At 69.5% G+C, this 53,415-nt stretch carries 60 protein-coding genes (2 of these 60 cut by a window edge); 28 read left to right on the top strand and 32 right to left on the bottom strand.

Features of this window, described 5'->3' with window-relative positions; translation table 11 throughout:
- Positions 1–23: the 3' end of a PepSY domain-containing protein gene (locus tag ACQUQF_RS19090; RefSeq protein WP_435180726.1), read on the top strand. 889 nt of this gene lie to the left of the window's left edge; only the last 23 of its 912 coding nucleotides appear in the window; its start codon lies off the left edge, out of view; the stop codon is at positions 21–23.
- A gap of 264 nt (positions 24–287) precedes the next feature.
- Here the strand turns inward: ACQUQF_RS19090 and citZ are convergent, their stop codons facing one another.
- Positions 288–1,427, bottom strand: coding sequence for a citrate synthase (gene citZ, locus ACQUQF_RS19085; RefSeq protein WP_435180725.1), 1,140 nt, complete (start codon positions 1,425–1,427; stop codon positions 288–290).
- Positions 1,428–1,543: 116 nt separating this feature from the next.
- On the opposite strand from citZ, the gene ACQUQF_RS19080 reads away from it, so the two are divergent.
- Positions 1,544–2,782: a potassium channel family protein gene (locus tag ACQUQF_RS19080; protein ID WP_435180724.1), complete on the top strand. Its 1,239-nt coding sequence runs from the start codon at positions 1,544–1,546 to the stop codon at positions 2,780–2,782.
- A 54-nt stretch (positions 2,783–2,836) separates the two neighbouring features.
- Here ACQUQF_RS19080 and ACQUQF_RS19075 read toward each other — a convergent pair whose 3' ends face one another.
- The 3 genes from ACQUQF_RS19075 to ACQUQF_RS19065 all read right to left on the bottom strand — a co-directional run bounded on the left by ACQUQF_RS19075 (position 2,837) and on the right by ACQUQF_RS19065 (position 4,174).
- On the bottom strand, positions 2,837–3,175 hold the full coding sequence (locus ACQUQF_RS19075) for a DMT family transporter (RefSeq protein ID WP_435180723.1): 339 nt from the start codon (positions 3,173–3,175) through the stop codon (positions 2,837–2,839).
- Between the two features lie 135 nt (positions 3,176–3,310).
- Entirely contained in the window at positions 3,311–3,577 is a 267-nt protein-coding gene (locus tag ACQUQF_RS19070) for a DUF7536 family protein (protein ID WP_435180722.1), read from the bottom strand.
- A gap of 126 nt (positions 3,578–3,703) precedes the next feature.
- Complete coding sequence (locus tag ACQUQF_RS19065) at positions 3,704–4,174, bottom strand: hypothetical protein (protein WP_435180721.1); 471 nt, start codon at positions 4,172–4,174, stop codon at positions 3,704–3,706.
- A gap of 369 nt (positions 4,175–4,543) precedes the next feature.
- On the opposite strand from ACQUQF_RS19065, the gene ACQUQF_RS19060 reads away from it, so the two are divergent.
- Entirely contained in the window at positions 4,544–5,584 is a 1,041-nt protein-coding gene (locus ACQUQF_RS19060) for an NAD(P)H-dependent flavin oxidoreductase (protein WP_435180720.1), read from the top strand.
- Between the two features lie 17 nt (positions 5,585–5,601).
- Here the strand turns inward: ACQUQF_RS19060 and ACQUQF_RS19055 are convergent, their stop codons facing one another.
- Both ACQUQF_RS19055 and ACQUQF_RS19050 read right to left on the bottom strand, forming a co-directional pair.
- Entirely contained in the window at positions 5,602–6,921 is a 1,320-nt protein-coding gene (locus ACQUQF_RS19055) for an MFS transporter (protein ID WP_435180719.1), read from the bottom strand.
- Between the two features lie 155 nt (positions 6,922–7,076).
- Complete coding sequence (locus ACQUQF_RS19050; RefSeq protein WP_435180718.1) at positions 7,077–7,436, bottom strand: hypothetical protein; 360 nt, start codon at positions 7,434–7,436, stop codon at positions 7,077–7,079.
- Positions 7,437–7,654: 218 nt separating this feature from the next.
- Here ACQUQF_RS19050 and ACQUQF_RS19045 point away from each other — a divergent pair, with 218 nt between their 5' ends.
- The 4 genes from ACQUQF_RS19045 to ACQUQF_RS19030 all read left to right on the top strand — a co-directional run bounded on the left by ACQUQF_RS19045 (position 7,655) and on the right by ACQUQF_RS19030 (position 10,928).
- Complete coding sequence (locus ACQUQF_RS19045; protein WP_435180717.1) at positions 7,655–8,611, top strand: succinylglutamate desuccinylase/aspartoacylase family protein; 957 nt, start codon at positions 7,655–7,657, stop codon at positions 8,609–8,611.
- Positions 8,612–8,669: 58 nt separating this feature from the next.
- Positions 8,670–9,797, top strand: coding sequence for a pyridoxal-phosphate dependent enzyme (locus ACQUQF_RS19040; RefSeq protein ID WP_435180716.1), 1,128 nt, complete (start codon positions 8,670–8,672; stop codon positions 9,795–9,797).
- 16 nt (positions 9,798–9,813) lie between these two features.
- Positions 9,814–10,338 carry an NUDIX domain-containing protein gene (locus tag ACQUQF_RS19035; protein ID WP_435180715.1) on the top strand — a complete coding sequence of 175 codons (525 nt, stop codon included), beginning with the start codon at positions 9,814–9,816 and terminating at the stop codon, positions 10,336–10,338.
- Between the two features lie 65 nt (positions 10,339–10,403).
- Positions 10,404–10,928, top strand: coding sequence for an NUDIX domain-containing protein (locus tag ACQUQF_RS19030; protein ID WP_435180714.1), 525 nt, complete (start codon positions 10,404–10,406; stop codon positions 10,926–10,928).
- Here the strand turns inward: ACQUQF_RS19030 and ACQUQF_RS19025 are convergent, their stop codons facing one another.
- The gene (locus ACQUQF_RS19025) at positions 10,929–12,341 is read right to left on the bottom strand and encodes a TiaS agmantine-binding domain-containing protein (RefSeq protein ID WP_435180713.1); all 1,413 of its coding nucleotides are present in this window, start codon (positions 12,339–12,341) and stop codon (positions 10,929–10,931) included. It abuts the gene before it with no gap.
- A gap of 150 nt (positions 12,342–12,491) precedes the next feature.
- Between ACQUQF_RS19025 and ACQUQF_RS19020 the strand changes: the two genes are divergently transcribed.
- On the top strand, positions 12,492–13,451 hold the full coding sequence (locus ACQUQF_RS19020; protein WP_435180712.1) for a transcriptional regulator: 960 nt from the start codon (positions 12,492–12,494) through the stop codon (positions 13,449–13,451).
- A 121-nt stretch (positions 13,452–13,572) separates the two neighbouring features.
- Here the strand turns inward: ACQUQF_RS19020 and ACQUQF_RS19015 are convergent, their stop codons facing one another.
- The 8 genes from ACQUQF_RS19015 to ACQUQF_RS18980 form a co-directional block, all read right to left on the bottom strand.
- On the bottom strand, positions 13,573–13,830 hold the full coding sequence (locus ACQUQF_RS19015; protein WP_435180711.1) for a glutathione S-transferase N-terminal domain-containing protein: 258 nt from the start codon (positions 13,828–13,830) through the stop codon (positions 13,573–13,575).
- 336 nt (positions 13,831–14,166) lie between these two features.
- Positions 14,167–15,648: an arylsulfotransferase family protein gene (locus ACQUQF_RS19010; RefSeq protein ID WP_435180710.1), complete on the bottom strand. Its 1,482-nt coding sequence runs from the start codon at positions 15,646–15,648 to the stop codon at positions 14,167–14,169.
- 46 nt (positions 15,649–15,694) lie between these two features.
- Entirely contained in the window at positions 15,695–15,988 is a 294-nt protein-coding gene (locus ACQUQF_RS19005) for a hypothetical protein (protein WP_435180709.1), read from the bottom strand.
- A gap of 113 nt (positions 15,989–16,101) precedes the next feature.
- Positions 16,102–17,523 (bottom strand): NCS2 family permease, encoded by a 1,422-nt coding sequence (locus ACQUQF_RS19000; protein ID WP_435180708.1) that lies wholly within the window; start codon positions 17,521–17,523, stop codon positions 16,102–16,104.
- Positions 17,524–17,768: 245 nt separating this feature from the next.
- A complete protein-coding gene (locus tag ACQUQF_RS18995; protein ID WP_435180707.1) occupies positions 17,769–18,485 on the bottom strand; it encodes a phosphoribosyltransferase family protein in 717 nt (238 codons plus the stop codon).
- A gap of 161 nt (positions 18,486–18,646) precedes the next feature.
- Positions 18,647–19,168 (bottom strand): orotate phosphoribosyltransferase, encoded by a 522-nt coding sequence (gene pyrE, locus ACQUQF_RS18990; RefSeq protein ID WP_435180706.1) that lies wholly within the window; start codon positions 19,166–19,168, stop codon positions 18,647–18,649.
- Between the two features lie 119 nt (positions 19,169–19,287).
- On the bottom strand, positions 19,288–19,647 hold the full coding sequence (locus ACQUQF_RS18985; RefSeq protein ID WP_435180705.1) for a winged helix-turn-helix transcriptional regulator: 360 nt from the start codon (positions 19,645–19,647) through the stop codon (positions 19,288–19,290).
- A gap of 608 nt (positions 19,648–20,255) precedes the next feature.
- Entirely contained in the window at positions 20,256–20,801 is a 546-nt protein-coding gene (locus ACQUQF_RS18980) for a CDP-2,3-bis-(O-geranylgeranyl)-sn-glycerol synthase (RefSeq protein ID WP_435180704.1), read from the bottom strand.
- 88 nt (positions 20,802–20,889) lie between these two features.
- On the opposite strand from ACQUQF_RS18980, the gene ACQUQF_RS18975 reads away from it, so the two are divergent.
- The 6 genes from ACQUQF_RS18975 to ACQUQF_RS18950 all read left to right on the top strand — a co-directional run bounded on the left by ACQUQF_RS18975 (position 20,890) and on the right by ACQUQF_RS18950 (position 24,623).
- Positions 20,890–21,093 carry a hypothetical protein gene (locus ACQUQF_RS18975; RefSeq protein ID WP_435180703.1) on the top strand — a complete coding sequence of 68 codons (204 nt, stop codon included), beginning with the start codon at positions 20,890–20,892 and terminating at the stop codon, positions 21,091–21,093.
- Between the two features lie 60 nt (positions 21,094–21,153).
- Positions 21,154–21,705 (top strand): metal-dependent hydrolase, encoded by a 552-nt coding sequence (locus ACQUQF_RS18970; RefSeq protein WP_435180702.1) that lies wholly within the window; start codon positions 21,154–21,156, stop codon positions 21,703–21,705.
- Between the two features lie 145 nt (positions 21,706–21,850).
- Positions 21,851–22,252 carry a hypothetical protein gene (locus tag ACQUQF_RS18965; protein WP_435180701.1) on the top strand — a complete coding sequence of 134 codons (402 nt, stop codon included), beginning with the start codon at positions 21,851–21,853 and terminating at the stop codon, positions 22,250–22,252.
- Positions 22,253–22,292: 40 nt separating this feature from the next.
- A complete protein-coding gene (locus tag ACQUQF_RS18960; RefSeq protein WP_435180700.1) occupies positions 22,293–22,937 on the top strand; it encodes a twin-arginine translocation signal domain-containing protein in 645 nt (214 codons plus the stop codon).
- A 101-nt stretch (positions 22,938–23,038) separates the two neighbouring features.
- Positions 23,039–23,875, top strand: a complete 837-nt coding sequence (locus ACQUQF_RS18955; RefSeq protein WP_435180699.1) for a proline dehydrogenase family protein — start codon at positions 23,039–23,041, stop codon at positions 23,873–23,875.
- A 139-nt stretch (positions 23,876–24,014) separates the two neighbouring features.
- Entirely contained in the window at positions 24,015–24,623 is a 609-nt protein-coding gene (locus ACQUQF_RS18950) for a DUF502 domain-containing protein (protein ID WP_435180698.1), read from the top strand.
- A gap of 27 nt (positions 24,624–24,650) precedes the next feature.
- Here ACQUQF_RS18950 and ACQUQF_RS18945 read toward each other — a convergent pair whose 3' ends face one another.
- The 4 genes from ACQUQF_RS18945 to ACQUQF_RS18930 form a co-directional block, all read right to left on the bottom strand.
- A complete protein-coding gene (locus ACQUQF_RS18945; protein ID WP_435180697.1) occupies positions 24,651–24,887 on the bottom strand; it encodes a hypothetical protein in 237 nt (78 codons plus the stop codon).
- A gap of 219 nt (positions 24,888–25,106) precedes the next feature.
- Positions 25,107–25,883 carry a helix-turn-helix transcriptional regulator gene (locus ACQUQF_RS18940; protein ID WP_435180696.1) on the bottom strand — a complete coding sequence of 259 codons (777 nt, stop codon included), beginning with the start codon at positions 25,881–25,883 and terminating at the stop codon, positions 25,107–25,109.
- A gap of 61 nt (positions 25,884–25,944) precedes the next feature.
- Positions 25,945–26,880 (bottom strand): branched-chain amino acid transaminase, encoded by a 936-nt coding sequence (locus ACQUQF_RS18935; protein WP_435180695.1) that lies wholly within the window; start codon positions 26,878–26,880, stop codon positions 25,945–25,947.
- A gap of 133 nt (positions 26,881–27,013) precedes the next feature.
- Positions 27,014–28,087 carry an ABC transporter ATP-binding protein gene (locus tag ACQUQF_RS18930; RefSeq protein ID WP_435180694.1) on the bottom strand — a complete coding sequence of 358 codons (1,074 nt, stop codon included), beginning with the start codon at positions 28,085–28,087 and terminating at the stop codon, positions 27,014–27,016.
- A gap of 178 nt (positions 28,088–28,265) precedes the next feature.
- Between ACQUQF_RS18930 and ACQUQF_RS18925 the strand changes: the two genes are divergently transcribed.
- The 6 genes from ACQUQF_RS18925 (at position 28,266) to ACQUQF_RS18900 (ending at position 33,444) form a co-directional block, all read left to right on the top strand.
- Complete coding sequence (locus ACQUQF_RS18925) at positions 28,266–29,405, top strand: ABC transporter substrate-binding protein (RefSeq protein ID WP_435180693.1); 1,140 nt, start codon at positions 28,266–28,268, stop codon at positions 29,403–29,405.
- Between the two features lie 12 nt (positions 29,406–29,417).
- Positions 29,418–30,350, top strand: coding sequence for an ABC transporter permease (locus ACQUQF_RS18920; protein ID WP_435180692.1), 933 nt, complete (start codon positions 29,418–29,420; stop codon positions 30,348–30,350).
- A 1-nt stretch (position 30,351) separates the two neighbouring features.
- Positions 30,352–31,236, top strand: coding sequence for an ABC transporter permease (locus tag ACQUQF_RS18915; RefSeq protein WP_435180691.1), 885 nt, complete (start codon positions 30,352–30,354; stop codon positions 31,234–31,236).
- A gap of 23 nt (positions 31,237–31,259) precedes the next feature.
- Positions 31,260–32,597, top strand: a complete 1,338-nt coding sequence (locus ACQUQF_RS18910) for an aspartate aminotransferase family protein (protein ID WP_435180690.1) — start codon at positions 31,260–31,262, stop codon at positions 32,595–32,597.
- Positions 32,598–32,703: 106 nt separating this feature from the next.
- The gene (locus tag ACQUQF_RS18905) at positions 32,704–33,135 is read left to right on the top strand and encodes a DUF4383 domain-containing protein (RefSeq protein ID WP_435180689.1); all 432 of its coding nucleotides are present in this window, start codon (positions 32,704–32,706) and stop codon (positions 33,133–33,135) included.
- Between the two features lie 78 nt (positions 33,136–33,213).
- Positions 33,214–33,444 carry a hypothetical protein gene (locus ACQUQF_RS18900; protein WP_435180688.1) on the top strand — a complete coding sequence of 77 codons (231 nt, stop codon included), beginning with the start codon at positions 33,214–33,216 and terminating at the stop codon, positions 33,442–33,444.
- A 79-nt stretch (positions 33,445–33,523) separates the two neighbouring features.
- Here the strand turns inward: ACQUQF_RS18900 and ribB are convergent, their stop codons facing one another.
- The 3 genes from ribB to ACQUQF_RS18885 form a co-directional block, all read right to left on the bottom strand.
- Positions 33,524–34,180 carry a 3,4-dihydroxy-2-butanone-4-phosphate synthase gene (ribB, locus tag ACQUQF_RS18895; RefSeq protein ID WP_435180687.1) on the bottom strand — a complete coding sequence of 219 codons (657 nt, stop codon included), beginning with the start codon at positions 34,178–34,180 and terminating at the stop codon, positions 33,524–33,526.
- Positions 34,177–34,884, bottom strand: a complete 708-nt coding sequence (locus ACQUQF_RS18890) for a DUF120 domain-containing protein (RefSeq protein WP_435180686.1) — start codon at positions 34,882–34,884, stop codon at positions 34,177–34,179. The genes ribB and ACQUQF_RS18890 overlap by 4 nt, the downstream gene beginning before the upstream one ends.
- A 124-nt stretch (positions 34,885–35,008) precedes the next feature.
- Complete coding sequence (locus tag ACQUQF_RS18885; RefSeq protein ID WP_435180685.1) at positions 35,009–35,518, bottom strand: hypothetical protein; 510 nt, start codon at positions 35,516–35,518, stop codon at positions 35,009–35,011.
- A 279-nt stretch (positions 35,519–35,797) separates the two neighbouring features.
- Between ACQUQF_RS18885 and ACQUQF_RS18880 the strand changes: the two genes are divergently transcribed.
- Complete coding sequence (locus tag ACQUQF_RS18880; protein ID WP_435180684.1) at positions 35,798–36,241, top strand: ArsR family transcriptional regulator; 444 nt, start codon at positions 35,798–35,800, stop codon at positions 36,239–36,241.
- Positions 36,242–36,324: 83 nt separating this feature from the next.
- Positions 36,325–36,690, top strand: a complete 366-nt coding sequence (locus ACQUQF_RS18875) for a cupin domain-containing protein (protein WP_435180683.1) — start codon at positions 36,325–36,327, stop codon at positions 36,688–36,690.
- Between the two features lie 28 nt (positions 36,691–36,718).
- Here the strand turns inward: ACQUQF_RS18875 and ACQUQF_RS18870 are convergent, their stop codons facing one another.
- Positions 36,719–37,504: a hypothetical protein gene (locus ACQUQF_RS18870; RefSeq protein WP_435180682.1), complete on the bottom strand. Its 786-nt coding sequence runs from the start codon at positions 37,502–37,504 to the stop codon at positions 36,719–36,721.
- Positions 37,505–37,619: 115 nt separating this feature from the next.
- On the opposite strand from ACQUQF_RS18870, the gene ACQUQF_RS18865 reads away from it, so the two are divergent.
- Positions 37,620–38,102, top strand: coding sequence for an ArsR family transcriptional regulator (locus ACQUQF_RS18865; RefSeq protein WP_435180681.1), 483 nt, complete (start codon positions 37,620–37,622; stop codon positions 38,100–38,102).
- Here ACQUQF_RS18865 and twy1 read toward each other — a convergent pair whose 3' ends face one another.
- The 4 genes from twy1 to ACQUQF_RS18845 all read right to left on the bottom strand — a co-directional run bounded on the left by twy1 (position 38,103) and on the right by ACQUQF_RS18845 (position 41,406).
- Complete coding sequence (gene twy1, locus ACQUQF_RS18860; RefSeq protein WP_435180680.1) at positions 38,103–39,077, bottom strand: 4-demethylwyosine synthase TYW1; 975 nt, start codon at positions 39,075–39,077, stop codon at positions 38,103–38,105. It abuts the gene before it with no gap.
- Positions 39,078–39,175: 98 nt separating this feature from the next.
- On the bottom strand, positions 39,176–39,913 hold the full coding sequence (locus ACQUQF_RS18855; protein ID WP_435180679.1) for a class I SAM-dependent methyltransferase: 738 nt from the start codon (positions 39,911–39,913) through the stop codon (positions 39,176–39,178).
- A gap of 10 nt (positions 39,914–39,923) precedes the next feature.
- A complete protein-coding gene (locus ACQUQF_RS18850; protein WP_435180678.1) occupies positions 39,924–40,808 on the bottom strand; it encodes an aldo/keto reductase in 885 nt (294 codons plus the stop codon).
- A gap of 169 nt (positions 40,809–40,977) precedes the next feature.
- Positions 40,978–41,406, bottom strand: coding sequence for an OsmC family protein (locus ACQUQF_RS18845; RefSeq protein WP_435180677.1), 429 nt, complete (start codon positions 41,404–41,406; stop codon positions 40,978–40,980).
- A 202-nt stretch (positions 41,407–41,608) separates the two neighbouring features.
- Between ACQUQF_RS18845 and ACQUQF_RS18840 the strand changes: the two genes are divergently transcribed.
- Positions 41,609–43,150, top strand: coding sequence for a long-chain-fatty-acid--CoA ligase (locus ACQUQF_RS18840; RefSeq protein WP_435180676.1), 1,542 nt, complete (start codon positions 41,609–41,611; stop codon positions 43,148–43,150).
- Positions 43,151–43,178: 28 nt separating this feature from the next.
- On the opposite strand, the gene ACQUQF_RS18835 is transcribed toward ACQUQF_RS18840, so the two are convergent.
- Positions 43,179–43,973, bottom strand: a complete 795-nt coding sequence (locus ACQUQF_RS18835) for an enoyl-CoA hydratase/isomerase family protein (RefSeq protein ID WP_435180675.1) — start codon at positions 43,971–43,973, stop codon at positions 43,179–43,181.
- A 163-nt stretch (positions 43,974–44,136) separates the two neighbouring features.
- On the opposite strand from ACQUQF_RS18835, the gene ACQUQF_RS18830 reads away from it, so the two are divergent.
- Positions 44,137–45,318, top strand: coding sequence for a thiolase family protein (locus ACQUQF_RS18830; RefSeq protein ID WP_435180674.1), 1,182 nt, complete (start codon positions 44,137–44,139; stop codon positions 45,316–45,318).
- Positions 45,319–45,379: 61 nt separating this feature from the next.
- Complete coding sequence (argS, locus tag ACQUQF_RS18825) at positions 45,380–47,158, top strand: arginine--tRNA ligase (RefSeq protein ID WP_435180673.1); 1,779 nt, start codon at positions 45,380–45,382, stop codon at positions 47,156–47,158.
- A 23-nt stretch (positions 47,159–47,181) separates the two neighbouring features.
- Here the strand turns inward: argS and ACQUQF_RS18820 are convergent, their stop codons facing one another.
- Both ACQUQF_RS18820 and minD read right to left on the bottom strand, forming a co-directional pair.
- Entirely contained in the window at positions 47,182–47,319 is a 138-nt protein-coding gene (locus tag ACQUQF_RS18820; protein ID WP_435180672.1) for a hypothetical protein, read from the bottom strand.
- Between the two features lie 42 nt (positions 47,320–47,361).
- Entirely contained in the window at positions 47,362–49,152 is a 1,791-nt protein-coding gene (gene minD / locus ACQUQF_RS18815; protein ID WP_435180671.1) for a cell division ATPase MinD, read from the bottom strand.
- A 296-nt stretch (positions 49,153–49,448) separates the two neighbouring features.
- On the opposite strand from minD, the gene prf1 reads away from it, so the two are divergent.
- Positions 49,449–50,690, top strand: coding sequence for a peptide chain release factor aRF-1 (prf1, locus tag ACQUQF_RS18810; protein ID WP_435180670.1), 1,242 nt, complete (start codon positions 49,449–49,451; stop codon positions 50,688–50,690).
- Positions 50,691–50,948: 258 nt separating this feature from the next.
- Positions 50,949–51,728: a hypothetical protein gene (locus ACQUQF_RS18805; RefSeq protein ID WP_435180669.1), complete on the top strand. Its 780-nt coding sequence runs from the start codon at positions 50,949–50,951 to the stop codon at positions 51,726–51,728.
- 29 nt (positions 51,729–51,757) lie between these two features.
- Here ACQUQF_RS18805 and ACQUQF_RS18800 read toward each other — a convergent pair whose 3' ends face one another.
- Both ACQUQF_RS18800 and ACQUQF_RS18795 read right to left on the bottom strand, forming a co-directional pair.
- Positions 51,758–52,750: a radical SAM protein gene (locus ACQUQF_RS18800; protein ID WP_435180668.1), complete on the bottom strand. Its 993-nt coding sequence runs from the start codon at positions 52,748–52,750 to the stop codon at positions 51,758–51,760.
- A gap of 160 nt (positions 52,751–52,910) precedes the next feature.
- Positions 52,911–53,415 carry the final stretch of a glycosyltransferase gene (locus ACQUQF_RS18795; protein WP_435180667.1) on the bottom strand. 812 nt of this gene lie beyond the right edge of the window, so 505 of the gene's 1,317 nt are visible here — the last part of the coding sequence; its start codon lies beyond the right edge, outside the window; its stop codon occupies positions 52,911–52,913.

The raw sequence follows: 53,415 nt of genomic DNA, 5'->3' as shown, positions 1-53,415 counted from the left end.
CGGGCGTCGCGGGTCGGGGGTAGCTGGCCGGCGTCGCGGGTCGCTCGCGGTAGGGCTGTTCGCCGTCTTATCGCTCGTCGAGCGGGACCCAGTCCTCGTGCTCCGACCCGGTGTACTTCGCGCGGGGCCGGATGAGGCGGTCGTCCGCAACCTTTTGCTGCGCTCGTCGCTCGCTTCGCTCGCTCCGTCGCTGGCAAAAGGTTGATCAAAAGCCGTCGGTCGTCCCGGTGGTCCTCCCTCGGTCCGCTCGCTCACAGCGTTCGCTCGCGGTAGGGCTGTTCGCCGTCTTACCGCTCGTCGAGCGGGACCCAGTCCTCGTGCTCCGACCCGGTGTACTTCGCGCGGGGCCGGATGAGCCGGTTGTCCTCGTACTGCTCGAGCACGTGGCCGATCCAGCCGCCGGACCGCGACATCGCGAAGATGGGGGTGTAGAGGTCGATGGGGATGCCCATCTGGTAGTAGGTCGACGCCGAGTAGAAGTCGACGTTGGGCGCCAGGCCCTTGTGGTTCTGCATGTACTCCTCGATCTCGACCGACATCTCGTACCACTTGGTGTCGCCGGCGGCCTCGCCGAGCTCCTCGCTCTTCTCGCCGAGGATCTTCGCGCGGGGGTCCTTGACGTTGTAGACCCGGTGGCCGAAGCCCATGATGCGGTCGCCCCGCTCCAGGGCGTCGTCGACCCACGTCTTGGGGTCCTTGCCGCTCTCGTCGAGCTCTTTCAGCATCTTCATGACGTTCTGGTTGGCGCCGCCGTGGAGCGGGCCGGCCAGCGTCCCGATGGCGCTGGTGATGGCGCTGTGGAGGTCGGACAGGGTCGAGGAGGTCACCATCGAGGAGAACGTCGAGGCGTTCAGGCCGTGGTCGGCGTGGAGCACCAGCGCCATGTCGAACGTCTCGGCCAGGACGTCGTCGGGCTCCTCGTCGTTGAGCATGTAGAGGAAGTTGGCGGCGTGGCTCAGGTCCTCGCGGGGCTCGACGGGGTCGTTGCCGTTCCGGATGCGCTTGAACGCCGCCACGATGGTCGGCATCTTGGCGGTGATGCGCCGGCCCTTCCGGAGGTTGACCTCGCGGTCGGTGGGGTCGGCCTCGGAGTCGTCGGGGTCGTAGGCCGAGAGCATCGACACCGCGGTCCGGAGCGCGGCCATCGGCTGCTCGTCGGCCTCCGCGAGCTTCCGGACCGTGTCGAGCACGTCGTCGTCGACGGCGCGCTCGGCGGCCATCGACGCGGAGAACTCCTCGAGCTCGTCGCGCGTGGGGAGTTCGCCGTGCCAGAGCAGGTAGAGCACCTCCTCGTAGCTGGCGTTCCGGGCGAGGTCCTCGATCTCGTAGCCGCGGTAGATGAGGCGTCCCTCGTCGCCGTTGATGAAGCTGAGTCCCGATTCTGCGACGACGACGCCCTCCAGCCCTTTCTTGACCTCGTCTGACATACCCTGATACTTCTCGGCAGGACCGGAAAAGCATTATCTTTCCTCTCGGTTCCGAGGAGTCGGGGCCGGGCGGTCGGCTACGAACGTTTTTATCCCGAGACGCACAACTCCACGCCATGGACCGGACGGGCGGCGAGGTGACGTACGAACCCGTCAGCGTCAAGGCGGTGCTGTCGGAGATGAAGGACACCGCCGAGCTCCTCATCGACCTGTCGTTCTCCGCCGTGCTCAACGGGAGCGACGACATCGCCCGGGAGGTGCTCGACCTCGAGGCCCGGATGGACGTGCTCCAGATGCGGGCCCGGATGAGCCTGCTGATGGCCGCCAGGAACCCCGAGGACGCCGAGCAGCTCGCGCCGGTGCTCGGCGTGGTCGGCGCGGCCGAGAAGATCAGCGACGCCGCCGGCGACATCGCCAAGGTCGTCCTCGAGGACATCGGGCTGCCCGACGCGATGCGGGCCGCGCTCCCCGAGGCGGTCGAGACGCTCGTCCGCGCCGAGGTCGCCCCCGACTCGCAGCTCGCGGGCCGGACGCTGGGCGCGGCCAACGTCGAGACCGAGACCGGGGTGCGGGTCATCGCCATCCACCGGGGGGACGACTGGATCACCAACCCCGACCGCGACACCGCGCTGGAGGCCGGCGACACCGTCCTCCTGCGGGGCCCCGACGACGGCATCGCGGAGGTGTATCGGTGGGCCACCGGCGCGGACTACGAACCGCCCGAGCCGCCCGAGCCCGGCATCGAGGACCTCGAGCGCGCGGTCGACTCCATCGTGCTGATGAAGAACATCAGCGAGCTCGCGGTCGACCTCGCGTACGGCAGCGTGCTCTTCGACAGCGCGGCGGTCGCCGAGGAGGTCGTGGAGCTCGAGGCCGAGGTCGACGCGCTCCAGTCGCGGTTCGAGGCCTGGACCCTCCGTGCGGCCGCCCGGGTCGAGGACCCGGTCTCGCTCCGGGGGCTGGTCCACCTCGCCAACGCCACGGAGGTGGTCAGCGACGCCGCGGTCGAGATCAGCGAGGGCGTGCTCCGGGGGCTGGGCACCCACCCGGTCGTCGAGCAGGCCGTCGAGGAGAGCGACGAGGTCATCGTCCGGCTGACGGTCGCGCCGGGCAGCGAGTTCGACGGCGTGACCCTGGGCGCCCGCGAGGTCAAGACCGAGACCGGGATGCGGGTCATCGCGGTCCGGCGCCCGGGCGACGACCGGGGCGAGCGCGGCGGCGACTGGGTCATCCAGCCCGGCCCCGACACGGAACTGCGGGCCGGCGACGTGTTCATCGCCAAGGGGACCCGGTCGGGCGCCGAGCGGCTGGCGGAGCTGACCGGCGACGAGTACTCCGCGGAGTCGGGCCGATAGCGGCGCCGCGGAATCGAGGGCGGGGTCCGGGCCGCCGACGCGGTTCGGCGGCGCTCAGTGGGCCGGCGAGTACGACTCCGAGAGCAGATTCAGCACGACGACGCCCGCGATGATCAGCGCCATCCCCGCGAGCCCGGCCGCGTCGACCGACTCCTCGAACAGGACGACGCCGACGAGGGCGGCCGCCACGATGCCGACCGCCGACCACGTGGCGTACACCAGCCCGATGGGGAGCTCCTGGAGCGTGAGGCTCAGCAGGTAGAACGAGCCGAGGTAGCCGGCGACGACGACCAGCGACGGCAGCGGGTTCGAGAACCCGTCGGAGAACTTGAGCGCGGTCGTCCCGGTGACCTCGGCGGCGATGGCGGCGCTCAGGTAGAGGTACTCGCGCATGGCCCGAGGGTGACGCCGATTCGTATTAAATGTTTAATTTAACAGATTTGACTCATTAGAATCGGTATCGCCGCGCGGAGCCGGGATTCCAGGATTTGTCGGAGCCGTCGTCGCACGGAAATCGCCGCGAGCGGGCTAGTCGAGGTCGGTCTCCCGGGCGAGGCGGTAGGCCGACAGCAGCGTCAGCACCGTCGTCGTCAGCGCGCCGAGCGCCGCGGCCAGGACGAACCCGAGCCCCAGGTAGTACACCACCGGGCGGTTCGTCCCCGGGACGAAGACGAACAGCGCGAGCACCGCCGCGGTGAACAGCAGACTGAACGCGAACCCGCGGACGGCGTTCCGCCGGACGTTCAGCGCCGCCGCGAAGTTCGCCCGCGGTCGCTCGGGGACGTTCCCGGACATGCGCGGACGTTGCCGCGGCCGAACAAAAGGTGCGTCGGTTCGGGGGCCGTCACCGCGAACCGGCGGTCGCGGAACCGGAGACCTCGGGGAAGGCGTCCCGGCTGCGGCGGTTCCGAGAGTCGGGCGCTATCCCTGCTGCTGGGTCTGCGTGTCGCCGTGGGTCTGGTGGGCGCGCTGGCGGATCTCCTCGCGGACGTGGCTGATGAGCTCTTCGCCCGAGGCGTCGTCGCTGGCTCGGGTCTGGAGCTCCTGCTCGATCTGCTCGGCGGCCTGCTGGACGCGGTCGGGCGCCTGGTTGCCGGTTACGCCCTCGTAGAGGTTGACCAGCCAGTCGGCGCCCTCGCCCTCGATGGACTGGCGGAACTCCTCGGGGCTCATCTGCTCGACGCTCTCGTCCCAGCGGTGAGAGACGTTCTGCGAAATGTCGTTCTCGGAGACCCCGAGGAAGTTGGCCAGGCCGCGTCGGTAGTCGTCCTGGCTCTCGGTGACGCCCTGCTTCCACTTGTCGGCGGCGCGCTCGAGGTGCGACTCCCAGATGGCCATCGCTTCCAGTTCGTCCTGCATCTCGTTACCGCCTTCGTCTTGTCCTGCTGACATTGGAATCACGGGAGCATCGCGCCGCTCCCGGTTGGTAGTAGAAGACGTTTGGGCATAAACACCTCATGGCCAGCCATGTTATATTTACGTCGGAACAGTGTAATGAGTACGAACCGGATCGGAGAAAATCGCATGCAGGCGGCCGTTTTCCAACGGCCGAGGACCGGACCTGTGGCGTCCCCAAGGGGACCCGCTCGTCGCGGACGGCCGGCCGAGCGCCGAGGGGTGACTTCCAACCCGGCGCTCGCTCGGTCGGCGGCCTCGCGACGGCCGGGTCGGCGGGCGACACTCGCCGCTCCGGCGACAGCGCGCCGGCGGGCCGACGACCCGGCGTTTTTTCCGGCCGGTCGCGGTAGCTCCGACCGAGAGATGGCCCCGCTCGACACCCGGTTCACCGACCTGCTCGACCTCGACGTGCCGATCGTCCAGGCGCCGATCGGGAGCGCGACCTGTCCCGAACTCGCCGCCGCGGTCGCGGACGCCGGCGGACTCGGGATGCTCGCGATCACGTGGCGCAGCCCGGAGGAGACCCGCGAGGTCGTCCGCGAGACGCGCCGCCTGACCGACGGCCGGTTCGGCGTGAACGTCGTGCTGGACGACGACGCGAAGACGGTCTCCACCGGGGACCACCTCGACGCCTGTCTCGGCGAGGGCGTCGACGTCGTCTCCTTCTCGTTCGGCCCGGCCGACGACCACGTCGAGCGCGTCCGCGACGCCGGCGGCGTCGTCCTCCAGTCGGTCGGGAGCGCCGACGCCGCCCGCGAAGCCGAACGGGCCGGCGCGGACGCGGTGGTCGCCCAGGGCTGGGAGGCCGGCGGCCACGTCGAGAGCGAGGTCGCGACCATGCCGCTGGTCCCCCGCGCGGTCGACGCGGTCGACGTCCCGGTGGTCTCGGCCGGCGGCATCGCGGACGGTCGGGGCATCGCCGCGGCGCTGACGCTCGGGGCCGACGCGGCGTGGCTGGGCACCCGGTTCGTGGCGACCGCGGAGGCCCGGGTCCACGACCGGTACCGCGAGCGCGTCGTCGACGCCGCCGAGACCGACACCTACTACGGGACGCTGTTCGACGAGGGGTGGCCCGACGTGCCCCACCGCGTCCTCCGGAACGCCACGGTCGACGACTGGGAGGCGGCGGGCGGCCCGCCCCGCGGCGAGCGACCGGGCGAGGGCGAGGTCGTCGCCGAGACCCCCGGCGGCGAGCCCGTCGTGCGCTACCAGGACTCGCTGGCGGTCCCGGGGACGACCGGCGACGTCGAGGCGCTCCCGCTGTACGCCGGCCAGAGCGCCGGCCTCACGGAGTCGGTGGTCTCGGCCGCGGAGCTGACCGAGCGGCTCGCCGCGGAGACGAGGGAGGCGCTGTCGCGGGCGGGCAGCGGGTTCGAAGGGGACGCGGAGCGCTCCGGAGAGTAGGACCCGAGCGACAACCCTCACCGGTACGCCGGGAGCTCCTTCCCGAAGACGAGGAAGTAGCCCGTCCCGGCCAGGCCGACGACGGTCGCCAGCCCGAACGCCAGCGGCGGCGAGAAGCCGTAGATCCACCCGCCGACCGCCGCGCTCGGGACGACGACGGCGTTGCGCGCGAGGTAGTACGACCCGACCACCCGGCCGCCGGCGTCCTCCTCGGCCGGGCCGACGATGAGCGCCTTGTGGGCGGGCAGCCCGGCGAACCGCAGCCCCGAGACCGCGAACAGGGCGGTGACCAGCGCGGTCTCCGAGAGGTGGACGCCCGCGACCGTCAGGCCGTCGGCGGGCACGTTGACCAGCAGCGCCGGGAACACCGCGTAGACGACGAAGCCGAGCGCGACGACCGGCTTGAGGCCGACCCGCCGGGCCGCCTTCGAGACCGGGATCATCACGACCAGCGCGACCGCCATCTCCACCGCGAGCAGCACCCCGAAGAAGGCGTCGGGGCCGAGATAGCCGGCGACGGGGAGGGTCGCGCTCACTTCGAGGTACTGGGTCACCACGAGCACGACGAAGACGTACACCATCCCGTTGGCGAACCGGACGAGGGTGTCGCCGACGAGCAGGGGCCGGAGCACTGCCGGCATCCCCCGGAGGTCGTCTATAATCTGGGCGACGCCCTCGAACTCCTTGCCGAGCGAGTCCCGGGAGGCGTCGTACAGCAGGTGCTGGGCGACGGTCGCCAGCAGGCCGAACCCGGCCGCGACCGCCAGCACGTAGCGGAAGCCCACCGCGAACTCGTACATCGCCAGTAGCCCGGCCGCGATCAGCGGGCCGAGCAGGAACGCGGTCCGGCGGAACGTCTCGGTGCTGGCGAACCCGGTCGCCAGCTCCGCGGGCGGGACGCTCTGCTTGACGATGGCGAACGTCGCGCCGAGGCCGAACGACTTCCAGGCCTGCGCGAGCAGCAGGCCGACGAAGATCCACGCCCAGCCCGGAACCGGCAGGACGTCGAACTCGGGCGCGAGGAACCACAGCAGGAAGCCCAGCGTCGAGGCCAGCCCGAACGCGGTCAGCGCGGTCCGCGAGCCGACGCGGTCCGAGAGCGCCCCGCCCGGGTAGGGGTACACCGCGCCGATGAGGTTGCCGAGGCTCCCGTAGAGGCCGATGACCAGGCTGCTCGCCCCGAGGACGCCCAGGTACCGGCCCATGTACCGGCCGGTCATCTGGAAGCCGAGGCTGAACGCGAACATCGCCAGCGAGAGCACCAGGACGTCCCGCTCCAGCGCGAAGAACTGCCGGAACGCCGCGAAGGGGTCGGCGCGCTCGCGGTCGGTCGCCATGTGCGGGAGGTGGAAACCGACCGACAAAACTCCCGGGGTGACGGCGCTACGTTCGTCTACGGACGACAGGGGACGGCTCCGGAGGTCGCGGCGGCCGACGGGACGCGCCGGCGAGGCGCTCGCGTCGGCGAGCCCGCCGTCGCCGGACCCCGGCGCTACGTCCCGCCGGAGTACTGCTCGTCCTCCATCGGCTCGGCCGGCTCGGGCCGGTCGTCCTCCAGGTCGAACTCCTCGGCGAGTCGCTCGCGGAGCGACGCGATGCGCTCGGTGTCGCGCTCGTCGGCGAGCACCTCCGACTCGTTGAGCGCCGAGAGGACGACGGTCGCGTCGCCCCGGTTCAGCTCGACGGTCGCGTTCTCGGCGTCGTCGAGGTCGCGGTCGAACCGGGATTCGAGGTCGTCGAGCTCGTCCTCGGTGGCGTCGGTCGCCCCCGGTTCGTGGCGCCGGAGCGCGTCCAGCACGACGTCGGTCTCGGCCCCGTTGAACGTGATCTCGGCTGACTGGTCCCCCGCCATAGTGTGCGTTCGGCTACCACGCGAGCGGACATACCAGTGGTGGCTCGTCCGACCGGAAGTTCGGAGGTTCGTCCGACCGTGGGTTCGAGGTCTCGTCCGACCGGAGGCTCGGTGGCTCGCGTGCCTGCGCATCTCGAGGTCGGTTCAACGTCGACGGAGCAACTCCGGCGACGGTCAGACCGAACCGCTAAAGGGCGTGTAGCCGTCGGTTATGGGTAATGACGACGCTCGGAACGGCGAGTGCCGCGCCCGGCGAGGTCGACACCGGGCGGTTGCAGGTCGGCGAAACGCGCGACGGCGGCGAGTTCGGCCTGCCGGTCGCGGTGGTCAACGGCGCTGAGGACGGCCCGACGCTGTACGTCCAGGCGGTCAGCGACGGCGACGAACTCAACGGGCTCGGCGTGATACAGCGGGCGATTCCGCGCATCTCGCCCGAGGACCTCTCCGGCACGATACTGGTCACCGGAATCGTCAACTACCACGCGTTCCAGGTGGCCGAGCACCGCAACCCCATCGACGACACCAAGATGAACCGCACCTACCCCGGCGACGAGTCGGGGACCTCCAGCGAGCGCATCGCGGCCGCCACCTTCGAGGCGGCCACCCGCGCGGACCTGATTCTGGACCTCCACCAGGGGTCGACGAGCCGGATGCTCAACGAGGTCCGGGTCCGGTGCGGCCAGCGCCACCGCCTCCACGACGAGTGTCTGGAGCTCGCCAAGGTGTTCGGCTGCGGCCACGTGCTCGACCAGAAGGGCCCGGAGGGCCAGCTCGCCCGCGTCGGCCCGGACGAGGGCATCCCGACGGTCGACCCGGAGCTGGGCGGCTGCGTCGGCTGGAACGAGGAGAGCATCCGGTACGGCGTCGAGGGGCTGTTCAACGTGCTGCGGTACTACGGGTTCCTCGACGGCGACGTCGACCTCCGGCCCCAGACCCGCGCCACGAGCTTCGACCGCTACGGCGCGCCCTCGGGCGGGCTGGTCCGGTTCCGGAAGGACCTGGGCGACCGGGTGGAGGTCGGCGACGTCGTCTTCGAGGTGACCGACCCGTTCGGCCAGCTCAAGGCCGAGGTGACCGCCGACGACAGGGGCATCTTCTGGCGCTCGCGCCGGCTCCCGCAGGTCGCGACCGGCGAGTACGTCTGCTCGGTCGGGACCGACGTCGACGAGTTCTGACCGGCGATAGCGCGCTCCCTTCGACAACTATTGGTTCGTGGCTGCGGCACTGACGGACATGCCGACCGACCTCGCCTGCCCGGACTGCGGCCGGCGCTACGACGCCGGCCCGGACGAACCGTGGCGCTGCGACTGCGGCCGCCCGCTGGAGTTCGCCGAGCGACCGCTCCCCGAGGGCCCCGCGCCCGACTTCGCGGAACTGGACACCCGGAAGGGGCTGTGGGCCTTCGAGGAGTTCCTGCCCGTCTCGCCCCGCGTCACGCTCGGCGAGGGATTCACGCCGCTGGTCGACGCCGAAGGTGATTCGGGTTCCGCCGGCGACTGGGACGCGAACGTCCGGTTCAAGCTGGAGTACGTCTTCCCCTCGGGGAGCTTCAAGGACCGCGGCGCGACCGCGACCCTCTCGCGGGCCGCCGAACTGGGCGTCCGGAAGGTCGTCGAGGACTCCTCGGGCAACGCCGGGGCCGCCATCGCCCAGTACGCCGCCCGGGCCGGCGTCGACGCCGACATCTACGTGCCGGCCGACGCCAAGGAATCGAAGCTGGCGGCCATCGAGCGCGTCGGCGCCACGCCCGTGCAGGTAGAAGGGACCCGGCAGGACGTGACCGACGCCTGCATCGAAGCCGTCGAGTCAGCCGACGAGGCGGGCTGGTACGCCAGCCACGCCTGGAACCCCGCGTTCTTCGCGGGCACCCAGACCGTCGCCTTCGAGGTCGCGGCCCAGCGCGGCTGGGACGTGCCGGACGCCGTGGTCACGCCGCTGGGCCACGGCACCCTCTTCCTCGGCGCCTACCGCGGCTTCCGCGCCCTGAAGGAGGCCGGCTGGACCGACGAGATGCCGACGCTGCTCGGCGCGCAGGCCGCCGGCTACGCACCTATCGCGGCGGAACTGCACGGCGCCGAGGCGGCCGACGGCGACAACTCGACCGCCGACGGCATCCAGATCGTCGACCCGGTCCGGAAGGACCAGATCCTCGACGCCGTCGAGGAGACCGGCGGCGACGCCATCGCCCTCGACGAGGAGCCGGTCGACGCCGCGCTCGACCGGCTGCGCCGCGCCGGCTTCTACGTGGAACCGACCTCGGCGGTCGCGCCGGCCGCCGTGGCCGCCTACCGCGAGCGCGGGGTGCTGGACGCGGACGACGACGTGGTCGTTCCGCTGACCGGGAGCGGGCTGAAATCGTGACGGGGGCCGACGCTCGATGACCACCTACCCGGCGACCTACTGCCCGCAGTGCGGGACCGAACTCGCCGCACGGGAAATCGAGGGGCGCGAGCGAAAGTACTGCCCCGACTGCGACCGGGTCGTCTGGCGCAACCCCGCGCCAACCGCGGGCGTCGCGGTGGTCGGCGACGCGGGCGTGCTGCTGACCGAGCGCGCGGTCGAACCCGGGGTCGGCGACTGGGCGGTCCCCGGCGGCCACCTCGAACTGGAGGAGTCGCCGCGGGAGGCGGCCGCCCGCGAGCTCCGCGAGGAGACCGGCGTCCGGGTCGACCCGGACGACCTCGTCCTGCTCGACACGTTCGCGGCCGACCAGTTCGAGGGCAAGCGCATCGTCTCGATCGGGTTCGCTGTCCGGCGCGAGGCGACCGAGGGAGAACCGGCGGCCGGTCCGGAGGTGGCCGACGTGGGTTGGTTCACCCCCGAGTCGTTCGCCCGGACCGGCGAGGCGTTCCACCCGCCGCACGGCGAGCGCTTCGAGAAGGCGTGGGAGCGGCTGGGGTAGGAGGGGCGGAGGTCTTCTCGGCGATTCAGTAACGCCTATGAGCGGATACTTCGATGAGTCGACAGATGACGCAGGAGGTCGCCGACTACTGTCCGTACTGCGGCGGCGAACTCGCGGACCGTCGGACGGACGACCGCGAGCGCCGATACTGTCCCGCCTGCGAGCGCGTCGTGTACCACAACCCCACGCCGGGAGCCGACGTGACCGTCGTCCGCGACGAGTCGGCGCTGCTCGTCCGCAGGGCGGCCCCGCCGGGGGCCGGCGAGTGGACGGTCCCCGGCGGTCACCTCGAGGCCGACGAGCACCCGCGGGTCGGCGCCGCCCGCGAACTCCGCGAGGAAGCGGGCGTGTCGGTCGCCCCCGAGGACCTGACGCTCGTCGAGACCGACCTCCTCGATTCGACGGGGGAGAAGTACGTGCTCAACGTCGGGTTCGCCGTCCGGGCGTCCGAGACGGCCGGCGAGCCCTCGGCCGGAACGGACGCGACCGAGGTCCGATTCTTCGACGCGGACGAACTGGCCGCCGACGAGCACGACCTCCGACCGCACGTCCGCGACCGCGTGGCGTCGGCACTGGACGCGCTCGGCTGACTACTTCTCGGGGTGGACCGGCGCGTCGAACCCGCCCCGGACCAGCGGTTTCGCGATGTGCCGGCGAGCCTCGGGCGGCACCTCGTACCAGCCGACCGCCAGTTCTCGGTCGACCGCGCGCTCGACCTTCCCCGGCGCGGTCGTCCCGCAGTCCCGGCACCGGTAGCCCTGGCCGGCGCCCGCGCTCTCCATCGACCGGTCGCACTCCGGGCAGTCGGGCGTGGCGAGCTCGGTCCGGTCCAGCTCGCGCACCGCGAACTTCTCCAGCTTGAGGGTCCCGTCCGACACCTCCCCGCAGGCCGTGATGCGGTCGCCGGGCCGGAGCGCCCGGACCCGGTCCCGGAAGCGCTTGGTGGGCTCGAAGGCGGCGCACCGGAGTTCCGCGCCGGAGTCGGAGTTCGCCGATTCGGAGTCGGAGTTCGCCGATCCGGAGTCGGGGTCCGACCCGGCGTCCCGGAGCGAGAAGAAGACGTGGCCGCCGCGTCGGGTCTCGGGCGCGTCGGCGACCGTCCCGTCCACCCGGTAGGCCCGACCGTCCTCGACGTCGGCGAGGGCGGCGTCCCGGAGGTGGGCGTCGGTACCCTGGTTCGTGACGAACACCGCGCGGCGCGAGACGGGTTCGCTCTCGATGGCCTCGGCGACCGCGCGGACGACATCGGGGTCGTCGCCGCGGATGCCGTGGAGGATGGGGCCGGGCGTGTGCGGGACGCAGACCAGTTGGCCGGTCTCGCGGTCGACGGTGTCCCAGGCGGCGGGGTAGGCGTCGTTCGCGGCCTCGAAGACGGACTCGGCATCGACCTCTCGCGGCGCGCCGACCCGGTCGGGCTCGCGGTAGGAGATGCACTCGTAGGTCCACGGGTCGGTCGCGTCGCCGGCGTCGCCGTTCGCGCTGCCGCCCTCGCCCTCCGCGTCCTCGCCCGCCCCGAAGGCCGCCCAGGCGCCGACCGCCGCCAGCGCGCCGACCTTCCCGCGGCCCAGCTTCCACCCCGCGCTCCGGTAGCCCGCGGCCGCGATGCGATCGTCGGCGTCCGCGACCGAGAGGTGGTCCCGAACCGCCGCGCGGGCGAAGTCGGCGACCCCGTTCGGGACGTCGTCGGGGTCGCCCGGCGCGACGACCAGGCCGGGGTTGGTCCGGGGGTCGTCGGTCTCGGCGACCGCGTCGATCTCCTCGCGGGCGACGCGGAGGGCGTCGTCGGGGTCGGCGTCGGTGTGGACCGCGAGCGCGGCGTTCCCGCGGGTCTTGTGCTCGACCGCGGGGTTGAGCCGCACGAGCAGCAGGCGCTCGACGCTCGCGGCGTCGGTCGCGTCCTCGCCGGCCGCGTCGCGCAGTCGCTCGGCCAGGCGGGCCGCGAGGTAGGTCGTGCACATCCCGCGCTCGCGGGAGTCGGTGTCGTCGACGCCGATGACTGTCACTGCCTCGGGTAGGGCCGTGTCGGATTAACGACTTTCGGACCCGCCCCGTCTTCTGTAATCAAGCTACCGTTCCCTCCCCGGCCAATCGCAAGCAGCCGTCGGGGTGGGGTCGTCACAATGCATATATAGGGGAATCACTTACATGCGGATATGTCCCGGTCTGCACTGGTCGGGAACGTGACCGCAATGCTGGAGGACGCGGGGTTCACCGTTAGCGACCGGTGCGCGATTCGACCCAAGAGCTTCGACGTGGCCGCGCGGCGCGGCGCAGACCTGCTCTTGCTGAAGATACTGGCGAACGTCGACGCGTTCGACGGGGAGACGGGCCTGGAGATGCGGCGGCTCGGGGAGTACCTCAGCGCGACCCCGGTCGTCGTCGGCCTTCGGACCCGCGACGAGGAGCTGGAGCCGGGCGTGGTCTACTTCCGGCACGGCGTCCCGGTCCTGAGCCCCGACACCGCCATGGAACTGTTCGTCGAGGGGATGGCGCCGCTGGTGTACGCCGCGCCGGGCGGCCTCTACGTCAACATCGACGGCGACGTCCTGCGCGACGAGCGCGAGGAGCGCGACTGGAGCCTGGGCCGGCTGGCCAGCGAACTCGGCGTCTCGCGGCGCACCGTCTCGAAGTACGAGGACGGGATGAACGCCAGCGTCGAGGTGGCGCTCGAGCTCGAGGAGATGTTCGACGGCGACCTCACAAGCCCGGTGGACGTGCTCGACGGCGCCGAGGAGGTCCGCGAGGGCGAGCCGACGCCCGAGGACCCCGAACCGGAGCGCGACGACGAGCACATCGTCACGGTGCTGACCCGCGCGGGCTTCGAGGTCCACCCCACGGTCCGCGCGCCGTTCAAGACGGTCAGCGAGGACGAGGACAGCCACGAGAACGTGCTGACCGGCCACTCGGCGTTCACCAAGGCTGCCGAGAAGCGCGCCCGGATCATGTCCTCCATCGGGCAGGTCGCCCGGACGCGCTCGGTCTACTTCGTCGACGAGGCCAAGCGCGACAGCGTCGACAGCACCGGCCTGGTCGAGCGCGAGGAGCTCGAGGACATCGACGACCCCGACGAGCTCCGGGACCTCATCCGCGAGCGCGGCGAGAAGCCGGCGTGACCGCGCCGTAGCGGCCTCGCCATCGAACGATCGCTCTCTGGGTAATCTACCGGTCGGTAGTCCCTGCGGCTACTTCGTCACGGACCGTTCGACTGCGAGAAGCGGAAATCGCTGCGTGTCGCTACGCCGCGCCGTCGCCGTACGTCTCTTCGAGGTACTCCACGATGTCGTCGCTCTCGGGCATCCCCTCGACGTCGTTCTCCTCGTCGACCAGCACGGGGACGCCGGTCTGGCCGCTGACCTCCTCGACCTCGTCGCGCTCGGCGTGGGAGCTCGGCACCATGTGGGACTCGTAGTCGAGGTCGAGCTCGTCGAGCTTGTCCTTGACCTTCGCGCAGTACGGGCAGCCCTGGAGTTCGTACAGTTCGAGGTTCGCCATGTCTGCTCGTAGGCACGTCGCGGGTAAGAACGTGGTGGTGCCGGAAGCGCGTGACGAGAGTTCGGAGCGAGACGGCGGAGATACTCAAAAGGTGGCAGAACGGGGACGGATAAGAGATAGCTAGCTACTGCCGGCACAAATATACCGCACAGCCCCGCAACCGCGACCGCGGGCCTCGCGCCTCCCCAGCCGCTTGCGGTCCTCGGTCGCTTCGCTCCCTGCGGCCCTCATCCCTCGCACGCATCGGCGCGGCCACTGACCGGCCGCGCCGGCGTGCGCCGGAAAGAAGGTTCCAACGAGCGGAAGCCCTTCAATTCGCCCTCGCGGTGCCGTTCCTCACTCCGCAGGCCGGCGCACTCGGCTGACGACCCGGGAGACGCCCCGCCGGATGCGGCGGCGCTGGTACACCGCCTCGCCGAGCCCCCAGACGACGACCAGTCCGCCCGCGAGCACCGCGCCGAGGAACTCCCAGCTCGACATCCAGACCGGGCGGATCCACGGCGTGACGTGGGCCCACAGCCGGGCGGCGTGGTTCGCCTCGGCGGCCACCGGCGTGCCCTCGAACGCCGCGGCCAGCCAGAACGAGACCGTCTTGGTGTCACCGCCGACCGCGAGCCGGCTCCCGCTGAGGTCGTAGTCGCCGGTCGCGCCGAGTTCGCGCATGGTCGGCCCGCCGGCCTCGTCGCCGTAGGTGATGCGCTCGGCGTCGTAGGGCGCCCACGGCGCGTGGAACTCCCAGACCACGTCGCCGGTCGGGGTCACCTCGACGACGCGGTGGTGCATGGTGTCGACGACGAGCGTGTTGCCGTTCGGCAGCCGGTCGGCGTCCCGCGGCCAGTTGAGCCCGCGCGTGCCGACGCTCCAGGTCCGGGTCCACGCGCTCCCGTTCGCGGCGCCGCCGGTCGTCGCGTTCCCGGTAGAGGTCGCGTTTCCGCCCGCCGTCGCGTTCCCGCCCGTCCTGGCGTACTCCACGATGCGGTCGTTCTCGCTGTCGGCCACGAGCACGGTGGGCGTCCCGTTCGCTCCGCGGAGGTACTGGGGATTGTGCTGCTCGTAGAGGACCGAGTGGTTGCCGTCGCTGCCCAGTTGCATCGTGACCTCGTCCGTCGAGCGGTTGACCACGATCACCTGGTCGAAGTTCCGGGGCGAGACCAGGTACTCGCCGTCGGCGATCTTGTCGACGTCGTTGACGTGGGTCCAGTCCTTCGGGCCGCCGCCGCCCGACTCGGGGTAGCCGTGAGCGGCGAACTCCCACTCCCAGACCGTCTCGTCGGTGGTCCTGTTGTAGACGAAGATGCGGTCGCCGTGGGCCGGTTCGCGCATGTTGGCCACGAGCAGCTGGTCGCCGTTGATCAGGTCGACGTCGTGGGTGTCGTGGATGGGAAGGCGCTCGGTCCAGACCCGCTCGCGCGTCTGGGGGTCGAACTCGTACACCAGCGTGGCGTTCGGCGTCGTCGCGGTCACCAGCAGGTTCCGGTCGGGCAGCGGGTCGACGTCGTAGAACCACCGCGCGTCGAACCCCGAGCCGTTGTGGACCCACTGCACCTCGCCGCGGGGTCCGACCGCGATCAGGCGGGCGGGCTTGTTGGCGTTGGCCATCCCCTGGAAGTGGAAGCCCTGGATGGAGATGACCGTGGTGCCGTTCGCGGGGTCGTCGACCGACGCCCGGAGGTTGGTCGGGTCCTCGCTCGTGACGAGGAACGTCGCGCCCGAGATGGCGGCGGGCGCGACCAGCGCCAGCACGACCAGCGCGAGCGCGCCCCGAACCAGCCACCGGCGCGGAACCCCGCGGAGGGCGTCGAGTGAGGGGCGGTTCATGTCGGATGCCACGCAGGCGGCGGGGATTAAAATTGGGGCGCGGCGGTCAGACCGGCAGGCGGTCGGCGAAGGTCGCGGCCTCCTCGTCGCCGACGCCGTAGGCGGTCACGCGCCTGCCGTTACGCGAGAAGGAGGTGTACTCCGGGGACATCACGCCGATGACCTTCTCGACCGGGATCGAGACGTAGTCGTACTCGTCGGTGGCGACCTGGTTGAACCCGACCACCCAGTCCCAGTCCTCGATGACGAAGGCGGCGTCGACCTTCGTCGCCTCCTCGTCGGCGTAGTATATCTTGGCGATCGGTCCGTCGTCGGTCTCGGAGCGCTCGTATTCGTCCATCGTCGAAGGTGTACATCGACGTGCGACGACATAACTGTTTCTCGGCAAGACAACGACTCGCACGGGGCGAAGCCGGCGGACGCGGAGAAGGGAGAGCGAGAATCGAGCGACGCTCAGACGCTGGCCTGGAGGACGCCGCTGGTCCGGACGAAGAAGTAGACGACGAACGCGGCCGCCAGCATCCAGTGGCCGGGTCGGACGTCCTCGCGCTCGCCCGCGGCGAGCTTGACGATGGGGTAGGAGACGATGCCCGCGGCGATGCCGTACGCGATGGAGAAGGCGAACGGCATGACGAGGATGGTCAGGCCGGCGGGCACGACGTTGGTGACGTCGTCCCAGTCGATGTCGACCACGTTCTGGAGCATCACGACGCCGATGACGACCAGCGCGATGTGGGAGGCGTACATCGGGATCGCGGCGGCGACCGGCACGAACACCAGCGAGACCAGGAACAGGATCCCGACCGTCAGCGCGGTCATCCCGGTGCGGCCGCCCTCCTCGACGCCGGAGGCCGACTCGATGTAGGTCGTGACCGTCGAGGTGCCGAGCATCCCGCCGACGGTGGTGCCGACGGCGTCGGCCATCAGCGGCCGGTCGATGTCCGGGAGGTGGCCGTTCTCGTCGAGGAAGCCCGCGATCTGGGAGACCCCCGTCAGGGTGCCCGCGGTGTCGAAGAAGTCGACGAAGAAGAACGTGAAGACGACGAGCGCGAACGAGAACGCCTCGATGTCGCGGAGCCCCTCGAGGAAGGCGCCGGCGAGCGGCGTGATGTCGTAGGTGGTCGCGGCCGCTCCGGGGGTGAGCGTGTTGGGCGCGACGAGGCCGGCCCACTCGGCGCCGTAGCCGATGCCGGTCGTGAGCAGGATGCCGAGGATGATCGAGCCGGGGACGCCCCGGGCGTAGAGCGCGAAGGTGAGGAACAGCCCGACGACCGAGACGACGGCGACCGGGCTCTGGCCGATCGGGGCGAGCGCGACGATGGTGCCGCCCTCCCCCGTGATGATGCCCATCGCCTCGAGGCCGATGATGGCGAGGAACAGGCCGATACCCGTGCCGACCGCGAACTTCACGGGCTCGGGGAACAGCCGGATGACGTACTCGCGCGCGCCGATCGCCGTGAGCGCGATGAAGATGATACCCTCCACGACGACGGCCGCGAGCGCGACCTGCCACGCGATGCCCATGCCGAGGACGACCGTGAACGCGAAGAACGCGTTCAGGCCGAGGCCGGGCGCCTGCGCGAACGGTCGGTTCGCGTAGAACGCCATGATCAGCGTCGCCACGGCGGCCGCGATGAGGGTGACGACCGCCAGCATCGACTCGGTCTGGGCGGCCGAGTAGTTCTGGAGCTGGATGGCCTGCGCCAGGATGTCGGGGTTGACCACGACGATGTAGCTCATCGTCAGGAACGTCGTCAGCCCCGCGAGGACCTCCGTCCGGAGGTCCGTGCCGTGCTCCTCGAAGCCGAAGTACTCCGCGAGCGCGCCGGTCACGCCCGAATCGGAGCGCGCGTCGCTCGTTTCTTCAATTCCCATGATGCACGAGTGGGCATACTCGCGAGAGGATATTTAAGTATTCTCATCGCAGACACCCAATTGTGCACAACCGTGCATCAATTCTGGGCCTCTGACCGGTTGGAAATCCGAAATCCAACACGGACGTGCTCACGTTCGCGGGGGTGACGTCCGTGGACTGGGTGGGCGTCCGTAAACTGGGTGGACGTCCGCAAATGGGACGGACGGTGACGTATCGCGGAGAATCGTCCCGGCAGCCGCGGAGGTCACTCCTCGTACGTCGTCAGCGCGCCCACCGGCGCGTCGGTCCGGCTCTTCGCCCGCTCCAGCCCCTCGTCGCCGGCCGCGATGAGCGCGAACACGCCGCCGACCGCGGCGTCGGCCCGGTCGACGATGTCCAGCAGCAGCTCCTGGGTCTCGCCCGACCGGATGAGGTCGTCGACCACCAGCACGGTCTCGCCCGCGTCGATGGCCGACGCCGGCAGGTAGTAGGTGAGCTCGATGCCCGACTGGAGGCGCTGGCGCGACTCGATGAACTCCTCGACGGCGGTCTCCTTGGACTTCTTGGCGTAGGCGATCCGGGCGTCGAAGTACCCCGCCATCGCTGCGCCGAGGGTGATGCCGTCGGTCGCGGCGGTCAACACCACGTCCGGGCGGTCGAAGTCGAAGGTCTCGGCCGCCACCGGGGCCACCAGGTCGAGGAACGACTGGTCGAAGACGACCCCCGAGTTGTCGACGTACCCCTCGTCGTCGACCCGGATCCGGGCCTCGAGTTCGGCGGCGAGCTCCTCGCGGCCGACGCCGCCGACGATCTCCTTCGCCCGGTCGACGCTCGGGAGGACGTGGCCGTTGACGTAGCGGTTCAGGTCGCCGGCGGGGAGCCCCGTCACCGCCGCGAGCTCGTCGTAGGTCCGGGTCTGCTTCAGCATCCGGAGGACGGCGACCGCCTGCAGCTGGAGGGTCGCCTTCTCTGCGCGGTTCATGTCTCGGCCGAATCATCCCACGAACTTGAATACCTCGATAGCCGGGCGAGCCGATTTCCGCAGAACTGCGTAATCGTGGTCGGCACGATTGGGCGATCGTGGGGACTCGTAACGGCGACGGTACGGACGGAGCGACGGTCCGCAGGGCGGCCGCGTCGCGGCTACTCGGCGTCGAGCAGGTCGCTCGCGGTCAGCAGCGACTCGAGTTCGACGTCGCGGTCGGCGAGGTTCTCGGCCGCGCCCTCCTCGCGGTCCACCACGACGAGCACCCGGTTCACCGTCGCGCCCGCGTCCCGCAGCGCCTCGACGGCGTCGGCGGCGCTCCGGCCGGTGGTGGCGATGTCCTCGAGGACGACGACCTCCTCGCCCTCCTCCAGGCGGCCCTCGACGAGGTTGGCCGTGCCGTACTCCTTCTGCTGCTTGCGGGCGATGACGTACGGGTTGCCGGTCTCGACGCTGGTGACCGCCACCAGCGGGACGCCGCCGAGCGCCACGCCCGCGAGCTTCTCGTCGCCGACGCGCTCGGCGAAGGCCTCGGCGATCAGTTCCAGGCAGTCGGGGTCGGTCTCGAAGAGGTACTTGTCGACGTAGTAGTCGCTGGTCCCGCCGTGCGAGAGCTCGAACTCGCCGTACTCGACCGCGTCGGCGTCCCGGAGCGCCGCGATGAGTTCCTCGTCGGTCATCGTCGGGGAGTCGGGGCGGCGGGCGGATAAACAGTTCCGTTTGGCGCGGGAGGGTCGGCCCGCGCGGGAACGTCGTTTCGAGGTCGGTCGGCGTGGGAGCGTCGTCGGTCGCTCGGGGGTCAGTCGCCGGTCTGACCGGCGTCGAGCCACTCGTCGGCCCACGACTCCAGCTCCTCGAAGACGGGGCAGAGCTGGCGGCTCTTCTCGGTCAGGCTGTAGTACGTGGCGATGGGCTTGTCCTCGACCCGGCGGTTCACCAGCCCGGCCTCCTCGAGGTCGTCGAGGACGCGCGAGAGCGTCCGGGAGCTGGCGCCGGTCGAGCGCTCAAGCTGGTTGAACCGCTTCTCGCCGCTCTCGTGGAGGTCGTTGAGCACGACGAGCCGCCACTTCGAGCCGATCTGCTCGATGGCCTCGACCACCGGGCACGCGCCGGGGTTCTTCTCCTCGACGGTGTCGGGCTGGGAGTGGATAGACGACATGGTGAGAGCTACTACCCGTCTTATCGGGAGGCGTGCAAATAGGTTCCGATTCGAAGTAGGTAACGTAACGAAACCAGCTGTCGGAACTCGAGCGGCGACGCGACGACCGGCGGCGCGGCGGACGTCACCGCCCGTGGCCGAGTCGGTCGCCGGGCCGGCGTCCCCAAGGGTCGGGCCCGACCGGCGAGGCGCTCCCGCGGACCGCGACCGCTTCCGGAACGCCGACGAGACGGCGAGTTACGCCGAGGCTAACGGCGCACCGGCAGTCGATTCGCGGTGTACGGTTCGGGCGCGCTACCGGTCGACGATCGGAGGATTACGCCGGCGAACGGTGGCGGACAACTATCTGCAATCGACGTCTGCGTGCCGACGACCGCAGTGGAGTTGCGGTCGCGGTGCAGACCAGTAGTTCACCGCGAGCGAACGAGCGCAGCGAGTGAGCGAGCGGACCAAGCGACGACCGCAGCGAAGCGCAAGAAGGAGCGCAGCGTCTGCGTTCGCTCCGTTCACGCAGGCTCGCCAGAGCGTTCCTCTGACGGCGTTTTTGGTCGAGCTTTCTATCGAAGGAGATCGTCTGTGGGCGATCTCGCTCGTAATAAAACGGTCGTTTACCACGGCTCGTCCTTCAGGCCGAGCGCGTAGGCGATGCCGTTGGTCGTCAGGTGCAGGACGGGGGTCGCGACGACGACGACCGCGAGCACCGGGACGGTGAACACGTCGCCGAACCAGTCGGGCGCGGCCAGGAACGCCAGCAGCAGCGCGAACACCACGAAGTCGAGCTGGTCGACGCCGGGGAACGCCGCGCCGCGCTCGCGGCCGGTCCGGCGCTTGAGGAACGACGCCGCGATGTCGCCGAGCATCGCGCCCGCCGGGAGCGCGACGACGACCGCGAGCGGGAACGTCGGCAGCGCGACGCCGAGCAGGTCCGAGACGGTCGGTTCGGCCGCGTTGAGAATCAGCGCCAGCGCGGCGCCCGCGAGGGTCCCGACCGCGGTGCCCCGCCACGTCTTGCCGTCGCCGAGGAGTCGGCGCCCGTTCCAGGTCCGTCCGGCGTCGATGGGCCGGCCCCCGCCGGCCAGCACCGCGGCGTTGTTCGGCACGTAGGCGGGCAGCATCGCCCACAGCGCGACCGCGACGGTCTCGAAGACACCCATGTGACGACACGCGGACCCGCGACCCTTAAGGACCGGAGGTTCGCCGCCGGCGAGTGGGCTTACGTTGGGGGGCCGCGTACGTCCGGCCGTGAGTGGCGCACTCGAACCGATGGCCGTGCTCGCCGGGACGGCGCTGCTGTCGTACTGCACCTGGCAGTTGCTCTTCGATCCCGTACGCGGTCCGATTCCGGGGCAGCTACTGCCGGTGGTCGCGCTCGCCGTCGGTGTGATAGCGGGGCTCGGACTGATGGCGTGGGGGTACCACCGACTCGGCGTCCCGTATCCGCCGTGACCCGCCGGCGATAACCGTTACCTACCTCCGCGGCATACCTCGTCGCAGGTCGTTCCACCCGTGTACCCCGCTGGTCACTACGGCGTCGCGCTCCTCGTCGCCGCACCGGTCGCCGCCTTCCTGGGTCGGAAAGCCGGCACGGTGTTCTCGACGTTCGTCCTCCTCGTGGCCGTGCTGCCGGACATCGACAAACACGTGCCGGGCGTGGTCCACCACGGAGTGACCCACACGTTCCTGTTCGCGGCCGTCGCCGCGGTCGTCGTCGGGGCGCTCGCAGGGGCCGCTTACTGGGCGTACGTCGTCTCGCCGGCGACGCCCCGCTGGCCGACCCTGAGTCCGAAGCGCGTGTTCGTGTGGGCCACCGTCGGCACGTTCCTCGGCGTCGCCGGCCACATCGTCGCCGACGTGCTCGTCCTGCTCCCCGGCACGCAGCCGGTCAGCCCGTTCTGGCCGGTGTTCAACCGGAAGCTCCACTACGAGATCGTCCCGCTCGGGGCGCCGGTGCGGAACCTCGCGCTGCTGGCGGCGGGGTTCGCGGTCCAGGCCGCGATCTACCACTTCGACGACAGCTCCCGCTCCGGCGGGCAGACACTCGCCTCGTACTTCAGGTAACGGTCCGTTGTTCCGCCGACGGACCGAGTAAAACGGCGTTTAGATGGGCTAAAAGCGGGTTATATCAGCAATTGGCCAACGGCATTAACCGCGTGGACGGAGTTGATACTGATGTCCTGACGCGGGACAGTGACTCTCTACAACAATGATGGGGAACCAGAACAGCGACATCACGGCGAGCGAGGCTGCGTTGCAAGAGGAGGGAGAGCAGATGGAGGCGTACATGTTCCAGAACCAGTTCTTCCCGAACGGGGAGTTCCACGTCGTCTCGGGCGAACTCGAAGCCGTCCCGAACCCGGCGGGGGTCGGGGAGGGCGGGCTGCTGAGCAGCTTCAACACGCGCATCATCCAGTACACGAACGCCCAGAACACCTTCGCGTACTTCTTCCCGTACCAGGACGCGGAGGTCGAGCAGGGCGTCCTCTACCGGCTCGGCGCCGACTGGGGCGACATCAACCAGGAGGGCGGCGACGGCGGCGGCGAGACGCCCCGGTCGAACCTGATCAACGTGACGTTCCAGCAGGTCGGCGCGGCCGACGAGTTCTGATGCCGCACAGTTCGCGAACCACCACTACCCGAGACAAACAATGACGGAAGACGACACCATCATCGAGGAACTCACGGGCGAATCGTCGCGGAGAACGTTCATGAAGTCCAGCGCGCTCGCGTCGGGCGGGCTCGCGCTGGGCGTCTCCGGCGCGGGCACCGTCGCCGGCCAGCAGGACGGCGACGGCGGAGACTGGAAGCGCGGGCTGATGTTCCAGACCAACTACTACCCGCGGGCGCAGTTCACGGTCCGGTCGAAGCCGCTGCCGTGGGCCCCGGTGTACAACCAGAACGAGGAGGACTTCCTCAACGAGGAGAATCAGGGCCTGCTGTTCCAGAACCCGGCGGTCTTCCGGAACATGAACGCCCACGTCATCGAGTGGCAGTTCGCCGGCCAGGAGTGGGGCTTCCTGTTCATCCCCAACGACGTGAACGTCCAGCAGGGCCAGACGTACCGGACGAGTCCCGTGTTCGGCACGTTCGGCCCCGACGACTTCGAGGAGTACGGTATCGGGCCCGACGTCACCGACGACGCGTTCGTGGGCGCCGACGAGAACCAGTACCTCGACGAAGGCGCGAACGAACTCGGCCTCATCACCATCCAGTTCCAGCCGGTCGACGGCGGCGGCGGTGACGGCCAGAACGGCGGTGGCGGCAACGAGACCGACGGTAACCAGACCGCCTGAAGCTGGCTCACCGACTCGCTTTTCGCGCGGTCCGAGCGCCTCTTTTCGCGGCGGTAGCGGAGATAGCAACGTTATAAGACGAGGGGTCCCAAGGGCCGACCATGATTCCCCCCGTCGCCAGTCGGTTCGTCGCCGGCGAGACGCCGGCCGAGGCGCTCGACCACGCCCGGGAGCTGAACGACCGGAACGTCAGGGCCATCCTGAACCTGCTGGGCGAGCACTACGACGACCGCGGGCCGGCCGACGAGGACGCCGAGGCGTACCTCCGGCTCGTCGACGACATCGGCGACACCGCGGTCGACGCCTGCATCTCGGTCAAGCCCTCCCAGATCGGCCTCGACGCCGGCACCGAGGTGTTCCGCGAGAACGTCGAGCGCATCGCGGACTACGCCGCCGACGCGGGCGTGTTCGTCTGGATCGACATGGAGGACCACACGACGACCGACGCGACCCTCGACGCCTACGAGGAGCTGGCGCGCCGCCACGAGGGCGGCGTCGGGGTCTGCGTCCAGTCGAACCTCCGGCGCACCGACGACGACCTCGAACGCCTCGCGGAGGTTCCGGGGAAGGTCCGGCTGGTCAAGGGCGCCTACGACCCGCCGGCCGAGATCGCGTACGAGGAGAAGTCGGTCGTCGACGACGCCTACCGCCGGCACCTCGAGTACATGTTCGAGCACTTCGACGGCGGCATCGCGGTCGGCAGCCACGACCCGGAGATGATCGACCGCGCGAAGGCGCTCCACGAGGAGTACGGGACCGACTTCGAGATCCAGATGCTGATGGGCGTGCGCGAGGACGCCCAGTACGACCTGGCCGAGGAGTACGAGGTCTGGCAGTACGTCCCCTACGGCGACAAGTGGCTGTCGTACTTCTACCGGCGCGTGATGGAGCGCAAGGAGAACCTGACGTTCGCGCTCCGGGCGGTCCTCGGCCGGTGAGCGAGGCAACGGCGCCGGGCGCGGGGGTGCGCGTCGCCGGCAGGACCCCGGCGGCGGGCCGTCTCCCGCGCGGCGTTCGGCGGCGGGGCCCGTCAGAGAACATCTAGTTTATGGGCCTGCGCTCGGATACACCCGATAAATGTCCTCGTGGAAGCGCGACATCGCGAGCGGACTCGTCGTCATCTTGCCCATCCTCGTCACGGCCTACATCATCGCGTGGCTCTACCTGGCGATCGCCGGCCTGCCGTTCCTCCAGGACGTCACGCCGCCCATCCGGGTCGCGACCGTCCTGGTCGTCTTCTCGATGCTCGTCCTGAGCGTCGGCTACATGATGCGGACCGCGGTCGGGTCGCTGGTCGAGGGCGCCATCGACGGCGTGATGAACCGGCTCCCCGGCCTCCGGGTCGTCTACAACGCCTCGAAGATGGCGGCCGAGACCGCGCTCTCGGACTCGACCGACCTCCAGGCCCCGGTCAAGGTGAAGGTCTTCGGGAACATGCGGATGACCGCGTTCAAGACGGGCAAGAAGACCGACGACGGCCGCGAACTCCTCTTCATGCCGACCGCGCCGAACATCACCACCGGGTTCGTCATCGAGGCCGAGCCCCACGAGTTCGAGGAGACCGACGAGAGCGTCGAGGACGCGCTGACCCGCGTGCTGAGCGCCGGCTTCGGGGAGACCAGCGAGTCGGGCATCCCCATCGACGTCGAGGACGAGAAGGAGACCCAGTCGACGCCGCCGCAGTGACACCACCGCGCGGACGCGAACGGCGCGTCACTCGCTCGCTTCCGGCGTCGCCGCGGCCCGCTGACCGGCGATGTGCGAACAGCGTCCGCAGAGGGTCAGTCCGCGTCGCTCGGCCGCCGCCGGCGATAGCCGCCGGTGAACGTCGGCGGCGAACTGGCTCTCTGCGTTGATCGACCCGCACAGGCTCGCGGTCTCGGCCTCGTTCAACAGGTGGTATCGCCCTCCGCTCGATGCCTCGGTCTCTTTGGCAATGACAGCCTCCATAGCAGATCACCTTGTCGCGGACGAACGGCGGCGTGCCCGAGGGTGTGGGAGTCGCTCGCTGTTCCGACCTTCCCCCAGACGCCCTGGCACGCGTTCCACGTACTCGTAGAAGATCACGAGGACCAATGTCAGTGTACCCCGCGCACAGCGGTCACCCCCTGCACACGGACACTCGACGCGAAATCGGGGACCGTACTCGCCGCTCTGGAGGCGTCCGGTCTACCCCACGGGTCGCGCCCGGGACAGGTGCTCCGCGTAGGTATCCCGGGCCCAGCGATGGACCTCGCTGTTCTCCGTCTCCAGGAGCGCACGCGGTTCACCGTCCTCGTCGACGCCGATCTGCACGATATCGTCGAGAACTCCCAGGTAGTAACGGACCTCCTCGTCGGTAGCGTACAGCTCGAATCGGTCAGATCCGAGCAGGTCGTCGTATATTGGCCGGTAGTCGGAGCTGTTCCGGAGGGTGTCGATGACGCTCGAGGTCCCGATGAACTCTATGCGAGCACTGCCGTCCAGGATCCGATCGCGAGTGACTTCCATGGCGTGGAGCCCGACGAGCGGGAGAATCGCCCGTACCGTCTCTGCCTCCTCGAGGCGTTTGACGTGGCGGTTCACCATCGCCCACGGATCGCCCTGCGAGGCCGTGACGACGGTCGCGTCCGACAGTAACCGGAGATCCAGGTCCAGGTCCGACCGATCGAGCCACTTCAAGACGGGTTGGAGGTGTTCGGCGGCGGACACGGTCTCGCGGAAACCGGTGAACTCGTCGGCGATCAACTCCCCGCACGTCGCCAGCGAGTACGCTCGACCGCGACTTCGAACCCATCCCCGGTCTTCGAGCGCCTCCAGATTGCGCTGGACGGTCGTCCGGGACGCGTCTATTCGGTCACGCAGCTCGGTTCTACTCAGCTCCCCCTCCCGGCGTAAGGCGTCCATCACCTCGACTCGTACCGCCGACCTCGCCAGGAACTCGATGTCCGCTCTCCCACCCTCCATACGCCGCCACTCCGATCAACGCGACAATAAAGGTACGGCCGGTCTCCGGATCGAACCGCGCTTACGCCTCGACGTACTCGAACCACTCCTCGTGGTCGTCGGTGCGCCGGTTCACGACGTCGAAGAACCGCGACTGGAGCTCCTCGGTGACCGGACCGCGGCCGCCGTCGCCGATCTCGACGTTGTCGACCTTCCGGATGGGCGTGACCTCCGCGGCCGACCCGGTGAAGAACAGCTCGTCGGCGGTGTTGAGCTCGCCCCGCGAGATGCTCGCGTTGTCGTGGACCTCGTAGCCCAACTCCTCGGCCAGCGTGATGACCGAGTCGCGGGTGATGCCGTCGAGGATGCTCTCGGAGAGCCCGGGCGTGTAGATCTCGCCGTCCCGGACGAGGAACAGGTTCTCGCCGGGCCCCTCGGCGACGTTGCCCTCCTTGTTGAGCACGATGGCCTCGGCGAAGCCGTTCCGGCGGGCCTCCTCGCCGGCGAGCATGCTGTTGACGTAGAGGCCGGTGGTCTTGGCGTTGGTCGGGATCTGGCTGGAGGCGTGCTTGCGCCACGACGACACCATGACCTCGACGCCGTTCTCCAGCGCCTCGTCGCCGAGGTACGCGCCCCACGGCCACGCCGCGATGGCGGTCCGGGTCGGGTTGTCGCCGGGGCTCACCCCGAGGCTGCCGTAGCCGTAGAAGACGACCGGTCGGACGTAGCAGGACGCGAGGTCCTGGCGCCGGATGAGTTCCTTGGTCGCCTCGGTCAGCTCCGCCGGGTCGTGGTCGATGTCGAGGTCGTAGGGCTTGGCCGAGTTGTACAGCCGTTCGAGGTGCTCGTCCCACCGGAAGATGGCCGGGCCGTTCTCGGTGTCGTAGCAGCGGACGCCCTCGAACACGCCGCTCCCGTAGTGCAGGCCGTGGGTGAGGACGTGGACCTGGGCGTCGTCCCAGTCGACGAACTCGCCGTCCATCCAGATCGTGTCCACGTCCATCTCGTCGAAGCTCATACGTGCAGACGTTCGGAGGCCTCCTTTAAGAGTGTTCACGGTTCGGCACACCGGTTCGCGGCACCGGCGACCGCCGCCCGGGCGCGAAGAAGGAGGATTCAGACGGCGGCGATTCCCACTGCGACGGAGCCGACTACCGCTCGAAGACGACCGGCGCGTCCGGCTCGATCGCGAACCCGGCGCGCTCGCCCGGCGAGACCGGGCTGTCGCGGCCCTGCATCACGACCTGGACGTCCGAGAGGCCGTCGGCGCCCGCGTCGACGACGTAGTTGGTCTGGTCGCCCTGGAAGTAGCGCTCGACGACCTCGCCCTCGAACGTCGCGTCGCCGTTCTCGGCCAGCCGGAAGTCCTCGGGCCGGATGGAGACGGTCACCTCGCCGGGGCTGACGCGCTCGGCGGGGTCGAACGAGAAGCCCGCGTCGCCGCCGACCTCGACGGTGGTCCGGCCGTCGGCTTCGACCGCCTGCCCCTCCAGCAGGTTGGTGTCGCCGATGAAGTCGGCCACGAACTCGCTGGCGGGCTCGCGGTAGATCTCCTCCGGCGTGCCGACCTGCTCGATGCGGCCCTCGTTCATGACCGCGAGGCGGTCCGAGAGGGTCATCGCGACCTCCTGGTCGTGGGTGACGTAGAAGAACGCGCCCTGGGTCTTCTCGTGGATCTTCCGGAGCTCGACCTGCATCTGCTTGCGGAGCTTCCGGTCGAGGCTCGACAGCGGCTCGTCGAACAGCAGGACGCTGGGCTCGTTGACCAGCGCCCGCGCCAGCGCCACCCGCTGCTGCTGGCCGCCCGAGAGGTCGTCGGGGCTGCGGTCCTCGTACCCGTCGAGGTCGACGAGTTCGAGGTACTCGGTGACGTACCGCTCGCGCTCGTCGGCGTCGACGCCCGCCTTCTCGAGGCCGTAGGCGACGTTCTCGCCCACGGTCATGTGGGGGAACAGCGAGTGGTGCTGGAACACGAGGTTGGTGTCCCGGGCGTCCGGCGGGACGCCGGCCATGTCCTGTCCGTCGATGTGGACCGACCCCCGGGTCGGGGTCTCGAACCCGCTGATCATCCGGAGCGTCGTGGTCTTCCCGCACCCCGACGGCCCGACCAGCGAGAAGAACTCGCCCTGGTTCACCTGCAGGTCGACCTGCTCGACGGCGGTCACGTCGCCGAACTCCTTGCGGACGCCGTCGAGGCGTATTAGCCCATCGCCACCAGTTGACATACGCCAGCGTAGCTCACCGCTCCGCATAAACTGTTTCGGAACTGTCGGCAGATGTTTTAACTAGGGTACAGGAAACCTCCACAATTTTCCAATAATCGGCGAAATGCTGCACTGTGTTACCAATTCTGGCGGAGTGATTGAGTAAGAACTAAGGTAGGTCTCTGTGAGGTGGCATGACATGCCCAGCAACTCGGACGGCAGCGGAGACGAATCGACGACGACGACCGGTAGCGACCGCCGGACGTTCCTGAAAGCGTCGGGCGCCGCGGGCGCCCTCGGCCTCACCGCGGGCTGCATCGGCGGCTTCGGCGGCGGAGGCGGCGGCACCCCCACCATCAACATCCTGACCTGGGAGGAGTACGCCGACCTCAAGAAGGACATCGAGAGCCGACTCGACGTGAAGGTCAAGTTCACGAAGTCGACCTCCTCGTCGAAGATGTTCTCGTCGTGGAACTCGGGCCAGAACGCCCAGTACGACATCGCGGTCCCGAACAACAACTACGTCCCCAAGATGGTCGACGCCGGCCTCGTCGACTCGGTGCCGAAGGACGTGGTCTCGAACTACGGCGACATCTACGACGTGTTCCGGGGCTTCGCCGACAACCAGTTCACCTCCGGCGGCAACCTCTACGGGGTGCCGATCCGGTTCGGCTGGTACGGCTACTCCTACGACTCCCGGAAGGTCGAGGACCACGAGCCCACCTACGCGAAGCTGTTCTCCGACGAGTACGAGGGCAACATCGTCATGTACGACAACCACTTCAAGGCGATGAGCGCCGCGGCGCTCTACCTGGGGATGCGCGACGCGTTCGAGGGCCAGAAGGTCACGCTCTCCGAGCAGCAGATCCAGAAGGTCAAGCAGACGATGATCGACCAGAAGCCGCTGCTCCAGGGGTACATCGCGGCCGACCCGACCTACATCAAGTCGCTCAAGCAGGGGAACTTCGTCATCGGCCAGTCGGGCCGCAACGAGATCGTCGAGATGTGGGCCAACGGCACCGACTGGCCGAAGATGGCCGCCCCGAAGGAGGGGTCGCTGGCGTGGTTCGAGTCGGCCGTCGTCTCGAAGAAGTCGAAGAACAAGGAGCTGGCCTGGAAGGTCGTCAACGAGTTCATCGCGCCGAAGCTCGGCGCGAAGCTCGCGAAGGTCGGCTACTCGCCCAGCGCCAACCCCAAGACCCAGAACCAGCTCTCGAAGGAGGAGAACGACATGTACGGCTCGGTCGACCCCTCGCGCCTCGAGCAGATGATCCCGTTCAAGGCCGTCGAGAACGAGGATGCCTGGATCAAGGCGTGGGAGGAGATCAAGACCGCGTAACCGTCCTACCTCATGTCCGTAGACTCACCTCGTCGGTCGGAGACGCTTCGCCAGCAGCTGGTGGGCGCGTTCGCCTCCCGGGGGACGCGGCTGTCGATCACCGCCGGGCCGGGACTGGTCTGGCTGGTGCTGCTGCTGCTCGCACCGCTCACGTTCATGGTGACGGTCAGCTTCCTGAACGTCAACGACGCCTACCAGATCGTCTGGCAGCCGACGCTGGACAACTACACCCAGCTCGGTTCGGGCCAGGGCGCGTTCTGGAACAGCGCGTTCTTCCAGTCGCTGTTCCTGTCGTACTTCATCGCGGCGGTGACCACCGTCCTCTGCCTGGTGCTGGCGTTCCCGCTCGCGTACCTGCTGGCCCGGCGGGGCGGCACCACGTTCAAGGTGGTGATCTTCCTGGTGCTGCTGCCGTTCTTCACCATGTACCTGGTGCGGGCCTACTCGTGGTACCTCATGTTCGGGCAGAACGGCGTGCTCAACAGCGCGCTGATGCGGCTCGGGCTGGTGAGCGACCCCGTCGGCCTGCTCAACTACGGGGTGCCGGCGATCATCGTGGGGCTGACCCACGCGTACTTCCCGTACATGCTGCTGTCGCTGTACGCCAGCCTCGAAGGGCTCGACTTCTCGCTGGTCGAGGCCGCGCGCGACCTCGGGGCGAGCCGGGTCGACGCGCTGAAGGACGTCATCGTCCCGCTGGTCCTCCCCGGGATGATCAGCGGGAGCCTGTTCGTGTTCGTGCCGGCGCTGGGCGCGTTCATCACGCCGCGGTTCCTCGGCCAGGGGAAGGTGCTGATGATCGGCCAGCTCATCGAGAGCCGCATCAACTCGCTGTACGCCATCGGCTACGGCAGCGCCGCCTCCATGTTCATCGTGGTGTCGATCGTCGTGGCGTTCGTGGTGGCGTTCCGGTACGTCAGCATCGAGGACCTGGGAGGTGTCTGAGATGGCGACCGAGACCGGTTCCACGGCGGACGAAGCGCACGGGACCGCGACGCCGTCGCGCCTGCTGGGCCACGAGCGCAAGGAGTGGCTGCTGAGCCGCGGCCTCTGGCTGGTCGCGGGCGCGCTGCTGGTGTTCCTGTGGATCCCGCTGCTCGTGATGATGTTCCTGTCGTTCGCGGTCAACGCCAGCACCATCTTCCCGTTCCAGGGGTTCACGCTCGACCACTACGCGGCGACGTTCGCCGACGGGACCCTGATGTTCGCGCTCTGGAACAGCGTCCAGATCGCGACGCTGTCGGCGTCGATCGCGACGGTGCTGGGGGTGCTTGCCAGCTTCGCGCTCGCCCGGTACGACTTCCCGTTCAAGGAGCTGTACCGGACGTTCGGCATCCTCCCGATGGTGATCCCGGGCGTCGTGATGGGCATCGCGCTGCTCATCTACTTCCGGACGCTGCTCGGCATCGTCCCCGGGTTCCTGACCGTGGTGCTGACCCACAGCGTGTACGGGTTCCCGTTCGTGCTGCTGATGGTCACCTCGCGGCTCTACACGTTCGACGAGTCGCTCGAGGAGGCGGCCCGGGACCTCGGCGCGGACCCGCTGACGGTGTTCCGGGACATCACGCTGCCCATCGTGGCGCCGGCCATCGGCGCGGGCTTCCTGTTCGCCTGGATCCGCTCGTTCGAGGACTTCATCCGGGTCTACTTCGTGAAGGGCACGATGGACGTGCTGACGACCTCGATGTACTCGATGATCAAGTACGGGACGGCGCCCAAGATGAACGCCATCTCGTCGTTCATCGTCTTCGTCATCGCCGTCGTGCTCGCGATCGCGATGAACGTCGGTAACGTCGCCGGCATGGTTGCCGGCACCGAAGGCGACTCGTAGCTCGGTACCGACACTCATTTTTCATGGACGACCGCACCGACAGACTCGTCTCCCGGGCCCGGTCGGTCATCCCCGGCGGGGCCCAGACCGGCCTGCGGGCGCAGGCCTACGAGCTCGGGGACATCGCCTTCGAGGCCGCCGAGGGCGCGACCCTCACGACCGTCGCCGGCGAGAGCCTCACCGACTACCACCTCGCGTTCGGCCCCGTCCTGCTGGGCCACGGTCACGAGGCGGTCGACGCCGCGGCCAAGGCGGCCATCGACAGCGGGGTGCTCTACGGGGCCGCGACGACCGAGCTGGAGGTCGAGGTGGCCGAGCGCCTCGTCGACCTCTTGCCGAGCGTCGAACTGGTCAACTTCTGCAACAGCGGCAGCGAGGCCACCTACCACGCGATCCGGCTGGCCCGCGCCCACACCGGCAACGAGAAGATACTGAAGTTCGAGGGCTGTTACCACGGCTGGCACGACTACGTCGACGTGAGCGTCTACCCGCCGCCGGCGGAGCTCGATGAGAGAAACCGCAGCACCGACGCCGGCCCGGAGCTCGACCCCTACCCCGAGTCCGACGGGATGCTGTCGGCCGCGGTCGACAGCACCGTGGTCGTGCCGTTCAACGACCCCGACGCGCTCCGCGCGGCGATGGAGCGCCACGGCGACGACCTGGCCGGCGTCATCCTCGAACCCGTCCCGCACTCGGTGGGCTGCCTGCGGCCGACCGACCCGTTCCTCGATGCCCTCGAGGCCGAGACCGACGCCCGCGACGTGCCCCTCGTCTTCGACGAGGTCATCACGGGGTTCCGCCACTCGGCACACGGCATGCAGGCCGAGCTCGACGTCACGCCGGACCTGACCTGCGTCGCCAAGGCGATGGGCAACGGCTACCCGGTCGCGGCGGTCGGCGGCCGGGCCGACCTGCTCGCGCAGGCCGGCGGCGACCACGAGTCGGGCGTGGTCATCAGCGGCACCTACTCGGGGAGCCCGATGGGCCTCGCGGCCGCCCGCGAGACGCTCGACATCGTGGAGGCCGAGGACGTCCCGGAGCGGGTCGGCGCGCTCGGCGACCGGTACCGCGAGGGGCTCGGTGACCTGCTCGACGACCACGGCATCGAAGGCCGGGTTGTCGGGTACGGCAGCATCTTCAGCGTCCAGTTCGGCGTGACGGGCGAGCCCCGCGACTACGGGGACGTGGCGGGCCTCGACGGGGACCGGTTCCGGGAGTTCGCGGCCGGGATGCGCGAGCGGGGCCACTTCTTCACGCCGAACCCCTACAAGCGCCACCACCTCTCGCTGGCCCACACCGACGACCATCTCGCGGCGTATCTGGACGACGCCGACGAGGTGCTGGCGGGGCTGTCGGCATAGTCGGACGGCCCGCGGTCGGCGGTGAGCGAGGCGACGCCGAGCGAGGCGGCTCGCCGTCGTCCGTCGCGGCAACAACCCGCTTCAGGTGCGCACCCCAATCGTCCGCATGGCAGACGACCTGACCGACGACGGCAGACTCCGCGGGGGAACCCAGATATCGGCGACGGTGCTGCTCGGCGCGGTCCTCCTCGTCGCGGGCATCGTGGGGTTCGCCGCGGGCGAGGAACTGCTCGTGTTCGGCGTCAACGCCTTCCACAACTCCTTCCACGTCCTGACGGGCGTGCTGGCCATCGCGGCCGGGCTGTACGCCGACGGGGTGTACGCCGACGAGTTCAACAAGGCGGCGGGCGTCGTCTACGGCCTGCTGGTCATCTTCCAGCTGCTGCTGCCCGAGGCGGCCGCGGCGCTGCTGAACGCCGACTTCGCCGACCTCTGGCTCCACGTCGGGCTCGCGCTCGCGTTCGGCGGCGTGGGGTTCGCCCTCCCCGACCGCGAGGCCAGCGAGGTCGAGACCGGGCAGGCCGAGACCGAGACCTGACCGGTAGTGAGGGTCGCCGAGTCGACGCCGCGACCGGGTTCGGTGGCGATAAATAGGAGGGGTCGAAATCCGCCGCGCGTGTTCGACCTCCCCCCGCACGTCGACCTCTCGGAGTGGGTGACCGCCCTCGTGCTGATCGCGGCGACCGCCGGCGCGGCGGTCCGGGCCGCCGGCGCGTACTCGACGCGGCTGGCGGCCGGCGTCGCCGCGGTGCTGCTCGCGGTCGACGCGCTGCTCGTCTGGGCGGTGTTGCGCAACGACTCGGTACGACGACAGCGGGCGCTCGAATCCGAGTACGTCTCCGAGTGACGGAACCGGGGCGACCTCCACGAAGAAAGGGAGCGAGACGTCTTCAGCCGAACGAAGGAGAGCGAGGCGGCGCGCTCAGTCAGCCGAGGCGCTCGATGACGTCGGCGCCCTCGACGTAGGGGAAGCCGTGGCGCTCGGCGTAGGCCCGCGCGTCGGCGGGCGCCAGCGCCTCGCCGGACTCGTCGTCGAGCATCTCGCAGACCACGACCGCGGGCTCGCGGCCGGCCGCCTCGGCCAGCGCGACGCCGAGTTCGGTGTGGCCCTCGCGGTCGGCCAGCAGGTCCGGGGCGGCCCGGAGCAGGTGGACGTGGCCCGGCGCGCGGAACGCCGCGGCGAAGTCGGTCGCGTCCGGATTCGCGGCTGCCTCGGCGAGCTTCGTGATGGTCGTCGCGCGGTCCTCGTCGGTGATGCCGGTGTAGGTGTCGCGGTGGTTGACCGGCAGCGAGAACGACGACCGCTCGTCGTAGCCCAGGTCGTGATCGGCGCTCGCGGGGTGGTCGAGCGCCTCCTCCAGGAAGGGCAGGTCGAAGGCCGCGGCCACCTCGTCGGCCAGCGCGACGCAGACGAGGCCGCCGGCGTCGTTGCGCATCCGCGAGACGTCCGCCGGCGTGACCGCCGCAGCCGGATAGATCAGGTCGGTCTCGCCCTCGCGGTCGGCGGCGTCGTGGACCAGCACCGGCGACCCCTCGCGGAACGCCTCGACCGCGGCCTCGACGCCCGCAGCGGCCTGGCTCATGCTTTCTCCTCGACGTGGACGGTCACGTGGTCGCCGTCCGCCAGGTCGAGTTCCTCGCGGAGCTTGACCGGCGCGATGACCTCCAGCTGGTCCTCGTCGTGGTGGGTGCGCTCGGGCGCGATGGTGTGGGCCTCCTCGTACACCTCCCCGTCCTGGGTCTCGACCACGGCGGGGTAGCAGACCGCCGGGCCGTAGGTCCGGTCGTCGTCCTCCCAGCCGTCGATGTGGACCGGGTCCAGCGCCTCCATCGCCGACCGGGCGCGGACGCTCTCGTCGGAGAGCTCGACGTTGAGCGTGCCCAGGAACGGCTCGTAGCCCAGCCGCTCCTCGAACTGCTCCATGTACCCCGGCAGCGAGATGTAGTGGCGGCCCTCGCCCATCCCGCTGGTGACGACGCCGGTCAGGTCGACGCCGGCGGGCGTCTCGAAGATGCGGCGGTAGTCCTCGTACTCGCGCTTGAGCGACCACTCGCCGTCCTCGGTGATCGAGATCCACTGGCCGTCGCTGACCATCTCGCGCTCGACCAGCCCGGCCTCGTCGAGCCGCTGGAGCCGCCGCGAGGCGGTCTGGTTGGAGGCGTCGAGCCGGTCGGCGAGCCCGGCGCAGGAGATCTTGACCTCCCCGTCGAGCCCGCCGTCGAGCGCGAGGAGCTTGAGCGCCGCGAGCTCGTCGTAGCCGACTGCGCGCGGCCGTGTCGCTGACATACCCGACACTCCGTCCGCTCGCCGTTTAAGCATAACGGAAGCGGTACGGTTCTCAGAATTGGAACGGTGTGCGGGCGAGTCGCACGGCGACTCGGTCGGATGTCGTACTCGGGGACGCCGACACCTATTCTTTTCCCTCGGCGCCGCGGTCGTTCGCGTCGATTCCGGGCATCTCGTTCTTGTACGCGCGGATGGAGTCTTTCACTCCCCGCTCGACCTCGTCGTCGGAGGCGCCCTCGGGGGCCTCGAACCGGTGCACCTGCCCCAGCGCCGCGAGCGTTTCGAGGAAGTGAGCGAACATCCCGTCGAAGGGCTCCTCGGCCGGGTCGAGGTCGGGGTAGTCGCGTTTCAGTGCGGTGAACTTCCCCCGGTACGGCTCGTGGTCGAGCCAGCCCGCCTCCCACTCGTGGCCGCCGTCGGAGTGCTCGTACAGCCCGACGATGTGGGTCGCCCGGTTCGCCATCACCTTGAACTGGGTCGTCCACCGGAGGAGGTCGTCGAACGCCCGGAGGTCCTTCAACAGGAACGGCTCGCCGACGGCGTCGAGCCGCTCCTCGACCAGTCGGAGCCGGTCCTCCTCGTCGTCGCTCCCGAGGACGAAGAACGACCGGTCGGCCGCCGCGACGGGCACCACGTCCGTCTCGACCGCCCGCTTGAGTGCGGCGTACTCGCGGCGGTCGATGGTCTGCCCGGTGAACGACTCGTACTCGTCGAGCAGCGTGCCGAGCTATTCGGCCGTCGCGGCGCTCGATTGCTCGCCGTCGTCTGGCATACTTGCTTCGGGTCGTGCGGTACGGTAAATTTTCGGGTCGGGCCGAACGGTGCGCCGATGGTATCGAAGCGACGTCAGGCATGTGCAGATTCTGTACAAGGTTATTGTACTCGGAGCGCCTACGCCGAACCAGGAAGACAGATGGCCGACCTCACCTCCACCGCCGGCGGGGCAAATGCCGCGGACGCCGACGCCCGCGAGGCGACCGAGACGCGCCGTCGGCTCCTCCACGTCGCCACCGAGGACGTGGCCCACGACCTCCTCGTCGACGTCGCGGGCCACCCCGAGGGCGCCCCGAGCGAGAAGGAACTGAACTGGATGAACCCCGACGTCTCGCGCCGGACCGTCGGCCGACGGCTGAGCGACCTGGTCGAGGCCGGCGTCCTGGAGAGGCCGACCTACGAGCCGGGTGAACAGCCCGACGACGCCGAGTCGAGCGTCCGGACGTTCTACCGGTTCACCGACCGGGCGCGAGACCTCTTCGACGAGGTGGGGCTGTTCGACCCCGAGGTGTGGCGGCCGGTGTACGCCCGGGTCGAGAAGTCCGAGGACGTGCAGGCGGCCGAAGCGGTTCCCCGGCCGTAGTGGGGCTCGCTTTCTGACTGCTCGATCGCCGACGTCAACTCGCCGGTAGCCAGACCTTTCCCCCTCACGGGCGACGGACGGGTATGGACAAGGTGAACCTCGACGACGGGTTCGACTCGTTCGACGAGCAGTGGGCGCCCCGCCTCGCGGCGGAGCTCAACGGACAGGCGGTCAAGCTCGCCAAGCTGGAGGGCGAGTTCGTCTGGCACCACCACGAGGAAGCGGACGAACTCTTCCTGGTGCGGCGCGGACGGCTCCGCATCGAGTTCGAGGACGAGGACGACGCGACGCTCGACGAGGGCGAGCTGCTGGTAGTGCCGGCGGGCGTCGAGCACCGGCCGGTCGCCGACGGGGGCGAGGCCGAGGTGCTGCTGTTCGAGCCGACCGAGACGACGAACACGGGGAACGTCGAGAGCGAGGCGACCCGCGAGGAGGTCGAGCGGCTCTGAACAAAGAGGGTCAGGGTTGAAGAGCCCTCTACTCCGTTTCCCAATCGGGATGGCGACTCGGTGTCGGCACGATGTCCGTCGAATCCCGAAGCTCTGACTCTTCGACCCACGGCTGACACCGGTTGTGCAACTCGAAGAGGCGGAACTCGTTGAGATGGACCCAACTGTAAGAGACTGTCTCCTCCGCTTTCTGTTCTTCCACAGCGGTAGATAGATCGTCTCTGGAGATGTCGATTCCGTTCTCCCGGGCCTCCGCGGCCAGCGATTCCAGTTCGCTCGTCTTCTCGTCCTCTGTGAGGTCGTCGCTGTACGAAATCGCCATCGCAGCGGCAACGACATCTGCCTTACCATCGAAGTTCTCCCCCGTCATCCAGCAGTAGTCCCGGGGGAGTACGTACGACTTGTCGAAGTACGGCGTTTCGCTGATCTTCCCCAACTCCGTCACCTCGCCGCCCGCGTCCTGCTCGTACACTCCGACGACGTAATCAGCGTACGATGCCAGGAGGTGGAATCGGATTCTAAACTCCGGAAGACGGTCGAGTCCGATCTCCCGAAGATCTCCCATGACGAAAGCGTAGGAACTGAGTCGCTTGTTGAGCTCGTTCTCGACCGTTCTAAGTCGGCGGACGTAGGGGTCTCGGTAACTCCCGAGGACGAAGTATGACGTTTCCGGTGTCTGAAGCTGCGATAGCTCTTCGTTTGCGAACCCGAGAATCTTCGCTGTCTCGTAGGGCTCCAGTTCGAGGCCGTGAAGGGCCTCGTCCACGGCAGCCTCGATCTCGTCAGCGTTCGGGGGAACCGACGGGTCCGCCATTGGTCGATGGCTCGTACTGGACTCGTTTATATCTTTTCGACTAGTTCGGGAACTCTATGGAAAACCAGATTGGTCGACCCAAAGTGTTATTCGTCACCCTTCCGAAGCAATTCGCATGAGCGATAGCTCGTCGGCCAGTAAGGACGGGCCGTTCGAGGAGCAGCGGCGCATCTTCGACCTCCTCTCGCAGGAGACGCGCCATCTCATCGTTCAATACGTCCTCGGCCATCCGAAGCACCTCGCGTCGCTCGACGAGCTTAATTACGTGATCCCGAAGAGCAAGGCGGCAATCAGCGATCAACTCGACAATCTCGTCGAGGCGGGGATTCTGGACCTGTATCGCTACGAGCCGAGCGAAGATAAGCGAGACCTCCCCTCGAAGTTCTACGGCTTCACCGAGCGCGGCGTCGAGGTCCTCTACGAGTACAATTACCTCCGCGGAGTTCCCGTGGCCCGAGCGCTGTACAAGAACACTCGAAAGTCCGAGAAAATCGAGCGCCACGAAGACGCCCCTCGGCCCGAACTTCCCGACGAAGTTCGAGAGGGGCTCTCGAACGGGACCAGCGACGAAGACGCAGGGAGTACCACCGAAACCTGATCAGTCCCCGGTCACGGGGTCGCGCGCCCAGAACTCGCTGTCCTTCTTCAGTTTGGGCACCCAGGTGTCGTCGGTCTTCGACAGCAGCGCGACCCGGGAGACCGGCACCTCCTTGAGGTACTCGTGGTCGGGCATGTGGGCCTGAATCTGCTCGGCGAAGTCGACGACGTCCTCGTGGTCGAGCATCGACTCCCTGGCGACCCGGTCGCGGGACTCGCCGACGTGCATGTAGGACTTCAGCTCCACGAAGTCGGGGTCGGCGCGCCGGTAGAACGCGGCGTACCAGTCGGGCGAGTGGACGTTCTGGCCGCCGACCAGCGTGGTGCGCAGCACCGTCCGGGTCTCGTCCTTCTCGGCGAGCACGTCCATCGTGTCGACCAGCTTCTCCCAGGCGTCGTCCTCCATCGCCTTGACCACCTCGTCGAAGGTGGCCCGCTCGGGCGCGTCGACGCTGACGTAGAGCTGGGTCGGGTCGCACTCCCGGATGACCTCGGGCCGGGTCCCGTTCGACACCAGGAACGTGGTGATGTCGCGGTCGTGGAACGCCTCGATGAGTTCGGGCAGGTAGGGGTAGAGGGTCGGCTCGCCGTCGAGGCTGATGGCGACGTGGCGGGGCTCCATCGACTCCTCGAAGCGCTCGCGGGGCACCTCGTCGTTGCCGCCGAACCCCGAGAGGAGCTTCTTCTGGAGGTCGATGCTGGCGTCGACCACGGCCTCGGGGTCGTCCCACTCGACGTCGCCGAGCTCGTAGGCGTGGCCGGCGTGGTCGCGCCAGCAGAAGACGCACCGCTCGTTGCACTTGACCACGGGCGTCATCTGGATGCACCGGTGGGACTCGATGCCGTAGAAGATGTTCTTGTAACACTTCCCCTCGCCGCGCATGGCGTTGGCGGTCCACCCGCAGGTCTGGGCGGCGGTGTGGTTCTCGTGGTGGTACTCGGGCGAGTCCACCTGCTTCGGGCCGGAGTCGCTCATTGTACGACGGATGGCGTCCGAGGCTAAAACGTTCTTTCCTCTGGGCCTCGGTTCGGGGCAGGGCCGGTCGCGCCGAACGGCGCGGACCCCGGAAGCAGCTACCCGGGCAGCCGCATCGCGACGCTGTACAGTTCGCCGACCGACTCCTCGCCGATGGACTCCGCGAGGCGCTCGGCCTCCGACAGCAGCGACTCGCCGAGCGCTTCGGACTTGCCGGAGTCAGTCGCCAGTCGCTCGACGGCGTCGCGGACGACTCCGACGTGCGCGTCGACGTGGCTCTCGGTCCACGGCACGGGGTCAAGTAGCGTTCGCCGTCGGTCGAACGCCCACCCGTACCCGGCGAACAGGTTCTCCAGTACGGCCGCCGGGTAGAACGTCAGCGCGGGCCGACCGTCGGCCAGTTCCGCGGCGGCGTTCTCCACGGCGAAGAGGTCGCGCACGGCGGCGTCCCCGGGAAGCGGTGCGTAGTCGTCGACGACGAGGTGCGAGCCCGGCGCCGCGACCCGGGTCAGCTCGGCCGCGATCGCCGCCAGCGAGTCGGGCGCGACCACGTTGAACAGGCAGTGGGCGGTGACGATCTCTACCGAGTCGTCGGCGAGCGGGAGGTCCCGGAGGTCCGCCTCCAGCACGGCCGCCCGGTCGAGGCGCTCGCGACCCACCCGGTCGCGGACGGTCGCCGCGTGCTCGCCGTCGTTCGTCACGGCGTAGACTCGGTCGGCATCAGCTTCGAGGAGGCCGGCGGTCGCGTTGCCGACGCCCGCGCCGGCCTCGAGGCAGGTCGCGCCGGACACCGGCCGGTCGTCGAGGGCGGTCGCGACGGTCTGGGGGACGTCCATGGGGCCTCTCTCAGTGGTGGAGCTGTTCGGGGACGGGGCTCTCGTCGTGGCGGACGCGCTCGACCAGCGAGCGCCGGGCGGCCTCGTCCATGCCGTCGTACTGACGGGCGGCGTCGAGCACCATCGCGACCAGCTTGGGGTCGCCCGGCGTGACGACGCTGGTCAGCCCCTGCGCGGCCGCGAAGTCGAACCGCTCCTCGATTTCGTCGTAGGTGTCGACCGGCTCGTACCAGTTGGCGTACGGCCGGTCGGCCTCGGGCAGTTCGTCGGTCGGGGGCCACGGCCCCTTCGCGAACGCCTTGATTCCCAGGGTGCCGATGCCCTCCTCGTCCGCTCGGTCGAGCACGGCCTCGTAGTCGTGCCGGTCGTCGTCCTTCCCGACCACGACGGGGTTCAGCGGGAACATCACGGTTTCGAGGTCGTCGATGCGGTCGATGGCGTCGAGGATGAGGTCGGGGTCGCCGTGGCTGGTCAGCCCGACGTGGTCGACCAGCCCCTCGTCCTTCGCCTCGCGGACGGCGTCGAGCGCGCCGCCGTCGGCCGTGATGGTGTCGAGTTCGTCCTCGTACTCCAGGCCGTGGATCTGGTAGAGGTCGACGGTGTCGACCCCGAGGCGGTTGAGCGACCGGTCGAGCTTGCGTCTCACGCCCTCGTACTCCCGCTCCTGGGTCTTGCAGCCGAGGAAGATATCCTCGCGGTGCTGGCGGAGCTTCGGGCCGAGCTTCAGTTCGGCGTCGCCGTAGGTCGGGGCGACGTCGAAGTGGTTGACGCCGCGCTCGAGCGCGAGCTCGACCAGCTGGTCGGCGCCCTCCTGCTCGAGCCAGTTGAGCGCGATGGCGCCGAAGGTGGCCACGGAGCTGTCGTGTCCGGTGTCGCCGAGCGGCCGGGTCTCCATACCGGGAGGTCGAGGCCGGTCCACATAATGGTGGGTCACGACTGCCGCGGACCCCGCGGCGACCGCAGTCACCACCGCCGCGCGGTCCGCTCCTTAAGTGCCTCTGGCGACAAGGGGAAGATACGAGGCGCTTCTCGTCCCCGTTCTTCCGTCGGTCGCTGTCTTTCCGTCACCCCTGTAGCGTCGCGTCGAGCGTGATCTCCGGGCCGGCCAGCGCCTTCGACACCGGACAGTTCTCCTTGGCGCGCTGGGCCAGTTCGTCGAAGGTGTCCTGATCGACGTCGGGCACCTCGGCCTCCAGCGTCAGGTCGATGCGCGGGATCTCGAACCCGCCGCCGTCGGCCCGTTCGAGGTGGACGTCGGCCTGGGTGTGGATGCGCTCGGCCTCGTACCCCTCCTCTTCGAGGAACGCCGTCAGCTGCATCGAGAAGCAGCCCGAGTGGGCCGCGCCGATGAGCTCCTCGGGGTTGGTCCCGGGCTCGTCCTCGAATCGGGTGGGAAACCGGAACGTCCCCTCGATCTGGCCGCTCTCGGTCTCGAAGTCGCCGCTGCCGTCCTTTCCGCCTTGCCAGGTGGTCTCGGCCTGTCTCGTTGGCATGCGTCCGGTAGTGCGACGGCCACCCGTAAGGAAACACCGGCAGCTCGCTGATAGGTCGAGGGGCGACGCTGGGCTCGGCCGGTCGGGAGTGTCGTCGGACCGACTCGCTTTCCTTCGTTAGTCGAGCCGACCCGTTTTCCTTCACTATCGTTCGGCGTGTATCTCCACAAACGTTAGTAGACGATGCGGAGAACCCGGTTGTATGCATCCTACGATAGGTGATACCCTGGAACAGACTGTCGAGCGTCACCCCGACCGCGACGCGATCGTCTACCCCCGGAAGGACCAGCGGTGGACCTACGCGGAGTTCGACGAGCGCGTCAACCGGTTCGCGAACGCGCTCGCCGACCTCGGCGTCGGGAAGGGCGACCGGGTCGCGACGGTGCTGTACAACGGCTCGGAGATGGCGGTGACCGTCTACGCCTGCGCCAAGCTCGGCGCCGTGTTCACGCCGCTCAACTACCGGCTGTCGGCCGACGAGGTCGAGTACATCGTCGAGGACGCCGGGGCCCACACCCTCCTCTTCGAGTCCGCGACCCGGGACGCGGTCGAGGGCGCGAAACCCGAACTTGAGACCGTCGAGAACTACGTGGCCATCGACGGCGAGACGCCCGACTACGCCCGGGACTTCTACGCGCTGCTCGACGAGGGGCGCCCCGACGCGCCGACGACCGACGTCGCGGAGGACGACGTCTACGCGTTCATCTACACCTCCGGGACGACGGGCCGGCCGAAGGGCGTCGTCCACGAGCACCGCGACATGGTCGAGCACAACCTGCTGTGCATCGCCGAGCTCGACATCACGCGCGACGACGTCGGGCTCACGATCCTCCCGATGTATCACTGCGCCGAACTCCACGCGATGCTGTTCAGCCGCGTCGCCCGCGGCGCGACCAACGTCATCCACCACGAGTTCGAGGCGGCGGACGCGCTGCGGGCCATCGAGGACCACGGCGTCACCCTGCTGTTCGCCGCGCCGACGGTGTGGAACGCGCTCGCCCAGGGCGCCGAGGAGACGGACGTCGACGTCTCGTCGCTCCGGGTCGGGCTCTACGGCGCCGCGCCGATGCCCGAGCAGGTGCTCGAGGACTGCATGGAACACCTCTGCGAGGACTACGTCCAGGCGTACGGCATGACCGAGATCGGCCCCTGCGGGGTGTTCCAGCCGCCCGAGGACCAGCGCTCGAAGCAGGGCTGCGCCGGCCTGCCGGCGCTCAACCACTCGGTCCGGGTCGTCGAGCCCGACGCCGACCCGACCGAGACGGTCGCGCGCGGCGAGGTCGGCGAGATCCTCGTCGCCGGGCCGTGCACGATGCGGGAGTACTGGAACCGGCCGGAGGCGACCGCCGCGTCGCTCCGCGAGGCCGACGGCGCCGAGTGGTACTACACCGGCGACCTGGGCTACCGCGACGAGGACGGCTACCTGTGGGTCGTCGACCGGAAGGACGACATGATCGTCACGGGCGGCGAGAACGTCTACCCGACCGAGGTCGAGGACGTCCTGTTCTCGCACCCGGACGTGGCCGAGGCGGCGATCGTCGGCGAGCCCGACGACGAGTGGGGCGAGCGCGTGGTCGCCTACGTCGTGGGCGACGCCTCCCGCGACGAGCTCGACCGCTACCTCCGGGAGGGCGACGCGCTGGCGGACTTCAAGCGCCCCCGGGACTACTACTTCGTCGAGGAGCTGCCGAAGAACCCGAGCGGGAAGGTCCAGAAGTTCAAGCTCCGCGACGACGAGGCGTAGGGAGTTTCCCCGCCGGACGCCGTCCGGACTATCGCCCGACGAACTCCGGGTCGTCGTCGCCGTGGAAGGCGTCGTGGCCCCGGGCGTAGTCCTCGGTCCGGGTCGACTCGGCGATGGCGTTGGTCTCGGCGGCCAGTTGCTCGCCGAGCCGGCGGTCGAACCCCTCGGTCATCAGTCGCTTCACCCGGCCGAGCGCCTTCGTCGGCCCCGCCGCGAGCCGCGACGCGAGGTCGTCGAGCCGGTCGTCGAACTCGTCGGCGGCGACGACCTCGGTCGCGATGCCGAGCTCGACCGCCCGCTCCGGGTCGACGGGCTCGTCGAGCAGCGCGATCTCCTTCGCGCGCCGGAGGCCGACCAGCCGCGGCAGGAGGAACGTCGAGCCGCCGTCGCCGGTGAGCCCGACCCGGGGGTAGGCGTACTCGAACCGGGCCTCGTCGCTCGCCAGCACCACGTCACCGGAGAGCGCGAGGCTGAACCCCGCACCGGCGGCGACCCCGTCGACGCCGACCGCGACCGGTTTCTCGGCCCGGTGGAGCAGCAGGACGGTCTCGTGGAGCGACGACGCGAGCTGTCGCAGGGCGGGTTCGTCGCCGGCGTCGCCGTCGAGCCGGCCGAGGTCGGCGCCGGCGCCGAAGGCGCCGCCAGCGCCCCGGAAGACGATGCACCGGACCGCGTCATCTCCGGCAAGGTCCGCCACCGCGTCGCGGAGCTCCTCGGTCATCCGCCGGGTGAGCGAGTTCAGGTGGTCCGGTCGGTCGAGGGTCACCGTGGCCGCCTGCTCGTCGCGGTCGACGCCGATGGTCTCGTAGGTGGAGTCGGACATGGTGTCGTCACGTGTGCCGAAGGGGGCGTCGCACAAATAGCTCGGCGATGGGGAGATTCGCGCGCCGATGGGGCGGCGACGAGGCTGCGATGGGCGACCCCGACGGCGCTCGCGCACGCCGCCTCCCGAAAGGTAAAGGCCGGGCGCCGCGAACCCGCCCGCCATGGAGGACGCGTACGTGGTCGACGCGGTGCGGACGCCGCTCGGCAAGCGCGGCGGGTCGTTCCGCGACACCCACCCGCAGGACCTCGCGGCCGAACCCCTGCGTGCCCTGGAGGTTCGCAACGGGTTCGACGGCGCGGACGACGTCGAGGACGTCATCTACGGCTGCGTGACGCCGGTCGGCGAGCAGGGGCTCGACGTCGGCCGGATCGCGCCGATGGTCGCCGGCTGGGGCGAGGACGTGCCCGGCGTCCAGCTCAACCGGATGTGCGGGTCGGGCCAGCAGGCGGTCAACTTCGCGGCCGGCCAGATCCGGGGCGGGATGCACGACGTGCTGGTCGCGGGCGGCGTCGAGCACATGACCCGGGTGCCGATGGCCAGCGACGCGGCGTCCGACGAGCGCAGCTACGCCGACCCGGCCAACGTCACGGAGACGTACTTCGAGCACTTCGACGAGCTGACCTCCCAGGGCGAGGGCGCCGAGCGCATCGCCGACGAGTGGGGGCTCGCTCGCGAGGCGGCCGACCGCATCGCGGTCGACTCCCAGCGGCGGTGGGGCGAGGCGGCCGACGCCGGCAAGTACGACGACCGGGTCGTCCCGGTCGAGACCGAGGTCGACGGCGAGCCCGTCACCGTCGAGCGCGACGAGCACCCCCGCCCGGAGACCGACCGGGAGACGCTGGGCGAGCTCCCGCTGGTGTTCCGCGAGGAGGGCGAGGGCGTCGTCCACGCCGGCAACTCCTCGGGCATCGTCGACGGGGCGGCGGCGCTCCTGGTCGCCTCCGGGTCGGCCTGCGAGGCCCGCGGCTGGGAGCCGTCGGTGCGCATCGTCGACACCCACGTCGTCGGCGTCGACCCCAAGACGATGCTGACGGGACCGATCCCGGCGACAGAGGAGATCCTCGCGCAGAACGACCTGACGGTCGCCGACGTCGACCGGTTCGAGGTCAACGAGGCGTTCGCCCCGGTCGTGCAGGCGTGGCTGGCGGAGACCGGCGCCGACTGGGACCGGACCAACGTCTGGGGCGGCGCCATCGCCCACGGCCACCCGCTGGGCGCGACCGGCGCGGTGCTGCTTGGGAAGCTGGCCGCCCAGCTCGAGGACTGCGGCGGCCGGTACGGCCTCTGCACGATGTGCATCGGCTTCGGGCAGGGCGTCGCCACGCTGGTCGAGCGCGTCTGAGCGCGGAGGTCGGGGGCAGTCAGAAACCCATTTACCCGCCGGTCGAAAACCAACCACCAACATGTATCTCCAGTTCCGCGACGAGGTGGAGGAGGCGCTCGTCGCCGCGCTCGACGAGCTCGACCTGCCGACCGACGACCTCGGTGTCGAGGACCCGCCGGAGGGCGTCGACGCCGTGCTCGCCTCGAGCGCGGCGTTCCGCCTGGCCGGCGAGGTCGGCGCGCCCCCGCCGGAAGTCGCGAGCGACCTCGCCGAGCGGATCGACGCCGGCGAGTACGACCTGATCGACGCCGCGCTCGCCCAGGGGCCGTACGTCAACTTCCTGCCGAGCGACGCCTACTACGCCGGCACCGTCGAGCAGGCCCAGGCCGCCGACTTCGGCCGCCTGGAGCCGACCGGCGAGGAGGTCGTGGTCGAGCACACCTCCGCGAACCCGACCGGGCCGGTCCACGTCGGCCGGGCGCGCAACCCCATCGTGGGCGACGCGGTGGCCCGGGTGCTCTCGTTCGCGGGCCACGACGTCGACCGCCACTACTACGTCAACGACGCCGGCCGCCAGATGGCCGTCTTCACCTGGGCCTACGAGACGTTCGACGAGTCGGACCTCGATTCCGAGCCCGAGCGCGAGAAGGCCGACTACGACCTCGTGCGGTACTACCGGACGGGCAACGACTTCCTGGAGAACGGCGACCCCGACGAGGTCGAGGCGGCCGAGGACGAGATCCAGGCCATCATGCAGGGCCTCGAGGAGGGCGACGAGGAGACCTACGAGCGCGTCCAGGCGGTCGTCGACACCGTGCTCGGCGGGATGCGCGAGACGCTCGACCGCCTGCCCGCGGAGTTCGACGAGTTCGTCAAGGAGACCCGGTTCCTCCGGGACGGGTCGGCCGACGACGTGGTCGACCGGCTGAAGGAGCTGGACGAGGCCGTCTACGAGGAGGAGGCCTGGCAGCTCGACCTCGAGGAGTTCGGCATCGAGAAGAACTTCGTGTTCCTGCGGTCCGACGGCACCACCCTCTACGCGACCCGCGACCTGGCCCACCACGAGTGGAAGTTCGAGAACTACGACCGCGCGGTCACCGTGCTGGGCGAGGACCACAAGCTCCAGGCCGACCAGATGACCGCCACGCTCGACCTGCTGGGCAACGACACAGACCGGCTGGAGCAGGTCATCTACTCCTACGTCAACCTGCCCGAGGGCAAGATGTCCACCCGCGCGGGGACCGGCATCGACCTCGACGACCTGCTCGACGAGGCGATCGACCGGGCCCGCGAGGAGGTCGAGACCCGGCTCGACGACCGCATCCGCGACGACGACCTGACCGACGCGGACGTCGAGCGCATCGCCCAGCAGGTCGGCATCGGCGCGGTCCGGTACGACATCGTCTCGAAGCAGCCGACCAAGGCCATCACCTTCGAGTGGGACCGCGCGCTCGACTTCGAGGCCCAGAGCGCGCCCTACGTCCAGTACGTCCACGCCCGGTGCTGCGGAATTCTGGAGGAGGCAGGCATCGACCCCACGACCAGCGACACCGCGGTCGCCGAGGACGTCGACGCCGACCTGCTCGACACCGCGGCCGAGCGCGAACTGCTGGAGGTCGTCGCGCGCTTCCCGGCCGTCATCGAGGAGGCCGCCGCCGACCTCGAACCCCACGTGGTCGCGACCTACACCCGCGAGATCGCCGAGACGTTCAACGCGTTCTACCGCGAGTGCCCGGTGCTGTCCGACGACGTCGACGACGACCTCCGGGACGCGCGGCTCGCGCTGGTCGCGGCGTCGAAGCACGCGGTCGGCAACGCCCTCCAGGTCCTGGGCGTCGCCGCCCCGCGGTCGATGTAGTCGGAGAACGGGCAGTCGAACGTTCAGACCGGGAGCACGAACCCGGACGGCGGGACGACGAGGTCGCCGCCGACGAAGAGCACAGCGCCCGCGGCGACCGCGAGCGTGACCAACACGAACAGCAGTACCCACCAGAGCGAGACCGAACTGTCGTCTGCCATGGCGATAGCTTCGACGTCGAAGCTCCTTAGAGGTTGTCGGTTCTACTTGAATATCGACCCGAGTCGGCCCAGCACGCCGCCGTCCTCGCCGCGCTCGCCGTCGCGGCTCTCCTCGTCTCCCTGACCAGTATCGGCAGGCGAACCGTCGCCCTCCGGGGGTTCGTCGGCGTCGCGCTCGCCGGACTGGTCGTCGAGGCGCTGGCGACCGCGCTCCTCGAACGGGACCGCGTCCTCGAGATCCCCGTCGTCGGCCGGGGGCTCGCTCGACCCCTCGCCGGTCCGAGCGCCCGCGGTCCCGGTCCGCGACGACTCGGCGTCGGTCTCCCGGCCCGTCCCGTCGGTTCCCCCGGGCGTCGACGCCGCCGCGCCGGACGCCCCGGATGCCGATTCGACCTCGCCAGACGCCTCGGCCGCCGACGGAGATGTTCCGTCGTCCGCGTCCGCGACCAGCGGGTCGTCCGCCTCGTCGAAGGGGTCGTCGGACTCCGCGGCGTCGGCGTCTCCGGTCGCGAGCGGGTCGTCGCTCTCGTCGGCGGCCGGCGCGTCGGCGGTCGACTCGTCGCCGGACAGCTCCTCGCCGAGCCGGGCGAGCGGGTCGCCGTCCTCGGCCGACCCGGCGGAGCCGGCGAGGCGCTCGTCGCTGATGTGCTCGTCGAGGAGGTCGTCGACGCTGCGTGCCTCGCTGGCGCCGGACGCGCCGGCGTCGGACGAACCGGCGCTCTCCTCGACGTCGGCCGAATCGGCGCTCGCGTCGGCGTCGGCCGTGTCCTCGTCGCGACCGGCCGCGGCGGCCCCGTCCTCGCTCGGGTCTGCCGCGGTAGCCCGGCCTTCGCTCCGGTCGGCCGCGGCGGACTGGCCCTCGTCCCGGTCGGCCGGCGCGGTCCCGTCCTCGCCGTCGGTTCCGGCGTCGGCCGAGGACGCCGCGTTCGCGCTCGCCTGCGCGCGGATCTCGTCGGCCGCGTTCGCGAGTTCGCCGCCGAGCAGGCCCTCGTTCGCGTCGCCGCCGTCGATGGCGTCCCGGACGTTCGCGGCCATCTCGGAGCCGCTGAGGGCGTCCGCACCGAGGTCGTCGGTCTCCTCGGCGTCGTCGCCGGCCGCGCCGTCGAAGTCGAGTTCGGGGTCCGGGTCGGCCGCCCCGGTCAGCACCGCGGCCAGGTCGCGGTAGGCCCGACCGGCGGGCGCGTTGGGGGCGAACGCGGCCAGCGGCCGGCCGGCGTCGATGCCCATCGGGACCGCCTCGTCCTGCGGGATCACCGCGAGGACGTCCGTGCCCAGCGTCTCCTCGACGTCGTCGGCGTTGAGGATGTCGCTGCTGCGCTGGGTCAGCACGGCGCCCCGGACCTCGGTCTCGACGCGCTCGGCGAGCTCGCCGGTCTTGGCGGTGTCCCGGACCGAGGCGACGTCGGGCGTGGCGACCAGCAGCACCTGGTCGGCCAGCGCCAGCGGGACCAGGGTGTCGTAGCTGACGCCCGCGCCTGTGTCGAGCAGGACGTAGTCGTACTCCTCGCGCAGGTCGGCGACGACCGCCTGGAGGTTCGCGGGGTCGGACTTGACGAACGCCTCGATGTCGGTCGCGCTCGGCAGCACGTCGATGTCGCCCGGCGCCTCGTCGACGGCGTCGGCGAACGACGCCTCGCCGGCCAGCACCTCGTGGAGCGTGGGGGTCTCGATCTCGAAGTCGAGGAAGTCCGCGAGGTTCGCCATCCCGAGGTCGGTGTCGACGACCACGACCGCGTGGCCCCGGTCGGCCAGCATCGCCCCCAGGTTGATGGCGGTCGTCGTCTTCCCGACACCTCCCTTGCCGCTCGCTACCGCGTATACCGTGTCGGACATGATACTCGTTGTCCCAACCGAGCCATGATACGCATATAAAGTTACTCCGTCAGATGCGACACGTCGCCGACGTGTTCCGGTCTCTCGTCCGGTGCGTCAGACGCCCGTGCGACGCCGGCGCCGTGGACCGACGTCTCGAGCGCGAGCATCGACATCGCGCGAGCGACGGCGAGGACCGCACCTCCTCACGAGCGGCGGCGCCGACCGCACGGGCCGGACCGGTCGGAGGGACGCTAACCGGCCACAGAGACCCACAGCAAAGGTTACTTACCCCCTGGAAGGCCTAGAACGTAGCAATGAGTCAGCAGGAGGACGAGCAGTCCGACCGGAAGAAATACGAGTTCCAGAAGGTCATCGAGGACCTCAGGGACTACGAGGGCTCCGGGACGCAGCTCGTCACCATCTACATTCCGCCCGACAAGCAGATCAGCGACGTGGTCGCCCACGTCACCCAGGAGCACAGCGAGGCGAGCAACATCAAGTCCAAGCAGACCCGCACGAACGTCCAGGACGCGCTGACCTCCATCAAGGACCGGCTGCGCTACTACGACACCTACCCGCCCGAGAACGGCATGGTCATCTTCAGCGGCGCCATCGACTCCGGCGGCGGCCGGACCGAGATGGTCACCAAGGTGCTGGAGGACCCGCCCGAGCCGATCCAGTCGTTCCGCTACCACTGCGACTCGGAGTTCCTGACCGAGCCGCTGGAGCACATGCTGACCGACAAGGGGCTGTACGGGCTCATCGTGCTCGACCGCCGCGAGGCCAACGTCGGCTGGCTCCGGGGCAAGCGGGTCGAGCCCGTCAAGTCGGCCTCCTCGCTGGTGCCGGGCAAGCAGCGCAAGGGCGGTCAGTCCGCCCAGCGGTTCGCCCGGCTCCGGCTCGAGGCCATCGACAACTTCTATCAGGAGGTCGCCGAGATGGCCAACGACCTGTTCGTCCCCGAGCGCGAGGAGCTGGACGGCGTGCTCGTCGGCGGCCCCTCGCCGACGAAGGACGAGTTCCTCGACGGCGACTACCTCCACCACGAGATCCAGCAGAAGGTGCTTGGCAAGTTCGACGTGGCCTACACCGACGAGTCCGGGCTCTACGACCTCGTCGACAACGCGGAGGACGCGCTGGCCGACGCCGAAGTGATGAAGGACAAGAAGGAGATGGAGGAGTTCTTCAAGCAGCTCCACGACGGCGAGAAGGCGACCTACGGCTTCGAGCCGACCCGCAAGAACCTGATGATGGGGTCGGTCGACCGGCTCCTGCTCTCGGAGGACCTCCGCAAGGACGTCGTGGTGTACGACTGCGGCGACAAGGAGGAGTTCGAGTTCGTCGACCGCCGCGAGGACACCCCCGACCACACCTGCGAGGACGGCGGCCAGGCCGAGGTGGTCGAGCGCGAGGACGCCATCGAGTACCTGATGACCATCGCCGAGCAGCGCGGCACCGAGACCAAGTTCATCTCGACCGACTTCGAGAAGGGCGAGCAGCTCCAGTCGGCGTTCGGCGGGGTCGCCGGCATCCTGCGCTACTCGACCGGCGTGTAAACTGATTCTACCGGGAGGCGCTCCGCGCCCGTACCATCGCCGTCTCGTTCCCCGCCGAGAGTCCGCTGGCCAGGCGGACGCCTCGGCGAGCGCCGCGAGCGCGCCCAAGCAGGGCCACCGGGTCGCCGCGGAAGCGGGACCGAACGTACCACTCCGCGACGCCACTTGGGTCCGCGCGCGTCCGGGTGGAGTAAACCATCAGATTGGTTACTATGCACGTTAATACCTTCCATCCGCGTTAGGGGAGAGAGGACGGGAATGACGGACGAGACATCGCGGCGGGGGTTCCTCAGCGCCGGGGGTTCGCTGCTGGCCGGAGTGCTGGCGACGGGCTCACCGCCGAGAACGACTACCGGTTCGCGTTCGGTGATCACGGGCTGGGTGACCCGAGGGTCCGAGGAGATGATCGCCGAGGAGGACGGCACCGTCAAGCTGTTCGAGTACCTCGGGTCGAGCCTGTGCAACGACGGCAACCTGTTCAGGTGCCGGACGTGCAGCGGCACGAAGTTCTACCTGCTGGTGAGCTCCGAGTCCCCCTCGCCGTCCGTCGGCGAGGCCTACCGCTTCCGCCCGACCGGCAAGCGCAGCTTCTGCGGGAACTTCCAGGTCCGGCTGTTCAGGGACGGCTCGTGCGGGGACGAGACGCCCTCCGCGACGACCGAGACGACCACCGAAACCGCGACTGCGGAGGCGGCCGACGAGACCGCACCCGAAGAACCCCCGACCACGGAGGGGACGGCGACGGACACGACCACCGCGACAGAGGAGCCGACAACCACCGAGACGCCCACGACCGAAACAACGCCCACGACCACCGAGACGACAACGGAGACGACCACGACTGAAGCGACGCCTCCGACGACCGAAACCACGACCACCGAGACGACGACGGAGACGACGACTGAAACGACCACAACCGAGACGACAACCGAAACCACGACTACCGAGACCACCACGGAAACGACGACAGAAACGACCACCGAGACCACCACGGAGTCCGAGGACGGGGACGGGGACGCCGCCACGACAGCGGAGTGAGTGGCGGGAGAGGGGGAAGCGACCGGATCTCAGGCCAGCGGCGTCCGCTCGACGACCTGACCGTCGACGGTGGGGTACTGCTCGACGATCTCGCCCTTCTCGACGTCGCCCTCCTCGACCATCTCCTCGAGCAGCCACCACGCCAGTTCGACGTGGTCGGACTTGACGGTGTAGAACTCCTCGGGCACGCCGAGCTCCTCGAGGCGCTGTCTCGTCTCCCACGTCTTGCCGTACACCAGCGTCCCGTCGTCGGTCACCTCGTCGAACTCCCGGCGGATGTTGCGGGCCATGCGCTTCATCCGGTTGCGGTGCTGGGCGGCGTCCTTGAAGACCGAGGTGCAGAAGTAGACCCGCTCGTGGTCGCCCATCTGGTCGAGGATCTCCTTCGACCCCTCGACGGCGCTCATGTGGCCGTCCTGGAGCTCGTAGCCCTCCTCCTGCATCCGGCGGAAGTTGCCCTGGCTCATCTCGAACTCGTTGATGTTGCAGAACTCCGCGGCGCCCTCGTCGAGGAACTCCAGGAACTCCTCCTCGGCCCGGATGCCCGGGATCTCGAACGCGGGGGTCAGCCCCTCCTCGCGGGCGACGTAGAGGATCTCCTCCCACTCGGTGCCGTGCATCTCGCCCCAGAGGTCCAGCGGCGGGTGGAACCGGATCTCGTCGAGGCCCGCCTCCGAGAGCCGGCGCATGTTCTCGCGCCCGCCCGTGATGCCGGTGTAGAGGTGCGTGTGGTGGTCCTCGCCGAACTCGTCCTTGAGCAGCGAGAGGTACCGGCAGGTCTTGTTCATCGCCTCCTGGGGCTCGCCGCCCGTGATGGAGGTGCCCAGCGCGTCCATGCGCTTGGCCTCGGCGATGACGTCCTCGTCGGACTCGACCTTCCGCTCGTTGGCGTACACGTCGGTGACGTTCTTGCGGTTCTCGCCGAGGGGGCAGTAGAAGCAGTCCCGCTGGTCGCAGTAGCCGTAGACGAAGAGCACCATCTTGCCTCCCTTGGCGCACTGTTCGCAGCCCTTCGAGATCATTCGTTAGCCACGGATAGCGCGCCGAGACCCAAAAAGCGTGCGAAACGAGGGTGGACCGTCGGTGTCCCCGACGGCAGTGGACGGCCGACGGCGTTCGGCGGCGGACGGACGACCTGTGCCCCACGGACGACCTGCGCCCCACTGGTCCCGCGAGAACGCGCTACGGCCGGCCCCGGTCGCGCGTCACGAGTTGCTGGACGAGCACCGCCGCCGCCAGCATCCCGCTCAGGGCCGACACCGCCGTCCGCCTGGCCCGACCGGCGAACCGGGACCGGGCGTCGCGCACCGACAGGCCGACGCCGAGCAGCGCCCGGACCGCCAGCGACAGCCCCGTCCCGCCGTCGATCGCGGGCGAGCGCCGGCGGGCCGGCGACCGACCGCCGTCGGCGACCCGGACCGGCGACTGCGCGTCGGCCGACGACGCATCGACCGGCGATCCCGGGACGTCGGCGAGGTCCTCGACCACCCGCTCGGCGACGACGTCGGCCCCGTTGTCCGACGGGGTCGCCGCGGGCGGCGACTCGACGGCGTCGAGCACGTCGAGGGCGTCGTCGGCCACGGCGAACCCGGCGACGTCGGCCCGCGACAGCTGGTCGGCGACCGCCTCCTGCTCGTCGGTCTCGGGCCAGACGACGCAGGGCGTGCCCGCGACCGCGGCGTCCATG

This window comes from Halorussus sp. AFM4 (assembly GCF_051194995.1).
GTDB lineage: Archaea > Halobacteriota > Halobacteria > Halobacteriales > Haladaptataceae > Halorussus.
Note: the sequence above shows the minus strand (reverse complement) of the source record. Positions and strands in the feature narration are given on the sequence as shown.

Excerpts from the sequence above, each read along its gene's own strand:
- citZ (WP_435180725.1), bottom strand. The coding sequence starts at position 1,427 with ATGTCAGACGAGGTCAAGAAAGGGCTGGAGGGCGTCGTCGTCGCAGAA.
- ACQUQF_RS19080 (WP_435180724.1), top strand. The coding sequence starts at position 1,544 with ATGGACCGGACGGGCGGCGAGGTGACGTACGAACCCGTCAGCGTCAAG.
- ACQUQF_RS19075 (WP_435180723.1), bottom strand. The coding sequence starts at position 3,175 with ATGCGCGAGTACCTCTACCTGAGCGCCGCCATCGCCGCCGAGGTCACC.
- ACQUQF_RS19070 (WP_435180722.1), bottom strand. The coding sequence starts at position 3,577 with ATGTCCGGGAACGTCCCCGAGCGACCGCGGGCGAACTTCGCGGCGGCG.
- ACQUQF_RS19065 (WP_435180721.1), bottom strand. The coding sequence starts at position 4,174 with ATGTCAGCAGGACAAGACGAAGGCGGTAACGAGATGCAGGACGAACTG.
- ACQUQF_RS19060 (WP_435180720.1), top strand. The coding sequence starts at position 4,544 with ATGGCCCCGCTCGACACCCGGTTCACCGACCTGCTCGACCTCGACGTG.
- ACQUQF_RS19055 (WP_435180719.1), bottom strand. The coding sequence starts at position 6,921 with ATGGCGACCGACCGCGAGCGCGCCGACCCCTTCGCGGCGTTCCGGCAG.
- ACQUQF_RS19050 (WP_435180718.1), bottom strand. The coding sequence starts at position 7,436 with ATGGCGGGGGACCAGTCAGCCGAGATCACGTTCAACGGGGCCGAGACC.
- ACQUQF_RS19045 (WP_435180717.1), top strand. The coding sequence starts at position 7,655 with ATGACGACGCTCGGAACGGCGAGTGCCGCGCCCGGCGAGGTCGACACC.
- ACQUQF_RS19040 (WP_435180716.1), top strand. The coding sequence starts at position 8,670 with ATGCCGACCGACCTCGCCTGCCCGGACTGCGGCCGGCGCTACGACGCC.
- ACQUQF_RS19035 (WP_435180715.1), top strand. The coding sequence starts at position 9,814 with ATGACCACCTACCCGGCGACCTACTGCCCGCAGTGCGGGACCGAACTC.
- ACQUQF_RS19030 (WP_435180714.1), top strand. The coding sequence starts at position 10,404 with ATGACGCAGGAGGTCGCCGACTACTGTCCGTACTGCGGCGGCGAACTC.
- ACQUQF_RS19020 (WP_435180712.1), top strand. The coding sequence starts at position 12,492 with ATGTCCCGGTCTGCACTGGTCGGGAACGTGACCGCAATGCTGGAGGAC.
- ACQUQF_RS19015 (WP_435180711.1), bottom strand. The coding sequence starts at position 13,830 with ATGGCGAACCTCGAACTGTACGAACTCCAGGGCTGCCCGTACTGCGCG.
- ACQUQF_RS19010 (WP_435180710.1), bottom strand. The coding sequence starts at position 15,648 with ATGAACCGCCCCTCACTCGACGCCCTCCGCGGGGTTCCGCGCCGGTGG.
- ACQUQF_RS19005 (WP_435180709.1), bottom strand. The coding sequence starts at position 15,988 with ATGGACGAATACGAGCGCTCCGAGACCGACGACGGACCGATCGCCAAG.
- ACQUQF_RS19000 (WP_435180708.1), bottom strand. The coding sequence starts at position 17,523 with ATGGGAATTGAAGAAACGAGCGACGCGCGCTCCGATTCGGGCGTGACC.
- ACQUQF_RS18995 (WP_435180707.1), bottom strand. The coding sequence starts at position 18,485 with ATGAACCGCGCAGAGAAGGCGACCCTCCAGCTGCAGGCGGTCGCCGTC.
- pyrE (WP_435180706.1), bottom strand. The coding sequence starts at position 19,168 with ATGACCGACGAGGAACTCATCGCGGCGCTCCGGGACGCCGACGCGGTC.
- ACQUQF_RS18985 (WP_435180705.1), bottom strand. The coding sequence starts at position 19,647 with ATGTCGTCTATCCACTCCCAGCCCGACACCGTCGAGGAGAAGAACCCC.
- ACQUQF_RS18980 (WP_435180704.1), bottom strand. The coding sequence starts at position 20,801 with ATGGGTGTCTTCGAGACCGTCGCGGTCGCGCTGTGGGCGATGCTGCCC.
- ACQUQF_RS18965 (WP_435180701.1), top strand. The coding sequence starts at position 21,851 with ATGATGGGGAACCAGAACAGCGACATCACGGCGAGCGAGGCTGCGTTG.
- ACQUQF_RS18960 (WP_435180700.1), top strand. The coding sequence starts at position 22,293 with ATGACGGAAGACGACACCATCATCGAGGAACTCACGGGCGAATCGTCG.
- ACQUQF_RS18955 (WP_435180699.1), top strand. The coding sequence starts at position 23,039 with ATGATTCCCCCCGTCGCCAGTCGGTTCGTCGCCGGCGAGACGCCGGCC.
- ACQUQF_RS18950 (WP_435180698.1), top strand. The coding sequence starts at position 24,015 with ATGTCCTCGTGGAAGCGCGACATCGCGAGCGGACTCGTCGTCATCTTG.
- ACQUQF_RS18945 (WP_435180697.1), bottom strand. The coding sequence starts at position 24,887 with ATGGAGGCTGTCATTGCCAAAGAGACCGAGGCATCGAGCGGAGGGCGA.
- ACQUQF_RS18940 (WP_435180696.1), bottom strand. The coding sequence starts at position 25,883 with ATGGAGGGTGGGAGAGCGGACATCGAGTTCCTGGCGAGGTCGGCGGTA.
- ACQUQF_RS18935 (WP_435180695.1), bottom strand. The coding sequence starts at position 26,880 with ATGAGCTTCGACGAGATGGACGTGGACACGATCTGGATGGACGGCGAG.
- ACQUQF_RS18930 (WP_435180694.1), bottom strand. The coding sequence starts at position 28,087 with ATGTCAACTGGTGGCGATGGGCTAATACGCCTCGACGGCGTCCGCAAG.
- ACQUQF_RS18925 (WP_435180693.1), top strand. The coding sequence starts at position 28,266 with ATGCCCAGCAACTCGGACGGCAGCGGAGACGAATCGACGACGACGACC.
- ACQUQF_RS18920 (WP_435180692.1), top strand. The coding sequence starts at position 29,418 with ATGTCCGTAGACTCACCTCGTCGGTCGGAGACGCTTCGCCAGCAGCTG.
- ACQUQF_RS18915 (WP_435180691.1), top strand. The coding sequence starts at position 30,352 with ATGGCGACCGAGACCGGTTCCACGGCGGACGAAGCGCACGGGACCGCG.
- ACQUQF_RS18910 (WP_435180690.1), top strand. The coding sequence starts at position 31,260 with ATGGACGACCGCACCGACAGACTCGTCTCCCGGGCCCGGTCGGTCATC.
- ACQUQF_RS18905 (WP_435180689.1), top strand. The coding sequence starts at position 32,704 with ATGGCAGACGACCTGACCGACGACGGCAGACTCCGCGGGGGAACCCAG.
- ribB (WP_435180687.1), bottom strand. The coding sequence starts at position 34,180 with ATGAGCCAGGCCGCTGCGGGCGTCGAGGCCGCGGTCGAGGCGTTCCGC.
- ACQUQF_RS18890 (WP_435180686.1), bottom strand. The coding sequence starts at position 34,884 with ATGTCAGCGACACGGCCGCGCGCAGTCGGCTACGACGAGCTCGCGGCG.
- ACQUQF_RS18880 (WP_435180684.1), top strand. The coding sequence starts at position 35,798 with ATGGCCGACCTCACCTCCACCGCCGGCGGGGCAAATGCCGCGGACGCC.
- ACQUQF_RS18875 (WP_435180683.1), top strand. The coding sequence starts at position 36,325 with ATGGACAAGGTGAACCTCGACGACGGGTTCGACTCGTTCGACGAGCAG.
- ACQUQF_RS18870 (WP_435180682.1), bottom strand. The coding sequence starts at position 37,504 with ATGGCGGACCCGTCGGTTCCCCCGAACGCTGACGAGATCGAGGCTGCC.
- ACQUQF_RS18865 (WP_435180681.1), top strand. The coding sequence starts at position 37,620 with ATGAGCGATAGCTCGTCGGCCAGTAAGGACGGGCCGTTCGAGGAGCAG.
- twy1 (WP_435180680.1), bottom strand. The coding sequence starts at position 39,077 with ATGAGCGACTCCGGCCCGAAGCAGGTGGACTCGCCCGAGTACCACCAC.
- ACQUQF_RS18855 (WP_435180679.1), bottom strand. The coding sequence starts at position 39,913 with ATGGACGTCCCCCAGACCGTCGCGACCGCCCTCGACGACCGGCCGGTG.
- ACQUQF_RS18850 (WP_435180678.1), bottom strand. The coding sequence starts at position 40,808 with ATGGAGACCCGGCCGCTCGGCGACACCGGACACGACAGCTCCGTGGCC.
- ACQUQF_RS18845 (WP_435180677.1), bottom strand. The coding sequence starts at position 41,406 with ATGCCAACGAGACAGGCCGAGACCACCTGGCAAGGCGGAAAGGACGGC.
- ACQUQF_RS18840 (WP_435180676.1), top strand. The coding sequence starts at position 41,609 with ATGCATCCTACGATAGGTGATACCCTGGAACAGACTGTCGAGCGTCAC.
- ACQUQF_RS18835 (WP_435180675.1), bottom strand. The coding sequence starts at position 43,973 with ATGTCCGACTCCACCTACGAGACCATCGGCGTCGACCGCGACGAGCAG.
- ACQUQF_RS18830 (WP_435180674.1), top strand. The coding sequence starts at position 44,137 with ATGGAGGACGCGTACGTGGTCGACGCGGTGCGGACGCCGCTCGGCAAG.
- argS (WP_435180673.1), top strand. The coding sequence starts at position 45,380 with ATGTATCTCCAGTTCCGCGACGAGGTGGAGGAGGCGCTCGTCGCCGCG.
- ACQUQF_RS18820 (WP_435180672.1), bottom strand. The coding sequence starts at position 47,319 with ATGGCAGACGACAGTTCGGTCTCGCTCTGGTGGGTACTGCTGTTCGTG.
- minD (WP_435180671.1), bottom strand. The coding sequence starts at position 49,152 with ATGTCCGACACGGTATACGCGGTAGCGAGCGGCAAGGGAGGTGTCGGG.
- prf1 (WP_435180670.1), top strand. The coding sequence starts at position 49,449 with ATGAGTCAGCAGGAGGACGAGCAGTCCGACCGGAAGAAATACGAGTTC.
- ACQUQF_RS18805 (WP_435180669.1), top strand. The coding sequence starts at position 50,949 with ATGACGGACGAGACATCGCGGCGGGGGTTCCTCAGCGCCGGGGGTTCG.
- ACQUQF_RS18800 (WP_435180668.1), bottom strand. The coding sequence starts at position 52,750 with ATGATCTCGAAGGGCTGCGAACAGTGCGCCAAGGGAGGCAAGATGGTG.